General features: G+C 69.8%; 42 protein-coding genes and 2 pseudogenes (1 of these 44 cut by a window edge). 22 read left to right on the top strand and 22 right to left on the bottom strand.

Features of this window, described 5'->3' with window-relative positions:
• From ACLZN2_RS15115 to ACLZN2_RS15135, 5 genes are all read left to right on the top strand, one after another.
• A protein-coding gene (locus ACLZN2_RS15115; protein ID WP_416978959.1) for an IclR family transcriptional regulator crosses the window boundary here: on the top strand, nucleotides 1-551 show its 3' portion. 250 nt of this gene lie to the left of the window's left edge; the window shows 551 of its 801 coding nt (coding positions 251-801); its start codon lies beyond the left edge, outside the window; the stop codon is at nucleotides 549-551.
• A gap of 8 nt (nucleotides 552-559) precedes the next feature.
• Nucleotides 560-1,165: a TetR/AcrR family transcriptional regulator gene (locus ACLZN2_RS15120; RefSeq protein WP_416978960.1), complete on the top strand. Its 606-nt coding sequence runs from the start codon at nucleotides 560-562 to the stop codon at nucleotides 1,163-1,165.
• A gap of 168 nt (nucleotides 1,166-1,333) precedes the next feature.
• Complete coding sequence (locus tag ACLZN2_RS15125) at nucleotides 1,334-2,350, top strand: LysR family transcriptional regulator (RefSeq protein ID WP_416978961.1); 1,017 nt, start codon at nucleotides 1,334-1,336, stop codon at nucleotides 2,348-2,350.
• Between the two features lie 482 nt (nucleotides 2,351-2,832).
• Nucleotides 2,833-3,513 (top strand): nuclear transport factor 2 family protein, encoded by a 681-nt coding sequence (locus ACLZN2_RS15130; protein ID WP_416978962.1) that lies wholly within the window; start codon nucleotides 2,833-2,835, stop codon nucleotides 3,511-3,513.
• Between the two features lie 38 nt (nucleotides 3,514-3,551).
• Nucleotides 3,552-3,974 (top strand): nuclear transport factor 2 family protein, encoded by a 423-nt coding sequence (locus ACLZN2_RS15135; RefSeq protein WP_416978963.1) that lies wholly within the window; start codon nucleotides 3,552-3,554, stop codon nucleotides 3,972-3,974.
• 102 nt (nucleotides 3,975-4,076) lie between these two features.
• Here the strand turns inward: ACLZN2_RS15135 and ACLZN2_RS15140 are convergent, their stop codons facing one another.
• The 9 genes from ACLZN2_RS15140 to ACLZN2_RS15180 all read right to left on the bottom strand — a co-directional run bounded on the left by ACLZN2_RS15140 (nucleotide 4,077) and on the right by ACLZN2_RS15180 (nucleotide 14,354).
• Entirely contained in the window at nucleotides 4,077-5,609 is a 1,533-nt protein-coding gene (locus ACLZN2_RS15140; protein WP_416978964.1) for an MFS transporter, read from the bottom strand.
• A 106-nt stretch (nucleotides 5,610-5,715) separates the two neighbouring features.
• Nucleotides 5,716-6,486, bottom strand: coding sequence for an SDR family NAD(P)-dependent oxidoreductase (locus ACLZN2_RS15145; protein ID WP_416978965.1), 771 nt, complete (start codon nucleotides 6,484-6,486; stop codon nucleotides 5,716-5,718).
• A 142-nt stretch (nucleotides 6,487-6,628) separates the two neighbouring features.
• Nucleotides 6,629-8,119, bottom strand: a complete 1,491-nt coding sequence (locus tag ACLZN2_RS15150) for an FAD-dependent oxidoreductase (RefSeq protein WP_416978966.1) — start codon at nucleotides 8,117-8,119, stop codon at nucleotides 6,629-6,631.
• A gap of 93 nt (nucleotides 8,120-8,212) precedes the next feature.
• Complete coding sequence (locus ACLZN2_RS15155) at nucleotides 8,213-9,700, bottom strand: ABC transporter substrate-binding protein (protein ID WP_416978967.1); 1,488 nt, start codon at nucleotides 9,698-9,700, stop codon at nucleotides 8,213-8,215.
• A gap of 81 nt (nucleotides 9,701-9,781) precedes the next feature.
• Nucleotides 9,782-10,027, bottom strand: a complete 246-nt coding sequence (locus tag ACLZN2_RS15160) for a hypothetical protein (protein ID WP_416978968.1) — start codon at nucleotides 10,025-10,027, stop codon at nucleotides 9,782-9,784.
• Nucleotides 10,028-10,095: 68 nt separating this feature from the next.
• Complete coding sequence (locus tag ACLZN2_RS15165) at nucleotides 10,096-10,461, bottom strand: nuclear transport factor 2 family protein (protein ID WP_416978969.1); 366 nt, start codon at nucleotides 10,459-10,461, stop codon at nucleotides 10,096-10,098.
• Entirely contained in the window at nucleotides 10,458-11,468 is a 1,011-nt protein-coding gene (locus ACLZN2_RS15170; protein ID WP_416978970.1) for an ABC transporter ATP-binding protein, read from the bottom strand. Before ACLZN2_RS15170 ends, ACLZN2_RS15165 begins: the two co-directional genes overlap by 4 nt.
• Nucleotides 11,461-13,410: a dipeptide/oligopeptide/nickel ABC transporter permease/ATP-binding protein gene (locus ACLZN2_RS15175; protein ID WP_416978971.1), complete on the bottom strand. Its 1,950-nt coding sequence runs from the start codon at nucleotides 13,408-13,410 to the stop codon at nucleotides 11,461-11,463. Before ACLZN2_RS15175 ends, ACLZN2_RS15170 begins: the two co-directional genes overlap by 8 nt.
• A complete protein-coding gene (locus tag ACLZN2_RS15180) occupies nucleotides 13,410-14,354 on the bottom strand; it encodes an ABC transporter permease (RefSeq protein ID WP_416978972.1) in 945 nt (314 codons plus the stop codon). The genes ACLZN2_RS15175 and ACLZN2_RS15180 overlap by 1 nt, the downstream gene beginning before the upstream one ends.
• Before the next feature lie 203 nt (nucleotides 14,355-14,557).
• Between ACLZN2_RS15180 and ACLZN2_RS15185 the strand changes: the two genes are divergently transcribed.
• Nucleotides 14,558-15,913 (top strand): nuclear transport factor 2 family protein, encoded by a 1,356-nt coding sequence (locus tag ACLZN2_RS15185; protein WP_416978973.1) that lies wholly within the window; start codon nucleotides 14,558-14,560, stop codon nucleotides 15,911-15,913.
• A 460-nt stretch (nucleotides 15,914-16,373) separates the two neighbouring features.
• On the opposite strand, the gene ACLZN2_RS15190 is transcribed toward ACLZN2_RS15185, so the two are convergent.
• Entirely contained in the window at nucleotides 16,374-17,570 is a 1,197-nt protein-coding gene (locus tag ACLZN2_RS15190; protein ID WP_416978974.1) for a cytochrome P450, read from the bottom strand.
• A gap of 121 nt (nucleotides 17,571-17,691) precedes the next feature.
• Entirely contained in the window at nucleotides 17,692-17,886 is a 195-nt protein-coding gene (locus ACLZN2_RS15195) for a ferredoxin (protein WP_416978975.1), read from the bottom strand.
• Between the two features lie 443 nt (nucleotides 17,887-18,329).
• Between ACLZN2_RS15195 and ACLZN2_RS15200 the strand changes: the two genes are divergently transcribed.
• Nucleotides 18,330-19,064 (top strand): SDR family oxidoreductase, encoded by a 735-nt coding sequence (locus ACLZN2_RS15200; protein WP_416978976.1) that lies wholly within the window; start codon nucleotides 18,330-18,332, stop codon nucleotides 19,062-19,064.
• A gap of 307 nt (nucleotides 19,065-19,371) precedes the next feature.
• Here ACLZN2_RS15200 and ACLZN2_RS15205 read toward each other — a convergent pair whose 3' ends face one another.
• From ACLZN2_RS15205 to ACLZN2_RS15245, 9 genes are all read right to left on the bottom strand, one after another.
• On the bottom strand, nucleotides 19,372-20,406 hold the full coding sequence (locus ACLZN2_RS15205; protein ID WP_416978977.1) for an ABC transporter permease: 1,035 nt from the start codon (nucleotides 20,404-20,406) through the stop codon (nucleotides 19,372-19,374).
• Nucleotides 20,403-21,962 carry a sugar ABC transporter ATP-binding protein gene (locus ACLZN2_RS15210; protein WP_416978978.1) on the bottom strand — a complete coding sequence of 520 codons (1,560 nt, stop codon included), beginning with the start codon at nucleotides 21,960-21,962 and terminating at the stop codon, nucleotides 20,403-20,405. Before ACLZN2_RS15210 ends, ACLZN2_RS15205 begins: the two co-directional genes overlap by 4 nt.
• The gene (locus ACLZN2_RS15215) at nucleotides 21,959-23,104 is read right to left on the bottom strand and encodes a sugar ABC transporter substrate-binding protein (protein ID WP_416978979.1); all 1,146 of its coding nucleotides are present in this window, start codon (nucleotides 23,102-23,104) and stop codon (nucleotides 21,959-21,961) included. Before ACLZN2_RS15215 ends, ACLZN2_RS15210 begins: the two co-directional genes overlap by 4 nt.
• A gap of 555 nt (nucleotides 23,105-23,659) precedes the next feature.
• Complete coding sequence (locus tag ACLZN2_RS15220) at nucleotides 23,660-23,995, bottom strand: hypothetical protein (protein ID WP_416978980.1); 336 nt, start codon at nucleotides 23,993-23,995, stop codon at nucleotides 23,660-23,662.
• Entirely contained in the window at nucleotides 23,992-24,906 is a 915-nt protein-coding gene (locus ACLZN2_RS15225) for a thioredoxin family protein (protein WP_416978981.1), read from the bottom strand. Before ACLZN2_RS15225 ends, ACLZN2_RS15220 begins: the two co-directional genes overlap by 4 nt.
• Before the next feature lie 82 nt (nucleotides 24,907-24,988).
• Nucleotides 24,989-25,918 (bottom strand): thioredoxin family protein, encoded by a 930-nt coding sequence (locus ACLZN2_RS15230; RefSeq protein ID WP_416978982.1) that lies wholly within the window; start codon nucleotides 25,916-25,918, stop codon nucleotides 24,989-24,991.
• Between the two features lie 688 nt (nucleotides 25,919-26,606).
• Nucleotides 26,607-26,738, bottom strand: coding sequence for a hypothetical protein (locus ACLZN2_RS15235; RefSeq protein WP_416978983.1), 132 nt, complete (start codon nucleotides 26,736-26,738; stop codon nucleotides 26,607-26,609).
• A gap of 133 nt (nucleotides 26,739-26,871) precedes the next feature.
• Entirely contained in the window at nucleotides 26,872-27,018 is a 147-nt protein-coding gene (locus ACLZN2_RS15240) for a hypothetical protein (protein ID WP_416978984.1), read from the bottom strand.
• A 70-nt stretch (nucleotides 27,019-27,088) separates the two neighbouring features.
• The gene (locus ACLZN2_RS15245; RefSeq protein ID WP_416978985.1) at nucleotides 27,089-27,301 is read right to left on the bottom strand and encodes a helix-turn-helix domain-containing protein; all 213 of its coding nucleotides are present in this window, start codon (nucleotides 27,299-27,301) and stop codon (nucleotides 27,089-27,091) included.
• Here ACLZN2_RS15245 and ACLZN2_RS15250 point away from each other — a divergent pair.
• The 3 genes and pseudogenes from ACLZN2_RS15250 to ACLZN2_RS15260 all read left to right on the top strand — a co-directional run.
• Nucleotides 27,272-27,999: pseudogene (locus ACLZN2_RS15250) on the top strand (fumarylacetoacetate hydrolase family protein); the annotation flags it as partial. The gene ACLZN2_RS15245 and the pseudogene ACLZN2_RS15250 sit on opposite strands and share 30 nt — an antisense overlap.
• A gap of 222 nt (nucleotides 28,000-28,221) precedes the next feature.
• Nucleotides 28,222-29,151 (top strand): nuclear transport factor 2 family protein, encoded by a 930-nt coding sequence (locus tag ACLZN2_RS15255; protein WP_416978986.1) that lies wholly within the window; start codon nucleotides 28,222-28,224, stop codon nucleotides 29,149-29,151.
• A gap of 281 nt (nucleotides 29,152-29,432) precedes the next feature.
• Nucleotides 29,433-30,416 carry an alpha/beta hydrolase family esterase gene (locus ACLZN2_RS15260; RefSeq protein ID WP_416978987.1) on the top strand — a complete coding sequence of 328 codons (984 nt, stop codon included), beginning with the start codon at nucleotides 29,433-29,435 and terminating at the stop codon, nucleotides 30,414-30,416.
• Between the two features lie 189 nt (nucleotides 30,417-30,605).
• Here ACLZN2_RS15260 and ACLZN2_RS15265 read toward each other — a convergent pair whose 3' ends face one another.
• Complete coding sequence (locus ACLZN2_RS15265) at nucleotides 30,606-31,067, bottom strand: YybH family protein (RefSeq protein WP_416978988.1); 462 nt, start codon at nucleotides 31,065-31,067, stop codon at nucleotides 30,606-30,608.
• 146 nt (nucleotides 31,068-31,213) lie between these two features.
• Here ACLZN2_RS15265 and ACLZN2_RS15270 point away from each other — a divergent pair, with 146 nt between their 5' ends.
• The 4 genes from ACLZN2_RS15270 to ACLZN2_RS15285 all read left to right on the top strand — a co-directional run bounded on the left by ACLZN2_RS15270 (nucleotide 31,214) and on the right by ACLZN2_RS15285 (nucleotide 35,211).
• Entirely contained in the window at nucleotides 31,214-31,609 is a 396-nt protein-coding gene (locus ACLZN2_RS15270; RefSeq protein WP_416978989.1) for a winged helix-turn-helix transcriptional regulator, read from the top strand.
• A gap of 302 nt (nucleotides 31,610-31,911) precedes the next feature.
• Nucleotides 31,912-33,258 carry an acyclic terpene utilization AtuA family protein gene (locus ACLZN2_RS15275; protein WP_416978990.1) on the top strand — a complete coding sequence of 449 codons (1,347 nt, stop codon included), beginning with the start codon at nucleotides 31,912-31,914 and terminating at the stop codon, nucleotides 33,256-33,258.
• Nucleotides 33,259-33,262: 4 nt separating this feature from the next.
• Nucleotides 33,263-33,619: a hypothetical protein gene (locus ACLZN2_RS15280; RefSeq protein WP_416978991.1), complete on the top strand. Its 357-nt coding sequence runs from the start codon at nucleotides 33,263-33,265 to the stop codon at nucleotides 33,617-33,619.
• Nucleotides 33,620-33,633: 14 nt separating this feature from the next.
• The gene (locus tag ACLZN2_RS15285; protein ID WP_416978992.1) at nucleotides 33,634-35,211 is read left to right on the top strand and encodes a carboxylesterase/lipase family protein; all 1,578 of its coding nucleotides are present in this window, start codon (nucleotides 33,634-33,636) and stop codon (nucleotides 35,209-35,211) included.
• Nucleotides 35,212-35,503: 292 nt separating this feature from the next.
• Here the strand turns inward: ACLZN2_RS15285 and ACLZN2_RS15290 are convergent, their stop codons facing one another.
• Nucleotides 35,504-36,268 (bottom strand): FadR/GntR family transcriptional regulator, encoded by a 765-nt coding sequence (locus tag ACLZN2_RS15290; RefSeq protein ID WP_416978993.1) that lies wholly within the window; start codon nucleotides 36,266-36,268, stop codon nucleotides 35,504-35,506.
• A gap of 374 nt (nucleotides 36,269-36,642) precedes the next feature.
• On the opposite strand from ACLZN2_RS15290, the gene ACLZN2_RS15295 reads away from it, so the two are divergent.
• The 8 genes and pseudogenes from ACLZN2_RS15295 to ACLZN2_RS15330 form a co-directional block, all read left to right on the top strand.
• Nucleotides 36,643-38,004 (top strand): ABC transporter substrate-binding protein, encoded by a 1,362-nt coding sequence (locus ACLZN2_RS15295; protein ID WP_416978994.1) that lies wholly within the window; start codon nucleotides 36,643-36,645, stop codon nucleotides 38,002-38,004.
• On the top strand, nucleotides 38,001-38,915 hold the full coding sequence (locus tag ACLZN2_RS15300) for a carbohydrate ABC transporter permease (RefSeq protein ID WP_416978995.1): 915 nt from the start codon (nucleotides 38,001-38,003) through the stop codon (nucleotides 38,913-38,915). Before ACLZN2_RS15295 ends, ACLZN2_RS15300 begins: the two co-directional genes overlap by 4 nt.
• Before the next feature lie 121 nt (nucleotides 38,916-39,036).
• Nucleotides 39,037-39,876 carry a carbohydrate ABC transporter permease gene (locus ACLZN2_RS15305; protein ID WP_416979006.1) on the top strand — a complete coding sequence of 280 codons (840 nt, stop codon included), beginning with the start codon at nucleotides 39,037-39,039 and terminating at the stop codon, nucleotides 39,874-39,876.
• A 74-nt stretch (nucleotides 39,877-39,950) separates the two neighbouring features.
• Entirely contained in the window at nucleotides 39,951-41,966 is a 2,016-nt protein-coding gene (locus ACLZN2_RS15310; protein WP_416978996.1) for a hypothetical protein, read from the top strand.
• Nucleotides 41,963-42,310 (top strand): L-rhamnose mutarotase, encoded by a 348-nt coding sequence (locus ACLZN2_RS15315; RefSeq protein ID WP_416978997.1) that lies wholly within the window; start codon nucleotides 41,963-41,965, stop codon nucleotides 42,308-42,310. Before ACLZN2_RS15310 ends, ACLZN2_RS15315 begins: the two co-directional genes overlap by 4 nt.
• Before the next feature lie 63 nt (nucleotides 42,311-42,373).
• Complete coding sequence (locus ACLZN2_RS15320) at nucleotides 42,374-45,064, top strand: RICIN domain-containing protein (RefSeq protein WP_416978998.1); 2,691 nt, start codon at nucleotides 42,374-42,376, stop codon at nucleotides 45,062-45,064.
• Nucleotides 45,065-45,202: 138 nt separating this feature from the next.
• Nucleotides 45,203-46,075, top strand: a complete 873-nt coding sequence (locus ACLZN2_RS15325) for an amidohydrolase family protein (RefSeq protein ID WP_416978999.1) — start codon at nucleotides 45,203-45,205, stop codon at nucleotides 46,073-46,075.
• 21 nt (nucleotides 46,076-46,096) lie between these two features.
• Nucleotides 46,097-46,267: pseudogene (locus ACLZN2_RS15330) on the top strand (Zn-dependent alcohol dehydrogenase); the annotation flags it as partial.

The raw sequence follows: 46,267 nt of genomic DNA on the forward strand, positions 1-46,267 counted from the left end.
GAGCCCTCCCACCGGAGGCAGCACTGCGCGAGACGGCGCTGATGCACATGGAGGAACTCCACCGCTACACCGGCCAGACCCTGCACCTGGCGGTGCTGCGCGGCGCCGACGTCGTGTACCTGGAGAAACTGCCCAGCCGCAAGAGCCTCCCCACGCCGGCGACCGTCGGCGACCGGCTTCCCGCACACTGCACCGCGGTGGGCAAGGTGCTTCTGGCCTACTCCGGCGACAGCATCGCGGCGACCGCGCTCGCCGGCCCGTTGCAGCGCAGGACCGCCAAGTCGCTGGCGACCACGGATCAGATCCGCAGCCAGTTGGAGAAGATCCGAGCACGCGGTTACGCGGACGACCGCGAGGAGGCCGCCGACGGTCTGGCCTGCATGGCCGTACCCGTGATGAGGGGGGATCGGGCCGTCGCCGCCGTGTCGGTGGCCTTCCCGGCGTCCGCGGGCAGCGGTCAGGTGCTGGTCTCCGCGCTGCGCCAGGCCGCCGTCGCGATCTCACGATCGACGGCGACGGTCTCGACCGACCTGCTGGCATCCATCGAGTAGCGGCGGGAATGGACGGCTCACAGAACCAGATCCTGGACGCCGCGGAGCACCTGTTCGGCACTCACGGCTACACGAATGTGAGTATCCATCAGGTGTGCGCGGAGTCCGGTCTGCCGGTCGGCTCCGTCTACCACCACTTCGGCAGCAAGGCGGGCGTCCTCAGGGCCGTGCTCTTGCGTGGAATGGGAACGTTCTTCGACGCGCTGCCCTCGTTCGACGACCTGGAGGGCTCCCCTTGTGAGCGCCTGGCCGCGTTCTACACGATCGCGGGCGACCTCATCGCCAAACGGCTGCCGTTGTTCAGGCTGTTCACCTCGCTTCAGCTGCACCAGGCGGACAACGACGAGGTGCAGTCGATCGTGGACGCCAGTGTGCACCGTGGCTTCACGCGAGTCCTGGACTTCATCGAGGCCGTCGCCGACAGCTACGGCGTCCGCGACCCGGCCGTGTGCGCGAGAGAACTCGCGAGACTCAACATCGTGTTCACCAGCGGTCTCGTGGCCTCGGGCGACGGCGCGGGACTGGACGTCATGACCGGCGTCAGCCGCCACCTGCACCGGCTCATCCTGGCGTCGATCATGGACCGGGCCGCGGGTTCGCCGACCGGCAGGTGATCCGTTGCGCGGTCGGGTCGGCCGGGCCGCCGGCCTGCATCCATCCAGGGGTCCAATGGCTGCCATCGGATCCCTGCAAGTACCTTCCCCTTCTCTTCCCCGGGCACAGCCCCCTCGTTACGCTCCGAATCCAACCGAGCTTCAATGACGCGGCCGGAAGGAACTTCCATGGGTCTCGGAGCGATGGACCTGAATCTGCTGGTGGCTCTGGAAGCCCTCCTGGAAGAGAAGAACGTCACGCACGCCGGCGTACGTCTCAACTCCAGCCAGTCCGCGATGAGCGGTTCACTGGCCCGGCTGCGTCGGCACTTCAACGACGAGTTGCTGGTGCGGATGGGGCGGGAGTACGAGCTGACGCCGCTGGCGGAGCGGCTGCTGCCGGTCGTACGGGCCTCGCTCCACAAGGCCGAGGAAGCACTTTCGCTGACCCGCCACTTCGACCCGGCCCAAACACGCCAGCGCTTCTCGGTCGTCATGTCCGACTACGTCATGACGGTGCTGGTGGAGCCGCTGCTGCGGGCCATCGCCGTGCAGGCGCCCGGCGTCCGCATCGACTTCCACCCGCTTGTGCACGGCGAGCCGGAGACCGACACCCACCTGCGCTGCCACGACCTGATGATCGCCCCGCTCGGCTACCAGTTGCCGGGGGTCAGCGAGACCGTCATGCACGACCGGTTCGTCTGCATCGTCGACCCCGGCAACCCACTGCTGACGGACGGACGGCTCGCGTTGCGCGATCTTGCGGAGATGCCCCACGCCGCCTCCGCGTTCGGCAAGAGCCTCACGCCCACGGACCGGCAACTCGAAACCCTCGGCATCACTCCGACGGTCCAAGTCAGCGCGCCAGGCTTCAGCGTCCTGCCGTTCCTGGTCAGCGGCACTGACATGGTCGCCCTGGTGCCCGAACGGCTGGCCAGGCGCTACGAACCCTTCGCGCGCTGTGTCGCGGTGCCGACACCGTTCCCGGACGTCCCACTCGTCGAGGCCATGCACTGGCACCCCCACCGACACGCCGACCCCGCCCACCGCTGGCTGCGCGAGATCGTGCGCAACGTCGGCGCCTCGCTGGACGAACCGGTCCAGCCCCCCGCCGAGGGGGGCGCCCACCGGGCGCGCGAAGTGTTCGCCCCTGCGGACGTCTGCCATCGCCTGCCTGCCGTGCCGCGCATGACCACCTTGAGCTGAGCAGCGCGCCGCTCGGCCGTCGCCGAACCGGATGGTGAACACTGCGCGAGCCCGTGCAGACGGACACCCTGCGGACGGGTCCGGAGGCTGCCGCCGTCGAGCGTCAACGGCGGCTGCCATGGCCGACGTTCGGCCCCCATCGAGAGATCGTACGGCTCGGCGGACCTCGGTCGCCGGCCGTCGTCGCCGCGCCGGACGCCTGCCCGTCAGCCTTCGTGTGCGCTGCGCGGCGGCCGTCGACTGTACGACACGGTGGCGGCGATGCCAGCCATCGTGGATCTCGGCTTCTCCCCGCATCGGTTCCGTGGTTGCCTGGCAGCATCCCTTCCCCGCACCCCGGACCTTTCTCACCCGGCACCTGCACGGGCATCCCCAGGGCACAGCTGACCGCCACCGCTCCGGACACGGTCACCGCCCGGGCCCCTCCGCGCAGTCCTTCCGCCGAGGTACGCCGATCCCCACCACCGAGAGGAAACAGCACCATGAGCGACGAGATCGACACGCTGCTTCGACGACTCGACCGTCTGGAGGCCGTGCAGGAGATCCAGAACCTGATGGGCCGGCGCGCCTTCCTGCACTCCGCGGGCATGAACGACCGGGAGTTCGAGGAGTGCTGGTCGACCCGCGAGGACATCTGCTTCGAGGCCGAGGACTGGGGCGTCTGGGACGGTCGTGAGGCGATCGTCGCCGCTTACGTCAAGGAGAATCCCTTCCCCGCCGGCACCACGGGCCTGCTGATCGAGCACTGTCTGACCACGCAGGTCGTCGAGGTCGCCGAGGACGGCGAGACCGCCAAGGGCGTGTGGATGTCACCGGGCCACGAGACCTTCCCCATCGTGCCGGGCGAGCCGCCGAAGCCGCACTGGTCCTGGGGCCGGTACAGCGTCGACTTCGTCAGGGAGAACGGCCGGTGGCGGATCTGGCACCTGCACGTCCTGACGACGTTCCGTACCCCCTACGACCGCAGCTGGGTGGACTCCGCGCTGAACCGTCCGGAGTACTTCCCCGAGGAGGGCTCCACGATGGAGGGGATGACACCGCCCACTCGTCCGGTGACCTTCAACCAGCCGTACCACCCGGACAAGGCACCGGCCTACCAGCCCGTCCCACCGCGGCCCTACCACGACTGGTCGGAGACCACCTCCTACACGGATCCGCTGTAGCGGCACCCGCAACCCACCCGCACCGGACTGGAGGAACCGTGGACAGGCCCACGTACGAGGAATACGTCCGCCGCTTCAACGCGGAGGACGACACCGCCTTCGACGACTACCTGGACCCCGACATGAGAATGGTGAACGGAACCCTGGAGTTCCAGGGAGTCCAGGGCATGAAGGACCATTACGCCAAGATCTGGGGGAAGTTCCGCGAAACACTGAACGTCGAGCGGTTCGTCAGCGACGGTGAGACCGTCGCCGTACGCATGCACACCCACTTCGAAGCGCTCGCCGACCATCCCGACTCGCTCTTCGGCCCCGTACGCAAGGGCGAGTCCCTCGACTACCGCGGGATCATCATGTACGAGCTCAGGGATGGGCGGTTCGCGACCATCCAGGTCTCGTACAACAGTTTCTCCGCGACGGACCTCGACGGCAGGACGACGGAGCTGGGCGTTCCCCATTAGGTCGTGGCCGGGGCGGACCGCGTCCGCCCCGGCCACGATCCACGACATGTGGAGGCCGGGGCCATCAGCCCCGGCCTCCGCATGTGATCCGCCTGCCAGAGGTCAGGCGGACGCCGCCTGCACGGTCGGCTCGCCGGTCTCCGCGACTTCACGAACGGGGCTCCTCCGCACCAGCAGCAGTGTGACCACCACGCCCAGCAGAGAGGCACAACCGCAGATCACCACGCCCACCGCCATGCCGTGGCCCAGCGCCGAGGTGGCGGCCGCCCGGGCGCTCTCTCCTCCCGCGCTCACCACGGCGAGCGGCCCGGCCGCCGCTTCCATCCCCGCGTCGGCGCCGCTGAGTTTCCCCGCCAGCGCGGAGGAGGCAAGGCTCAGCGCGACGGTGCTGATGACCGCCGGGCCCAGGGCCTGGCCGAACTCCCGCACCAGGCTTGTTGCGCCGCTGGCCATGCCGGTCCGGTCGATCGGTACGGCGTTGACGGCAGCCGATGTCAGCGAGGACACCACACAAATGAAGCCGACTCCCAGCAGCAGCACCGGACCGATGAAGGCCGCCAGGGACGTGGTGGTGACGGGCAGGGCCGCGATCCAGAACTGCCCTGCGGCCATCGGCAGCAGACCGCCCGTCAGCAGCCAGCGCGCGTCGACCCGGGTGAGCATGCGGCTCAGCACGGGTGCGAGCAGCAGCGGTATCAGCTGCAGGATCACGAACGGCAGAGCGGCCCGCAGGGCGCTCAGGTGCATGACCGCCCCGAGGCGGATGGAGACGACGTACCCGGTGCCGATGAACCCGAACATGCCGACCAGGGCGACGACCGAGGAGGCGGCGAACGACGGGATCCTCAGCAGGTCCAGATCGAACATCGGCGACCCGGCGCGCTTCTCGGCGATGACGAAGGCGACCAGAGACACCCCCGCCAGGGCGAGCGCAGCGACGATCGCGGGGCTGCTCCAGCCACGTTCGCCGCCCTCGATCACGCCCCACAGCAGACTGGTCAGCCCCACGGCGACGGTGATCTGCCCGGGCCAGTCGAGCGCGCGGCCTTCCGGGGCCCGGGAGTCGGTGACGAGGATCCAGGAGCACACGGCGACGGCCACACCGAGGACGATCGGAGGCACGAACGCCCACCGGAAGTCGGCAATGGTGGCCAGCACACCCGAGGACAACGGGCCGACGGCCGAGGCGACGGAGATGCTCAGCGCCCAGGTGGACACCGCCTTGGCCCGGTCCTTCTCCTCCGGCGTCGCGGCGGCGATCACGGCGAGGGAGCTCGGGAAGAGCGCGGCGGCGCCGATGCCGGCGAGCGCCTGGCCGGCCCACAGCATCGTCACGTTCTGGGAAACGGCATTGAGCAGTTCACCGAGGGCCAGGACGAGTCCGCCGAACACCAGCAACCGCTTACGCCCGAAGAGGTCACCCACCACACCGAAATTGAGTTCGAGGATCGCGGTGGGGAGGATGAAGGCCAGAGTCACCCAGGCCACCTGTGAACCGGAGGCTCCGAAGGCGGTCTGTATTTCTCCGTTGATGGGGGCCGGAACCGTAATACACATCTGGGCCGCGGCGACCGCGAGACAGCACGCCACGAGCGTCCCCGGGTCCACTCTTTTCAAGGCGATCGATCGTTTCATGGCGTTTATCCTCACTCTGTGTCTTCCTGATGCGTCGATGAGATGTCTCTCGGGGCGTTCACCCAGACCGTGCCGTCATGAGACCGGGTCGCCTTCCGGTCTCCGGTCAGCCCGCCATGGCGCTGTCGCCGCCGTCGACCATGAGATTGGCACCGTTGACGAACGCCGCTTCTTCGGAGCAGAGGAAGGCGGCGGCGCGGGCGATGTCCTCCGGCTGCCCCACCCGCCCCACCGGGATCCGCGCCTCCAGATGGGCCTTCGGGCCGTTCGGGTCGTCGAGGAACGGCGCGGTCGCAGAGGTACGGATCATGCCGGGGGCGATGGTGTTGACGCGGATGCCGTGCGGGGCGCCGGCCGCGCACAGGTGCTTGCTCATCGCCAGCACCCCGCCCTTGGCGGCCCCGTGCGGCACCATCGGCAGGAATGGGGCACCGCGTACCGCGGCCACCGAGGCGACGTTGAGGACGGCACCGCCGCCGCGGGCGATGAGGTGCGGCCACGCCGCCTGGGTGCAGAAGTAGGGGATGTCCAGCTCGTTCCTGATGGTGAAGTACCAGTCCTCTGCGGGCATGGTCTCGAACGGCCCGTTCCGCAGCGCGGACGCGTTGTTGTAGAGGATGTCGATGCCGCCGAATGCCTCGATCCCCGCGTCGATCCACTCTCGCGCCCCCGCTTCGGTGGACAGGTCCACCGGCGCGAGCGACCGCATCACCCCGCCGGCCTTCTCGACGAGTCCCACGGTTTCCGCCGCACGGTCCCCATCGATGTCGCAACCGAATACGAGCGCGCCTTCCTCGGCGAACACCTGTGCTGCCGCCCGGCCTATTCCGGCCCCCGTCCCGCTGATGAAGGCGATTTTCCCGGACAACCGATCCATGATTTCCATATCCTTCTTCTCGAACCGTCGGAATGTGGTTCCGGCAGCGTAGGTGCGGCGGATGAGCAGAACAAGAAATGCACCGACAAGGCGCCATCGAGGGTTCGCATGGCTGGTATGCGAAGGCGTTCAGGCCGCTCGGTCAGCGCTCTCCTTCGCGGTCGGGCAGTGCGCGGCGCGCGGTCTGCGCCGCGTGTGCGCCGGCGATCCGACCGATGGTGTGGCTGAGTCCCTGGATCAGGCCCGCGAAGACGAAGGGGTAGGTGTCGCCGAAGACGTGCGCGGCGTCGCGGCCGATGACATAGAGTCCCGGCACCGGCCAACGCCGTTCGTCGAGTGCGCGTCCGCACTCGTCGGTCGCCACGCCGCCCGCACTGCCGTAGCTGCCGAGGCAGAACTTGGCCGCGTAGTACGGCCCGTCCGGACCGAGGGGCCGCAGGTACCGCGCCTCCTTGAAGAAGCCCTCGTCCACGCCCCGTGCGCAGCCTCGGTCGTACTCGGCGACCGTGGCCCGAAGTCGGTCCGCCGGGATGCCGGTCTGTGCGGCGAGTTCGCCCAGAGTCTTGGCGCGGAAGAGGAACTCGTAGCCTGAATCGACGGCGCTCTGCACCTGCTTGCCCAGTGGTGCGAGGGAACCCGGAGCGTGATGCATCCCGAACAGCTGGAAGTCGAGCCCGTGCTCACGCAGTTCGTTGTCCACCCGGTCGCTGAGGAGCATGTAGGCGTGGCTCCCCGGCTGGCAGCGAACCGCGTTCGCGGCGTCGGCGGGGTTTCGCATGACCGACTCGTCGACGAAGCGCAGACCGTTGTCGTTGACGAGCAGTCCTGCCTGCCGGAACGCACTGAGCTCAGGCATGGTGCCGCCCGGGCCGCCGAACGGGTCGGGCAGGTAGATGTAGGTCTCCAGCATCGTCGGCGACGTGCCCGCACCGGCGTCCCAGGCCATCTGCAGCCCCTCGCCCTGGTGTTGGGGGTGGGTGAACATCTCGAAGGTGAAGAGGTCGTGCCCCTGTCGCAGACCGGTGTAGCGCTCGATCAGACCGGGGTTGCCCTGATAGCCGCCTGTGGCGAGGACGGTGGACCTGGCCGTGAGCGTCCGGGGGCCGTCCGCGTCCTCCACCTCGGCCCCTTGGACGACGCCGTCCCGGGTGACGAGTCGGAGCGCTCGCGTGTTGAGGAGGAACTCGACACCGAGCTCACGGGCGTGCCGTTCCAGCACGTCGGCGATGACCGGGTCATGAGGGGTGTCACGGATGTGCCACACCGGCTGGGCACCGTTGTAGTAGGCGATGACGTGGTCGAACGTGATGCCCAGCTCGTTGAACCAGGTGACGGTCGACGCCGAACCGCTCAGCAGGGCGGACACGACGCGGCCGTCGGCCCGCCACCTGGAGTGCTCCATCAGGATGCGATAGGCCTCGGCCCGGGACGGTCCGAGGTGACGCGTCTGCTGCATCCAGCTCTCGACCGCGAAGGTGCCGATGCTGCCCGGGTTGAGGCGGTACGGGCCGCCGACGTAGTCGGTCTTCTCCACGACGGCCACCCGGGCGCCGGCCTGGGCCGCGCTCAGCGCGGCGGTCAGCCCGGCGCCGCCTGCGCCGATGACCAGGACATCGATGATCGGTTCGGTCATGGTGGTGCTACCTCGATTCGTCAGCGGGTGTGCGACGGGGCGGGTCCGGTGCCGGACCCGCCCCGTGCGTCGTGCCGGGTGCGGTGAGATGGCTCAGGTGGAGGGGGACATGTACCAGAGGTCCGGGGTGATCACGGTCGACGGGGCATCGATCCTGATCTTGTCGGTGTTGTAGGCGTAGGCCGTTTTGAACAGCACCGGGGTCAGCAGCCAGGCCTGCTGCTGCGCGTAGGCGGCGAGTTCGGCGTAGTACTTCTTCCGCTGTTTCGCGTCGGTGGTGGTGGTCGCCCGCGCGAGCAGCTTCCGGATCGTCGCGTCGGAGTTCTTCTGCGGGTTGTAGATCGACGAAGGAGTCAGCGAGTTCACGACATCGCTGTAGGTCTGTCCGGTGATATTGGTGACGAAGGTGGCCACCGGCCACTTCCCGGACATCGTCTGCTGGAAGATGTCGCTGCTGTGGCTGGAGAGCTCCACCTTGACGCCGACCTTGGCGAGCTGGGCCGCTATGGCCTGCTCCATTGTCGCGAACTGGGCGTTGATCACCGCCTTGACGGTGAACCCGTCCGCGTACCCGGCGGCCTTCAGCAGGGCCTTGGCCTTCGCGGGGTCATAGCTGTAGTGGCCGTCCAGGGCGGAGCTGTACCCGGAACTGTCCGGGCTGTACGGCACCGAGCCGTTGACCACGCCCGCTCCCTTCTGGACCGTGTCGAGGAGCTGCTTGCGGTCGACGGCGTAGTTCAGCGCCTGCCGTACCCGCACGTCCTTGAGCGGCTCGCTGATCCTGCCCCTCAGGTCCTGAAACACCAGCCCCAGAATGCTGACCGCTCCGCCGTATCCCTTCTTCATGCCGGAAACACTCACCGACGGATCGGACAGGGTCAGATAGTCGACCTTGCCCGCTCGGGCCGCGTTCACCATGGCGGTGGTGTCGGTCATGATCCGCACCGTCAGCCTGTCGAAACGCTTGACCTTGTCGGCGGCCCAGTAGTCCGGGTTCTTCACGAACACGTAGGTCTGCTGGTTGGTCGTTGCCTTCTGGTCGAGGATGTACGGGCCACTGCCGACCGGAGTCGAGGCGAGCGTCCTGGGGTTCGCCAGCGCCTTAGCGCTGACCATCCAGCCCGCCCATCGGGAGAAGGACCACGGAAGGTCGGGGTTGGCCTGGCTGAGCCGGATCGTCACCTCGTACGTGCCCGACGCCACGACGGACTTGATCGAGTCGAGGTAGGCGCTGTCGCCCTGGTTCCTCGGGTTGACGGTCTTGGCGTAGTCGAGGTTCTTCTCGACCGTCTCGGCCGTGAAGTGTGTGCCGTCGGTGAAGTCCACGTCGTTGCGGAGTTTCAGTACGAGTGTCTTCGGGTCGGTGTATTTCCAGGAGGTCGCCAGCCAGGGACCGACCTTGCCGTCCGGAAGCTGCCGGGTCAGGGTGTCGTACGGTGCCTGGACGGCGTAGTTCGAGATCCAGGAACTCCACGGGTCGAGCGAGTTACCCATGGAGAACGCCGCGATGGTGACGTCGTTCGAACCCTTCGCCGAGTCCTGGGTCTCACCCGCGGTGGTGCAGCCTGCGACGAGTGACACGAGGGCGAGGAAGAGGGTGACAACACGGGCCGTTCTGGCACCTGTGGCTGCGCGGGGCGGTCCTTGCATCGAAAGCATCCTTCATTCGAGGGGATCGGTGTAGCTGGTGACCTCGCTCCAGGTCCGGTACGGCAGTGGCGGCACAGGCTGGTGGGCGGGGGCGATGTCGGGGTGGCAGGGCTGGTTGAAGGTGAGGAGCCGGGTGGGCGGGGTGATGCCGTCCATCACCTGGCCGTCCCGGATGAAGTGGTCCGGCGGTGCGGGGCGGAGTCGACCCGGCTGCGGGCGTACGGCGTCCGGAACGTGTCGGGGACGTGGAGGTGCCATATGTGCCATTCGGCGTCCTCGCGCACGGAGTCGACGGTGTAGCGCCCCCAGCGGTAGTGCGGCTGGGGCTACTCGCCGGGAACGACCGGAAAGGTCTCGTGGCCGGGCGCCGTCCACACGCCCTTGGCGGTCTCGAAGTCAGCGGCGACCTCGACGCCGGCGGTCGTCAGCAGGTGCTCGATCAGCATGCCCCTGGTGCCGTCCGGGAACGGACTGCAGTCCACATACTCCTGACGCACCGCGGCCCGGTCCTCCCGGACGCCCCGGTCCTCGGCATCGAAGGTGATGTCGTCACGGCGTGACCAGCACTCGTCGGTCTCCGCGCCGTTCAGGCCGGGCGACTGAAGATGGGCCCGACGCGCCGTCAACTGCTCTATCGCACAGCGGTGTTCCAGGCGTTCGACACGGTGGGCCGGGGCTGCGGGGTCGGTCATTCCGCGGCGCCTCCCATCGGGCCACCGCTTTCGGGGTGGTCCACGTCCGGGTCCACGAGATGGCAGGCGACGGTTCGGTCCTCGACACGGAGCTGGCGCGGTCGGCGCGTCCAGCACAGGTCCGCGGCGCTGGGGCACCGGGGAGCGAACGGGCATCCGTCCGCCGGCGGCTCGGACGCGTTGACGGTGGCGCGAAGTTCGCGACGGGCGCTGCGGCGGCGCTGCTGTTCGTCGGGGTCCAGACCGGGCACGGCGAGAACCAGTGCTCTGGTGTAGGGGTGTCGCGGGTCCTCGCCCACCACCCGGGCGGGGCCGGACTCCATCACACGGCCTCGGTACAGCACGACCACACGGTCGGCGAAACCCGCCACCAGCGGCAGATCATGGGCGATGAAGAGGTAGGCCACTCCTGTCTCGTCCTGGATCTGCGCCAGCAGTCCGACCACTTTCTCCCTGGTGAGCACGTCGAGCGCGCTCGTCGCCTCGTCACACACCACGAGACGTGGCCGCGGGGTGAGCGCACGGGCGATGCCGATCCGCTGCCGCTGACCGCCGGAGAACCCGTGCGGCAGCCGGAGTTGGGCGTCGGCGGGCAGCTCCACCCGCTGGAGCATCCGCGTGATCCGCTCGCCCGCCTCCCGGGAGGACAACCCGTGCCGCACCTCAAGGGGTTCACGCAACGTCGCTCCGACACGCCGGGAGGGGTTGAGTGAACCGTAGGGGTCCTGGAAGACCACCTGCAGGCGGGATCGCGCCTTGGCCCCGCCGGGACCGGCCAGGTCCACGCCCTCGAACCGGATGACTCCCCCGGACGTCGGCACGAGGCCGAGCACGGCCCGCCCCACGGTCGACTTCCCCGCACCCGATTCGCCGACCAGTCCGACGGTCTCGCCCGCGCGCACGCTGAAGGTCACGTCGTCGACGACCGTGACGGGCTTGGCGAACATCCCGGGGCGGCGGTACTGCACGCTCAGGTGCTCCACCTCGAGCAGCGGTTCCTCAGTCACGGCTCAGTCCTCCCGGGAGCGTGGGGTCGGCGCCGTCCGGGGCGGTCGGGCCCGGGCGGGGGTGGCGGTCCGGTACGAGCTCCGTCGCGTGGGGGTCGGGCTCGGGCGGACCCGGCACGGAACCGTCGCGAGGTATCCGGGCGGTCGGGCGGTCACGACGCGGACGGCCGGCGGCGGCCCGCAGCAGCTCGCGGGTGTACTCGTGACGCGGACGGGCGAGCACGTCCCGTACGGCGCCGGTCTCGACCACCCGTCCGCGGCGCATCACCGCGACCGAGTCGGCCATGTCGGCGACCACCCCCATGTCATGGGTGATGAGCACCAGGGTCATACCGAGCCGCTCCCGCAGTGACTGGAGCAGGTCGAGGATCTCGGCCTGGACGGTGACGTCGAGCGCCGTCGTCGGCTCGTCGGCGACGACCAGCTCCGGGTCCGCCGAGATGGCGAGCGCTATGACCACACGTTGCGCCATGCCACCGGAGAGCTGGTGGGGGTAACTGCCCAGCACGTCGTCGACCCGGGCGATGCCGACCATCGACAACAGTTCGGCGGCCCGGCTCCGCGCCGCCGAGCGGCTGACCCGGCTGTGGCCGCGGATGACCTCGACCAGAAGCGACCGCACCGTGAAGCACGGGTCGAGCGCACGGAGCGGTTCCTGGGCGACGTAGGCGATCCTGGTGCCCCGCAGTCGGCGGAACCGGCGTTCCGGCAGGTTGCTGACGCTCTGTCCGTCGAAGACGACTCGGCCGGAGGTCACCTCGGCCTGGGGCGGCAGGAGCTTGGCGATCGCCAGTGCGGTCAGCGTCTTGCCGGAGCCGGACTCGCCGACGAGGGCCAGTGTCTCACCGCGGCGTGCGACCAGACTCACCTCGTCGACCAGCCGGTCCGCGCCCCGGGACTCGGGGATGCACACCGTCAGCTTCTCCAGCCGCAGCAGAGCGGACGCTTCCGCGACACTGTCGGCCGCCGAGTGCCCGTCCGGGGTGAACGCTTCCGCCTCGGCGGCGGTCCGGGCGCGGCGTCGCGGACTGGCCGGTTTCCTGTCCGTGTCCGACGGCATCGCCCGTAGGAAGGCCGACCCCAGGGCGTTGATCGACATGATCGTGAGGATCACCACTGCGCCCACCGGGACCATCAGCCACGGGTCCTGGCTGAGGTTCTGCGACGCCTCGTATGTCATCTGCCCCCAACTGGGCGTCTCGGGATCGAAGCCCAGGGACAGGAACGACAGGGAGGTGAGGAAGACGAAGATGCCGCCGTAGGCGAGGAAGGCCTGGACGATCAGCGGCGCCGCCACGTTGGGCAGGATGTGCCGGCCGAGCACACGCCGGCGCGTCAGCTGGGCGACCCGCGCCGCGTCGACGTAGAGCAGGTTGCGGGCCGCGACCGTCGACGATCGCACCAGTCTGATGATCGCGCCGCTTCCGGTGATTCCCATGACCAGCGTCATGACGGTCAGACTGTTGTCCGTCGCGGCCGCCACGGCCAGGACGAAGACCACGGCGGGGATGGAGAAGAGCACGTTGACGAGGAAGCCGACCGCCACGTCGACACGGCCCCCGACGTAGCCGGCGAGCAGCCCGAGGGGGACGCCGGCGGCATACGAGACGACCACCGGAATGAGCGCGACGACCAGCAGCTCGCCGCCACCGTGCACCAGCCTGGACAGCACGTCGCGCCCGAGACTGTCGGTGCCCAGCCAGTGCGCCGATGAGGGGCCGTCCAGCATGTGCCCGAGGTTCTGGGCCGACGGGTCCTGCAGCCCCAGGTGGTCGGCGAGGACACTCACGAACACCACCGCCACCAGCCACAGCAGCGCCGGGATCACGGTGGCGCGGGCGAGGACCGCACGCAGCACGCCGAGCCTCGCCTCGGGGGTGGCCGGCGTCGGCCCGGGCGCGGCGGGGTTCGCGGGACCGGGTGAGGAGAGCAGTTGCGACATCAGGCCCTCGCCCTCGGGTCGAGCCAGCCGACCAGCAGGTCGACGACCAGGTTGGTGATGACGACGAGGACGCAGAACGTGACGACCGTGGCCTGGACCACCGTGAGGTCGTGGTTGTTGACGGACTGGATCATCAACGCGCCGAGACCGGGCAGGCTGAAGATCGACTCGACGATAACGACACCACCGAGCAGGAAGACGAACATCATGCCGAGATACGCGATCACCGGGACGAGGCCGTTGCGAAGGACGTGTTTGAAGAGGATGCGGACCGGTGACAGGCCGGTCGACCGCAGCGTGCGCAGGAAGTCCTGCCCCAGCGTCTCCCGCAGGGACGCCCTGGCCTGGAAGGCGACCTGGCCGATCGCGGTCACCGCGACAGCGATCGCCGGCAGGGTGACATGCAGCAGCCACTGGTTCGGCGACTCGGTGAGGGAGCTGTAGTCGGTCGCGTAGAAGATCCGGTGTCGGATCGCCAGGAAGTAGATCAGCAGGGAGGCCAGCCAGAAGGGCGGCACCGCCATCGCGACGCTCGAGGCTGTCTGCACCACCGTGTCCCACACGCCGCCGCGCAGGGCTGCGAGCAGGCCGAGGCCGATTCCCACGACGGCGGTGACGAGCAGCCCGACCGCTGCGACGGAGACCGTCACCGGCAGTGCCTTGAACACCTGCTGGATCGCCGGGGTGTTCGAGGTGATCGAGTCACCGAAGTCGCCGTGCAGGGCCTTGGCCAGCCAGTGCCCGTACTGGGTGAGCAAGGGCTGGTCAAGGCCCAGCGAGTGTTCGAGGCCGCTGATCTGCTGCCGCGAGGCGCTGGTTCCCAGGAGGAACTCCGCGGGACTGCCCGGGATCAGCTGCAACAGGCCGAAGGTGAGCGTGGCGACGATGAGGACCGTCGGCACTGCGGTTGCGAGGCGGATCGCCACCATGCGAATCCGGGCCATGAAGTCGTCCTTCCGTGCGGTGCCCTGTGGTACCGCCTCGGAGTCTGGACGGTGCATCGGCCTGCGGAGAAGGAGTCGGCTTGCCCACGAACGGCATACCTCACATCAGCAGACGTCATGCTGTCGCCTCTTTCGTGCCGGGCCGCGTCTGACGCACGGTGATCCGCAGTCAGGCAGGTCCCCGACGACGAAGGGTGTTCCGTATGCCCCAGCAGTTCGGCCCGCGGTTGGCACGCCGCCTCGCCCGGGTGGAGGCGGCCCACGAGATCCGGACCGCGCTGGCCCGCTGCCAGTACCTGGTGGCGGCCCAGCGCTTCGACGAGGTCCTGAGCCTGTTCAGCCGGCACGAGCCGGCCGTGTCCGTTCAGGTCAAGGGGCTGGGCGAACAGGTCGGACTCGACGCGATCCGTGACTTCCTCGTCGGGCCGACACAGGCGGCGAACGCCGAGAACGGCCGACGTCGGACGGACACCACGGCCGCGCGGGACGTGGACCCGCCGGACGTGGACCCGGGGGCCGGCAGGCTCGCCGAGAACGCCCTGCTGACGCCGTATGTCCATGTGGACCGCGACGCCACACGGGCGCGGGGCGTGTGGATGGTGCTGGGCGCCGCCAGCCGTCCCACCGTCTTCTCGAAGCCCGACGCAGACTGGCTGTGGGCCCACCTGGAAGTCGATCTCGTGCCGGAGGACGGCGAGTGGCGCATCCTGCGGATGCGGACCGTCCCGAGGTTCCGCACGCCGTTCGACCAGGACTGGGTGGAGACGGCACGGCAGACCCTGCGGGCGGGTCGGAAGCCACTCGGCTACTCGCCCGAAGCGTTGCCCGAGTACGACCCAGTCGTACCGGACGAGGTCGACTTCGAGCCGGACGAGGAGCAGCCGACTCCTGAACTGGCCGCGCTGCAGCGGCGGATCACCGCTCTTGAGGACGTCTGGGCCATAGAGAACCTCATGAGCCGGCACGAGTACCTGCACGCGGCCGGTCTCAACGAGGAGGAACTGGACACCTGTTTCGCGCTGTCGCAACCGGACCTGTCCTTCGAACCCGAGGACTGGGGGGTGTGGGAAGGCGCGGAGGCGATCCGGCTCTGCTATGTCGACGGCGCGCCGCCGGTGGGCCCGGGCATGATGACCGAACACGCCACGTCTACGGCCCTCGTCGTCGTCGCGGACGATGGCAGGACCGCCAAGGGCGTGTGGATGTCGCCCGGCCACGAGACGTTCGCCTCACCCGACGGCGACTCGCACGTCTTCTGGTCCTGGGGACGTTACGGTGTCGACTTCGTGAAGGAGAACGGCCGCTGGAAGTTCTGGCACTTCCACATCTACACGACGTTCCGCACCCCCTTCGCCACCAGCTGGGTCGACAGCGCCCTCGGCCCCCGCATGTTCGACTTCGCCGAGGGCGAGACGCCTCCCGGGATGACACCGCCGACACGCGGTGTCACGGACAACGCGCCCTACCACCCGTCCCGTGCCCCACGGCTGCTGCCCGATCCGCCACGGTCGTACCCGACGTTCTCCGAGACGGTCTCCTTCATCCCGCGGCCGGAGTAGTCACCGCCCCCGAGGACTCGCGGAGTTCCGGCTGTCCCTGCGACGTGCGGGAGGCCGCGCGGAAAGGACTCGCCTCACGGCGAGCATGTCGCCGACGCGGCCGGGCCGACCCGTCGGTCATGCCGCACGGCCGACCTGCTCCGTCTGCCGCCGTGTCCTTGTCGAAGTCACCCTGTCCGTAGAGGCTGCCGACGCTCATGGCGCCGTAGCCGAGGACGCCGACCTCCTGCGCGCAAGCGAGGGGCAAGGGCAGCTCGCGCGTGGGTGCTTTCGCCGCAGGGTCAGCAAGCCTCCGGCGAAGGGTGCGGGCAACCTCGACGATGCGCAGGCCGCGGCCGCCGGAGGCGAGCCGGCGTTGACCGGCCGCGGCGCCCACGGATGTGGCGTGCCGTGTTCCGGCCCCGGGACCGATTGCCGTCCGTCCCGGTAGGCCGACGGCGGTCACGAGGCCGGTTCCCGGTCAGCCCAGGACCACGTCCAGCCGATGGGGCCGGTGCAGGATGTCGCCCGGGGTCTTCTCCCAGACGTAGTCCTCGGCCAGCCGCATGCCGGGGTAGCGGTCGAGCAGCGTCTGCAGCATGATGCGCACCTCCAGCCGCGCCAGCGGAGCGCCCAGGCAGGTGTGGATGCCGTAGCCGAGGGACAGGTGCGCGGGGAGGGCCTCCCGGTCGAGGCTGAACTCCTGCGCCTCCGGCCCCCACACCTGCTCGTCGGCTCCCGCGGACTGGAGGCTGAGCAGGACCTTGTCGCCGGTGGGAACGGGGTTTCCGGAGAGCTCCGCACCGTCCTTCGCGGTACGGATGACGAACCGCAGCGGGGGATCGTGCCGGAGCGACTCCTCCATGGCCATGGGCAGCAGCGTCCGGTCCTCGCGCACGCGCTCCCAGAGTCCGGGGTCCCGCAGCAGTTCGTAGGTGAGGTTGGTCGCAAGGCTGCGGGTGGTGTCGGTGCCCGCGAAGACGAGTTGCAGTATGTGGCCAGCGGCCTCGCGCGTGGTGAACTCCTGCTCGCCCGGTTCGGCGTGGACGAGTCCGTCGATGACATCGCCCCCGGTGGGGCCGGCCTCCCGACGGCGTTCCACCTCACCGGTCAGGAACCGGAAGAGGGCCTCGAAGTCGGGGCCCCGGAAGCCGTTCGGCACCAGTTCCGCGGAGACCCGGTCCGTCCAGCCCTGGACCTCGTACCACGACTCCTCGGGAAGGCCCAGCAGCGCGAAGACGACCTGCGCCGGGATGCGGTTGAAGAACAGGGCGTACAGATCCACGGTTCCGTTCTCGGGCAGGCCGTCGGCGATCCTCTCCGTGATCTCCTGGATCCGCGGCGCCTGCTTGCGCAGCTTGGCGGGGGCGAACCACTTGCGCAGCCGGGCCCTCAGCGCGGTGTGGTCCGGCGGGTCCATGCGGGTGATCGCCGCGGAGGGCGGGGCCACCGAGTCGTCCAGGGTGAAATTGCCGTGGTTGGAGAAGTACGCCGGACAGTTGAGTGCTTCGCGTACGTCCTTCTCCGCCGCGACGACGCTGATTCCGGCTCGGGGATGCGACACCGGGCATCTGCGGCGTGCCTCGGCGAGACGTTCGGCCGCCTCCTGCTGATGCTGGGGGTTCAGCGGGTCGAAGGGGGCGGAGGGAGTGGTGGATTCGGTGGGCGGGGAAGTCATGGCGGCTCTCCAGGAGATGTCGCGGTTCGAGGGGCAGGCTCGCGAACTGCGGAAAGGGGGCGGAAACAAAGGGGAAGGCGGGAGTCGCGAAGGAGCGGCTCGGCCGCCGTGTCCGCGGTCGTCAGCCGTGCAGGCGCAGGGCGGCGACCGGACAGGTGCGCGCGCCCGCCTCGGCCTTGGCGCGCAGTTCCGGCGGCACCTCGGTGACCAGCAGTTCCAACTCGCCCTCGTCATCGAGCCGATAGACCTCGGGAGCCACCTGCTCGCACAGCCCGTGGCCTTCACAACGGTCATGGTCGAGGTCGACGTACGTCATGTTCGATCTCCTCGGTCGGGACGGCGGACGGAAAGGAGCGAGCGCGGCGGCGGTGGCCCTTGTCGCCGTCGTCGGTTCCGCGATGGCCGCACGCATGGCAGCGGCCGCGTGCATGCAGCGACCCCGCCCTCCGGGACCGGGCCCACTGGTGGATGGCACCCGCACATGTTCCGGCAAACTGCGAATCCCCCGAGGTTCTTGTTCCGGCCGCCGGAACACCGGGCCCGACTCGGGGCCGGAGCCGGTGCCGGTCCGCCGATGCGCCTCAACGCCCTTGACGCAACGGGTCGTTCCGTTCGCCGGGACGCTCGTGCGCAGGCGTGCGTACGGGGTGTGAGACTTCGACGAGGTGATCAGCAGAACCCGGCGGGCGGGCAGCCGGTCACCGTGATCGGCCACACGCCCAGTCGCAGCAGCACACCACATCGTCCGAGGAGCCACGCATGACCGAACGGAAGTCCGCCATCGTGACCGGAAGCTCCCGGGGCATCGGCAGAGCCGTCGCCGTGCGGCTGGCGGCCGACGGGGTCGCCGTGATCGTCAACTACCTGAGCCGACGCGAGGCCGTGGACAAGGTCGTCGCCGAGATCGAGGCCGCCGGCGGACGGGCCGTGGCAGTCCAGGCCGACGTCGCCGTTCCCGACCAGCTCTGCGGCCTGTTCGACGCGGCGGACCAGCACTTCGGCGGCGTGGACATCCTGGTGCACAACGTGGGCTCACCGCGCTTCACCACGATCGCCGACGCCACGGACGAGGACTTCGAGGTCGCCTTCGCCCGGAGCACGCGAGCCGCCTTCGTCGCGTTCCGCGAGGCCGCGAACCGGCTGCGCGACGGCGGCAGGATCGTCGTCATTTCCAGCGGCAGTTCCGTCGACCACATACCGAACGGCGGAATCTACGGCGCCGGCAAGGCGGCGACCGACCGAATGGTCCGCACCCTCGCCCAGGAACTCGGGCCCCGCCGGATCACGGCCAACAGCGTCCTTCCTGGCGCCACCCGGACCGACGGGCTGCTCGAGCACCTGCCCGCCGCAGCGGTCGACCAGCTGGCCGCGCTGAGCCCGCTGGGCCGGATCGCCGAGCCCGAGGACATCGCCGACATCGTCGCCTTCCTCGCCTCCGACGCGGGCCGATGGGTCACCGGGCAGGCCGTCCGCGCCCATGGGGGCGCGTCCTGAGGCGACGGCACCAGCTGCCCGCCTCCCCCCTCCGTGCGCGCGGCTCTCGCGTGGGGAGTTCTCGTGCTGAACGCATGGCGCGGGCCTGGCCGCACGCTCCGGACAACGGCGGTCCCGCTCGGTGTTTCCCTTCGCGGTACTCTTGGTGGGTCTCCTGGACCGTCCGGCCTCCCGGGCCCGGGCCGCACGGCGCGCACCGGGCACGGAGGCCGGATGGTCCACGCTCGCGGCGATCGTCGCGGGACCGGCGCCGCCCGGGACGTACGGCTTCCGTCGTCTCAGGTGGTGCCGGTCGCCGGGCGGCGTACTACCGCCTGGTGCGGCGATGGGCGAGCAGCGCGAGGGACACGGCGAGGATGAGGGCGGCTCCGTTGAAGAGGTCGGACACGTAGGTCGGGGCACCGGCCAGTTGGAGTCCGTAGATCCCGGTGCCCAGCAGTGCGACGGCGAGAAGGGTGCCCAGGACGTTCACCCGGCCGTTGGTCTTCACCTGGGTGGCACCGAGCAGCACCGCGGAGAACGCCGGCAGCAGGTACGGAGGCCCGACGTTGGGGTCGGTCGCACCGAGTTCGGCGGCCAGGACGACTCCCGCCACCGTCGCCATGAGGCTGGAGGCGAGGAGCGCGCACACCGACACGCGGCCGACCCGGACTCCGATGAGCCGTGCGGCCTCCTTGTTGCCGCCGACCGCGTACGCGTAGCGCCCGGCCGTGGTGAGTTCGGTGACGTAGAACAGGATGAGGCCGACCGCGGCGACGTACCAGACCGGTGTGGGTACCCCCAGCAGGGATCCCTGCCCGAAGCTGGTGAGGTCGCTGCCCGGAGGCAGGATCACCTGGTTGCCCCCCGTGATCCAGTAGGCGAACGCCGACAGCAGACTGCTGGTGCCGAGCGTGGCGATGAACGAGTCGATGCCGACCCCGACCACGAGCAGGCTGTTCAGCAGGCCGACGCCCAGGCCGGTCAGCACCACGACCAGGAGTGTGACCGCCAGGCTCCTGCCGTCGGCCTGGAGCTGAACGGTCAGTACGGCGCCTACGCCGAGGGTGGCCGCGACGGACAGGTCGAACAGCCCGGCCGCGACGGGAAGGATCAAGGCCGTCGCCGCGATCGCGGTGACGGACTGGTTCGCGCTGACAGTGCGCAGCGTGGTGGCGGTCAGGAAGGTGTCCGGCACCCATAGTGCGTAGAGGACGACGAGTGCGGCCAGGGCGTACACCCCGCTGAGCCGGTCGAGCCCGGCGCGGTGCACGAACGCGGTGCGGACCGTGGGCCGTTCGGCCGACGCGGCGCCGGGGGCCGGCTCGGTGTCCGCCGGGCGCAGGTCTTCGGCAGAGCTCATCCCCGGTCTCCTTCATTCTCGGTGAGGCATGCGGCGGCGAGTGCGTCCGGGTCGACCGGCGCGGCGAACTCCGCGCTCACCCGGCCGCGGGAGAGGACGACCACCCGTGTGCACAGCCGTGCCAGTTCTTCGTTGTCGGTCGAGCAGACCAGCACGGCGGCCCCTTCGGCCGCCGCCTCCTCGACGCGCCGGTGGATCTCCTCCCGGGCTCCGATGTCGACGCCCTGTGTCGGCTCGTCGAGCAGCAGGACGGACGGCCGCAGCCGCAGCAGCCGGGCGAGCACGACCTTCTGGCTGTTGCCGCCGGACAGCTGGGTGAGCGGGCTGCGCGGGCGCGGGGTCCGGATGTCGAGCCGCCCGACCCAGGCGGCCGTCTCCTCGACCTCCAGCCGACGCCGGTACACCAGGCGCCGCACGAAGTCGCGGGGTCGGGAGATCGCGATGTTCTCGGCGACGTCGTGCCCGTGCAGCACCGCGTTGGCGTCGCGGTCGGCGGGCACCAGGACCATTCCGGCGGTGATCGAGCTGTCGGGTCGTCCGGGCGGGACAGGGGTGCCCTCGAGGGTCACCGTGCCCTGGCGCTGGAGGGCCCCGAACAGCAGCGGGGCCAGTTCCTCTCGGCCCGAGCCGGTGATCCCCGCGACGCCGAGCACCTCGCCAGCCCGTACGTCGAGATCGACGCCGTGCACGGACCGGCCGCGGACCGCCCGGGCGGCGAGCTTGACGGGTGCGGTGCCGGCCGGGGGCCTCCCAGTCAGCCGGTCGACCTTCCGCCCGACCATCAGTTCGATCAGTTCGCTCTCGTCGGTGGCAGCGACGGGCACGGTCGCGACGACGCGCCCGCCCCTCAGCACGCTGACCGTGTCGGCCAGTTCGAAGACCTCGGAGAGATGGTGCGAGATGAGCACGACGCCGATCCCGCGCTCACGGACCCGGCGTACCAGGTCGAACAGCTGGGCGACCTCGGGGCCGGGCAGGTTCGCGGTCGGCTCGTCCAGGACGAGCACCCGGGCCGGAGTCCGGTGTGGCGCGACCGCCCGTGCGACCGCCACCGCGGAACGCTCGCTGGCGGCCAGCTGCTGGACCGGCCGGTTCACGTCGAAGTACCGGCTCAGCGAGGCCAGCAGTTCCTCGGCCTCACGTCGGCGGATGCTCCAGCGCACCGGCATGCCTCGGCCGGCGCCGTAGCCCCGCCCGAGTCCGAGGTTCTCGACCGTGGTCAGACCGCCGACCAGGCCGAGGTCCTGGTGGACGAAGCGCAGACCGGCCCGGTCGCTGGCGTCGGGGTGATGCCGTGTCAGGGGCTCGCCGTCCACCAGGATGCTCGATCCCGGATCGGGTTCGTGATATCCGGCGAGGATCTTGACCAGCGTGGACTTGCCCGATCCGTTCTCCCCCACCAGGGCGTGCACCTCCGAACGGGCGACGGACAGACCCACCCGGTCCAGGACGGTGTTCCCGCCGAAGGTCTTGCTCGTCTCCCGCACGACCAGGGCGGGCGCGCCACGCCCCCCTGGCGTGTCGGCGGCCGCGGCCGGCCCCTTCCCGGTGGTCAACTGACCCGCCACAGCTTCTTGAACTGGTCCTGGTAGTCGGCCACGCCGATGTAGTAGCCGGTCTTGTCGGCGGCGACCTTGCCGGCGTTGTCCTGGGTGACCAGCTGCAGGGGCAGCAGGGCGGCCGCCGCGGCCTGCGTGTCGGCCTTGACGTAGTCCCTCGCGAGCACGTCGAACAGCCGCCAGTTCGCGATGTCGACCGTGTTGCCGACCCAGGCCGACTCGGTGCCCGCCTTGATGTTCGCGAGGTCGGCCGGGTCGGGTGATCCGCCCCCGATGTGGACGCCCTTCAGGCCCGCTGTGGCCAGCGCGGCCGGCACACCCTGGGCGAGGTCACCCGTGGCGAACATGAGCCACTTGACGCCCGGGTTGCGCTGAAGGAACCCGACGACGTTGGACGGCGTCTTCGTTCCCTGGTCGGTGACCTGCTGGTTGACGACGGATGTCGTACACCCCGGGCACCACTGTTTCACCCAGGACTGGAACGCGGAGACCCAGGGCGCCAGGATCGGGAAGGCCTGGATGCTGAAGACGCCGACCTTGCCCTTCCCGTCGGACTCGGTCACGAAGTACGCGGCGAGCAGCTTGCCGTACCACTGCATCTGCGGGGCACCCAGGACGTCGCCCAGGACACCGTCGGTCGTGCCGTCGCCGGTGGCGGTGCTGACCACCTTGATGCCGGCGGCCTTCGCCTCGGCGATCTGCTTCGCGAACACGGCGGCCGGAAACCCGGCGAAGAGGATGGCGTCGGGATGCCGCGCTATCGCCGCGTCGAACGCCGCCGCCGCCGAGGCCGGTGTCGGTCCCGTGGCGATCGAGTCATAGGACCAGCCGAGCAGTTGCGCCGCCACCTTCTGCGAGGCGGCGGCCCTTTGCGCGATGGCCGTCGACGCCTGCAGATTGATGACGGACTTCCCCGTCGGGGGTCTCTCGGGAAGTGTTTTCAGGTCACCGATGGACGTCGGATTGGCGATGTACTTCGCGAGAAACGCGGCCGCCTCCTTCTGACCGGCTGTGGCGGGTCCGTGTGTTTTCGTGGAGGCGGTGGTGGAACTCGAATCGGACGAGCAAGCGGTGAGGGCAGTGGCCGCCAGGCCGGCGGCCAGGACGGTCACGATGGACTTGGTGATACGACTGCCCACGGGGGCCTCCTCAGGGATCGAACGCTGCGGCTCGGCTGGAGTATTGCCCCCGATTCAGCCCGTGGCCGAAATCCGTCCCGGGGAGCGGAACGCCCCAGGTCACGTGCGTTGTACACATAGTTCTTCGCTGATTTCAGAGCTGCAGTACCGGGAAAGACGGATTACGCGCGCGAAGTGCAAAGATTCGCCGGAGCATCCGGATTCCGCAAAAGTAAACGCACAAGAACCACGTCGGCCCCCTGGTCCCGTACGGACCACCGATGACAACTGGCGCGCTGACAACGGAATCGCCCTTTGCGAACTCCGGGCCGGCCGATCCAACGCCTCCAGCGTACGCAGTAGTCGGCCAACTGATGTGCGAGAGCCACATGGTGGTCGGGCAGGGACGCCGAATGCCGGTTGGACCGGTGGTATCGCATTCCTCCTCGAGAGATGTGCGGGCACGATGACCGGCGGTGGCGGCATAGGGGAGGTCGCCACTACCGCCGGCCGTCGCGCCCGCACATCTCCTCACCGCGGTGCGACAGGTCTTCAGGCCTGGCGGATCCAGGCGCGTCAGGCGTGGTCGAGTGCCTGCTCCAGGGCGTGACGGACCTGAGCGGGATCGGGCAGAGGGCTCGGCCGACCGTCGTGGCGGAAGTAGACGCGGCACGCGAGTGCGGGGGACGCGTCCTCCTCCGGCGGCTCGATGTCCCTGCCGTCGACGCGAATGGTGGGCGAGCCCGTGAAGCGTTCCCGGGCCGCGTCCGCGTCGGTGACGACCTGCACGGTCTCGATGCCGGCCGGATCCAGCCCGAGTCCCGTCATCGCCTCCTCGAGCATGGCCCGGGCCGTCTTGTGGGAAGGGCAGCCGGACCACCACAGCAGTTCCACCCGCGGGGCGGCTTTCATCGGTTCCACTTGATCGAGCAGCCCACGGGCTCGGTGTCGGCGGGGTCCGGGGCCGTACCGGCGAGCACGTGCTCCAGCGCGCCACGCAGCCAGCCCGCGTTCAGCGAGTCGTCTGCCACGTCGGCGTCGGGGGCGCCGTGGTAGGCGACCGTGCCGTGCTCGTCGACGACGAACACCTCCGGGGTGTGCCGGGCTCCCCAGCGGCGCGCCACGGCCTGGCCCTCGTCGACGAGGTACGGACCGGCGAATTCCCCCTCGGCGACCCGCTTCCGGGAGTGCTCGACACCGTCCTTGGGGTTGACGGCGGGGTCGTTGGGGTTGATGTGCAGGAAGCGCACACCGCGGGCCGCGTAGTCCCGCGCGGCCCGTTGCACCCTGTCGTGCCAGCCGAGGGAGAACGGGCAGTGGTTGCACGTGAAGACCACGACCGTGGCCCTCGACTCCTCCGGGCGCAGGGCGACCTCGGCGCCGTCCACGTCAGGCAACTCAAAGGCGGGTGCGGTGTCCCCCGGTCGCAACGGCTGGATCATGTCTTCGGGTTCGGGGTGATGCGGCTGCGGGGCGATCTCGCTGATCAGGCCGTCGGCGTCCAGCGTGAACGTGAAGTCGATGGCGCCCATGGGTCCTCCGGGACTGGGCAGCGGGGCGCCGCCGGGGCCGACACCCCGCACCGTCACCTTCCCGTCCGTCGCGACCGGCAGCACCCTCCACTCGACCTCTCCGAGCCACCCCGCGGGCATCATAAGACCGACGATCATGACGACGTTGTCGACGCCCTGGGTCCTGCGTCCGCCGAAGTCGAACACCACATCGGGTGCGAGCACGGCCCGCATTCCCGCTGCCGGGTCGGCGGACTTCTCGGCCGCGAACCAGCCCTGAACGCTGGCGGGCGCCTTGTCCGGATACGTCATGCGCATACCTCCCAGAAGTCGTCGCGTGACCTGAACGGCGCGCCGAGCCGGCGCTCCGGGCCATGGTGTGTGTGCGGGGTCCTCATCGCTGTGTCCACTTGATCGAGCAGCCGACGGGCTCGGTGTCGGCGGGGTCCGGGGCCGTACCGGCCAGCACCTGCTCCAGCGCGGCACGCAGCCAGCCCGCGTTCTGGGCGGCATCGGTCGCATCCGAGTCGGGGGCACCGTGGTAGGCGACCGTGCCGTGCTCGTCGACGACGAACACCTCCGGGGTGCGGCGGGCGCCCCAACTGCGCGCCACCGCCTGGCCCTCGTCAACCAGGTACGGACCGGCGAAGTGCCCCTCGGCAACCCGCTCGCGGCAGTGGTCCACGCCGTCCTTGGCGCCCTGCGCGGGGTCGTTGGAGTTGACGTGCAGGAGGCGCACGCCGCGGGCCGAGTAGTCCCGCCCGACCTGCTCCAGCCTGTCGTGCCAGGCCAGGGAGAACGGGCAGTGGTTGCTCACGAAGACGACGATCGTGGCCGCCCCCTCCCGGCGCGCGGGGACCTCACCGCCCTCGACGTCCGGCAGCACGAAGTCGGGTGCGGTGTCCCCCGCCCGCAACGGACGCGGCAGGCCGGGTGGTTCGGGCTGGTGCGCCTGTCCGGCCAGGCCGACGATCAGACCGTCCTCATTCAGGGTGAACATGAGGTCCATGGCGTCCATCCGCTGTGCCGGCGCCCCCGGCACGAACACCTGCAACTGGGTTCCGCCGGCGCCGGTCGCCCGGACCGTCACCTGCCCCGCCGCGCCCACGGGAAGCAGGCTCCACTCGGCGTCGCCGAGCCAGCCGGCCGGCATCGCGAAGGTGACCGTGGCGACGACAGCGTCGACGCCTCGTATCTTCTGCCCGCCGAAGTCCATCACGACATCGCGCCCGAGCACGGTCCGCAGTCCGGCCGCCTGGTCGGCGGACTGCTCCGCGGCGAACCAGCCCTGAACGGCGACGGGCGCGTCCTCCAGCGAGGTCATGCCGGGACCGTCCCTGAGTCGTTCCGACCCCGGCGACCACCGGTCGGGACCCGGGCCGGTCCGCTCCGGACCCGGAATTGGTCCGCGCTCTCCACGCACCCGATGGCGCACACTCTGATCCATGCCACCGCACGACCTCCTGATCGGTGAGACACCCAAGGCGTCGACGTGCAGGTCGTCGAGAACGGCAGCGCCTGGGTGAGGCGACACCTCGTCACGTCGGCCACCCGCGCGAGACTAGAAGGACCGCTCGGCCGGCGTGCCGTTCCGTTCCGGTCTCCGGTACGGCGAAATGCGGGGCGGCCACGGCGTCTTGCACCGTCACTCCGCGGACCGAGGTCTCCAGGTCTTCCTCGCCGACCGTCTCGGGGCCAACGGCGGTCAACGCATCCCGTGCTGCGGGCGGGCTGTCGGGCACTCGACGCGTCCCGAACCGTCGTCGAACCCCATCGCGCGGAGCCCGGCGCCGTCGGCCGGTCGCCCGGCCGGCGTCCGCGTACCGGGCTCACGCCACCGGCCGGACACGGACGGACGCCCGCCCGAGGGGAGCCGCCTCGCCCGCCCGCGTCCGCGACGGGGTTCGGTCGACTCCCGTGCGGGCCGGGGGCATCGGGTGGTGGGGACCACGATCCCGCCCCGGTGCCGCGAGGACCTGCGCGGCGGTGCCCGGACCGAACCCGTGCCGGGGTCAGGACGCGCCTGTGGTCCGGGGCTCGGGCGGCCGCGACGAGCCGGGCCCCCCGTGGGCGTCGCGGTGGCACAGGACACCGCCGATGCGGCCCGCGATGCCGATGACCTCGTCATGGTTGTCGTACCTCATGAGGCGGTGCCGGCGGCCCGCCCGCCGCGTCGAGGACGCCGAACAGGATCATGTCGAGCGTCCGGTCCAGGCGCTCGCGCAGGTCGAAGGGCTCCGGGTCGGCGGCCGTCCAGCGCAGGACGCTCGCGAAGTATCAGGCCGCGATGAGCGAGCCCGCCTCGGCGGGGTCCACACCCCGCCGGACCTCTCCTCGCCGTACGCCGTCCTCGACGATGCGGGCGAGTTCCCGTTCGGGAGACGGATCACGCAGCAGCTGTCCAAACCGGGCCGAGGCCTCCATGAGGACGTCTCCGCACGGGAGTCGATGTTCAGCGTCGCCAGTTCGCCGATGTAGCGCCGGAGCCGCTCGCCTACCGACCGTTGCTCCGCGTGTTCCCGCCGGAGGATCTCCAGGACCCTCGCCCGCCGTCGCACCCCCACTCCTCGATGATGCCCGCCTTCTGGGCGAAGTGGTTGAAGACCGTGGCCCGTGACAGGTCGGCCCGATCTGCGATGTGCTCCATCGTCGTGGCCTCGTAGCCCTGCTCCACGTGATCCGCGAGTTCATGGCCTTCGAGCAGCATCTGGCCGGTGTCGCGCGGGGGTTCGGGGACGACATCCCGGCGGCGTGGTACGCCCGGCCCGCCTTCTACTTCACCAACCCGTACGTCGTCGTGGGAGCCTGCGACGACGTGCCCGTGCCGCCCGGCTGCGGGAGGTTCGACTTCGAGCTGGAGGTCGCCGCGGTCATCGGCGGCACCGGGCCGCGACCTGACCCCGGAGCAGGGCCGGGACCACATCCTCGGCTACACGATCCTCAACGACTGGACCGCGCGACCTGCAGGCCTTCGAGATGCAGGTCGGGCTCGGCCCGACGAAGGGGAAGGACGCCGCGACCACCCTCGGGCCCTGGCTCGTCACGACCGACGAACTCGACGCCCACCGCGATGACGAAGGGCGCCTGGACCTGGGACTCCGCGTCGACGTCAACGGCGTCACCGTCGGTCGCGACAGGCTCGCCAACATGGCCTGGACGTTCGAGGAGATGACGTCGTACGCCTCCCGCGGCACCGAGGTCCGCCCGGGCGACGTGCTCGGCTCGGGCACCCGCGGCAACGGATGCCTCGCCGAGTTCTGGGGCCGGCGGGGCAGGCTGGACCCTCCCCCGCTCGTCCCCGGCGACAGGGTGACCATGACGGTGGAAGGCCTCGGCACCATCAGCAACACCGTCGTCGAGGACAGAAAACCGGTTCCGGTCCGCAGGGCCCGCAGCAGCGACTGACCCCTCCCCACAACACTGACATGGCACCAATCTATAGTGGAGCAAAGAAGACATAACCCCACAAATGCTGGATCAATTCCCCAGGACTCGCGAGAAGTTAGCTGCATCGTCAGCGAAATGGCTTGCCTTACAGCATCACCTACAGGCAGACTGGCGCTTACCAATGGTTAGCGCTACCTCGTGGTAAGCATCTTTCGATCTTGGAACCACTCAGGAGAGTCCATGTCTGCCCGCACCTCCGCCCGCAGGGCCGCCACCGCCGCACTCGCGGCGGTGGCACTCACCGCCGTCGGCATCGTTCCCGCCGCGTCGGCCACCACCACGACCGTCACCCAGCAGCACCACCAGGGCGACAGCTCCCGGCTCGCCCACCAGAAGTCCGTCGCCGTCCAGGTCCTCAAGGGCGTGTTCGAGCGGGGCGACACCGGTGTCGTCGACCGGTTCGTGCGCGCGGACTACATCCAGCACAATCCGCAGGTCGGCGATGGCGCGGCGGCCCTCAAGGCGGTCGGCCGCTCCTTCCACCAGCAGTTCCCGCGGGCCACGTACTCGGTGAAGCGCGTCATCGCCGAGGGCGACCTGGTTCTCGTGCACTCCCACCTCGTCGCGACGCCGGGCACCCGTGGTAGCGCGGTCGTCGACATCTTCCGCTTCCAGGGAGGGAAGATCGCCGAGCACTGGGACGTACTGGAGGACGTGCCCGCCACCTCCGTCAGCGGCAACGACATGTTCTCCACCCTCAGCCGGCCGCAGACGTCCGCCCCTGGACAGCGATGGCTCACCGAGCGCAACAAGAAGCTGGCGGCCGACTACTACGACCGACTGCTCGTCCGCCAGGACCTGTCCGCCATCGACGCCTATGTGGCACCCGAGTACCACCAGCACAACCCCGGCATCGCGGACGGCCCGGAAGGGGCGCGGGCCGGTCTCGCCGGCCTGTTCCAGCAGTCCCCGCAGCTCGAGGTCCGACCGAAGAGGATCATCGCGGAGGGCGATCTGGTGGCGTTCCACAGCCACTTCGTCCCCTCGCCCGGGGACTCCGGCCTGGCCATCGTGGACATCTTCCGCATCCGCGACGGCAAGGTCGTGGAGCACTGGGACGTGATCCAGAGCGTGCCGACGACCGCCGCGAACGACAACACCATGTTCTGACGGCACGCCCCGGCCGACGGGGCCAAACCGGTCGGCAGAGGACCGCCGTCGCCGCGGGGCGGCGAACACCCCGCGGCGACGGCACCCGCACGACAGCGGCACGACCACCGCCCCAAAACCTAGTCACGTTCGGCATTAGGGAGTAGGGTTCCGGCCGACCCCGGCCCGGCCGGCGGACCTCACCCTCCGCCGACGGACGTCACCCGGGTCCGCCCGGCCCTGCGGTCACGCGGACCCGGGCACAGCCGGGGCCCCGAGCCGCGTTCAAGGGGAGTTGCCACATGTACCGACACAGACACCTGTTCCGCACCCTGTTCGCCTGTGCGACAGCCGCACTTGTCACCGCCGCGGTCATGGTGCCGTCCTCGGCAGCCGCCGAGGACGGCACCGCGGCCTACCGCGGCTGCCCGCTGGAGCCGGGCCGCACGACCCTCACCGTCCGTTCCGGCGGACTGGACCGGCTCGTGGTGGTGTACGCACCGCACCGCACGGCCGTACGCGGCCGACTGCCCCTGGTGCTCAACCTGCACGGCAGCCAGGGCACCGCGGCCAATCAGCTGGACGGCAGCCAGTTGGAGGAGACCGCCGAGAGTGAGGGCTTCCTGGTGGCCGCACCCCAGGGCGCCATGGTCGTGGGCGCCGGATACCAGTGGAACGTGCCTCACGTCACCGACGGGGACGGGCCGGACGACGAGCAGTTCCTGACCGACACGATCACGCAGCTCGTGCGCGCCGGCTGCGCCGACGCGGGCAGGGTCTACGCGACCGGCTACTCCGGCGGCGCCCGGATGGTGTCGCAGTACGCCTGCGACCATCCGGGCCGGGTGGCGGCGATCGCAGCGGTGGCGGGGCTGCGGGCGGGCGCTCCGACGGCGGGGGCCGGCGGCGGCTTCGTACCCGACCCCGAGACCTGTACGCCCGGACGGCCGGTGCCGGTCCTGGCGTTCGCCGGCACCGGCGACCAGATCAACCCGTTCGCGGGCGGCGGTGCGGCGTACTGGGGTTACGGCGCCGTCGCCGCCACGAACCGATGGGCGGCCCTCGACGGCTGCCGCCGGGAGCCCCGGGACACCAGGGTCTCCGAACACGTGACCCGCACCGACCACACCGGTTGCCGCGGGGGCGCCGACGTCACCATGTACGTCATCGAAGGGGGCGGCCACACCTGGCCGGGGGCGACCGTGCCGTGGCCGCCCGTGCTGGGAACGGTCACCCAGGAGATCAGCGCGAACCAGCTGATGTGGCGCTTCTTCCAGGACCACTGACGTCCCGCAGGACGTGGAACACACGGCGCCGCGCGGCTGCCCCTCGGGAGCCACCCGGCGCGGGCCGCCCGGCACCGCGGCGACGCGGTACCACCGCACCGGCCTGCACCGGCCGGTGCGAACGGCACCGAGCCGCCGCTGGGGGCACCGGAGAACCCGGCGCCCCCACGGAGTGCACCGCTGTGGGCGTCAGCGCCGGACGGGCGTGTTCGGCGGCCCTCCCCAGTTCCACGACACGATCTTCCACTGCTCGCCGGACCTGGTCAGCACGAACGTCCAGGTCCCCCGTGCCTCGACGGCGAGTTCCGGGCCGAAGACGTCCGCCTTGGCGTGGGCGACGGCGTACGCGTGGTCGCCTGCGACGGAGATCCGCTGCCAGTCGCCGAGTTCGAACTCGACCGTGGTCAGGCCCGCCGACCCGATGGCGGCCCGCAGATCCCTCCACCACTTCCGCGTCGGAGAGTCGCCCTCCCAGACGAAGGGCGGGAAGGCGTCGACCAGAGTGCCGGAGGGTGCCCAGTCGGCGGCGATCGCGTCTTCGTCGGCGCTGTTCAGGGCGAGCACGTGGTGCCGGATCACACCCTCCACCGCCGCGTTCTCCTCGTCCTGGGACGGCACCGCCGCCACCGCGGAACCTGTGGCCTCGCTCATGAGTACTTCCCTGTGGTCATGTTTGACGGAATCCGGCGTCCCCGGTGAAACCGACCGTATGACCTGCCGAAACGCCCCACAAGAAGGAACTTTGCCGAGACCAGGTCGCATCCGTGTGACCCTGGGAGGGAACGAAGGGCTCTCGTATGTCACACACCGCGTCGGGCTTCCTGGAGAAGCGGAAGACCGCACTCGATCCCCACTGCGTCGTCCGCGACGTGCTGAACCGGGTCGGCGACCAGTGGAGTCTGCTCGTCGTCACGACGCTGGCGGACGGGACGAAACGCTTCAGTGAGCTGTCGCGGGAGATCGGCGACATCTCGAAGCAGATGCTGGCGCGCACCCTGCGCCAGCTCGAACAGGACGGATTCGTACGGCGCACGGTCTTCCCGGAGGTACCTCCTCGCGTGGAGTACGCCCTGACCGAGCTGGGGCACTCGTTCCTCCTGCCGGTCATAGGCCTCGTGGAGTGGGCCGACGCGCACCACGGCGCCATCGCCGCCGCCCGACACGACTACGAAGGCCGCACCCAGGACCGGTGAGCCCCGGCGAAGGCGGGCCGGAGCCGGGGAGGTCCACGCACGGCGGGTCCGCCCGACCGGTCCGGGGGCCGGCCGCGGAGGCGGGTCCGCCACCCGGACGCCGCGGGTGTCCACCGTCCCGGCAGCCGTCCACGCGGTCCTCGGCATGCCAATACCTTGCAGCATTCTGTTTTCACGCATAGCCTTGGCCGACACATGGAACGTTTCAATCAGTACACGGCCGTGCTGTCGCCCTTCGGACCGTATGAACGGCGTGCGGGCGGCCCGCGCCCCGTGTGACCCGAACAGACCACGAGGCACGGATGAGAACGGTGCGGATCGGCTGCGGCGCCGGGTTCGCGGACGACCGGGTGGAGCCTGCGGTCGAGCTCGTCGAGGGCGGCGCCCTGAACTACCTGGTGTTCGAGTGCCTGGCCGAGCGGACCGTGGCACTGGCCCAGTTGGAACGGTTGTCCGATGCGGAGTCGGGGTTCAACGAGTGGCTCGTCGAGCGCATGGAAGCCGTCCTCGCACCGTGCGTGGCGCGTGGCGTGCGGGTGGTGACCAACATGGGCGCGGCCAACCCGCTGGCCGCCGCCCGTGCGATCCTCGATGTCGCCCGCCGCCTCGGCCTGGACGGGCTGCGGGTCGCGGCGGTGACCGGGGACGACGTGCTGGACATCGTCCGGGGGTCGGATCTGCCGTTGACCGGCGCCTCGGGAACGGTCGCGGGGCTGGGCGAGGGGATCGTCGCCGCCAACGCGTACCTCGGCATCGGACCAGTGGTGGAGGCGCTTCAGACGGGCGCGGACGTGGTGGTGTGCGGACGGGTGGCCGACCCGTCGCTGTTCCTGGCACCGATGGTGCACGAGTTCGGCTGGGCCGAGGACGACTGGGAGACGCTGGCACGCGGTACGGCCGCGGGACACCTCCTGGAGTGCGCGGGACAGGTCACCGGCGGCTACTTCGCCGATCCCGGGGTGAAGGAGGTGCCCGGACTCGCGCGGCTCGGCTTCCCCTTCGCCGACATCTGCGCCGACGGTTCCTTCAGCGTCTCGAAGGTGCCCGGCTCGGGCGGACGGGTGACCGAGGCGACCGTCGCCGAGCAGCTGTTGTACGAGGTGCACGACCCCGCCGGGTACGTAACCCCGGACACGGTGGCCGACTTCTCCGGGGCCCGCATCACGCGGGTCGACGAGGACCGCGTGGCCGTGTCGGGGATCTCCGGCGGACCACGCCCGGACCGGCTGAAGGTGTCGGTGGCCTACCGTGACGGCTTCATCGGCGAGGGGCAGATCTCCTACGCCGGCGCGAACGTGGAGGCCCGGGGGCGCCTCGCGCTGGACATCGTCCGTGAACGTCTGCGACTGCTCGGTCTGGACGGTGCGGAGACGCGGTTCGACCTGATCGGCGTCGACGCCGTCCACCGCGGCCCCGACGGCGGCGGATCGGGCCACCGCCCGGCACCCGAGGTCCGTGCGCGGGTCGCCGCACGTACCGCCACACTGACCGATGCCCGCCGGGTGGGGCGGGAGGTGACGGCGCTGTGGCTGAACGGTCCGGCCGGCGGGGCTGGGGCGACACGTTCCGCGCGGGAGAACATCGCCGTGGCCTCCGTCATGTTGCCGCGCCATCTGGTGCGCACCGACGTCCACCTGCTGAAGGCCTGAACCGATGAGACTGTACGACTTCGCCGACGCCCGGTCGGGGGACAAGGGCACGTGCGCGGACATCACCGTGATCGCCCGCCGCCCGGCCGACTTCCCGCTGCTGCGCGACCAGGTGACGGCGGACCGGGTGCGCGCCCATCTGGCAGACGTCGCCCGGGGTACCGTGCGGCGCTACGAGGTGGCAGGGCTGGCAGCATTGAAGTTCGTCCTGGAGGACGCACTGGACGGCGGGGTGACCCGTTCCCTGGCCCTGGACGCGCACGGCAAGGCCCTGGCCATGTGTCTGTTGGAGATGGAGCTGCCCGACGGGTCGTCGGACGGGCAGCCCACGGTGCCGGCACCCGCGCGAACCCGACTGTGAAAGGCGGAAACAAGATGCTTGACCCCCACACGATCGCGCGCCCGGTGGTGGCGACCACCCACGGAGCGGTCCGCGGAGTCTCCGCCGACGAGGGCCTGTGCTTCGCCGGAATCCCCTTCGCCGCTCCCCCCGTGGGCGGGCTGCGGCTGCGACCGCCGGAGCCCGCCGTGCCGTGGTCCGGTGTCCGCGACGCCGCGGGGTTCCCGGCGGCACCGGCTCAGCACGCCGGGATCACACCCGAGCTGGAGGCGCTCGGTCCCCACGCGGTCGGCGTCGCCCGGGCCCTCGGCGCCGCCGACGGCACATTCTCCGAGGACTGCCTGTACCTGAACGTGTGGACCCCCTGCCTCGAAGGCCGACTGCCCGTGCTGATGTGGATCTACGGAGGAGGGTTCGAGACCGGCACGGCGTCGCCGCCGAGCTTCGACGGCGCGGCGCTCTCCCGGCTGACCGGCGCGGTCGTGGTGGCCGCGAACTACCGCGTGGGGGCGCTCGGTTGGCTCCACCCGGCGGGACCGGGCGGCGACCGGTGGGCAGCGAGCGCCAACCTCGGCCTCCAGGACCAGACGGCCGCCCTGCGCTGGATCCGCGACAACGCCGGCCGTTTCGGCGGCGACCCCGGCAATGTCACGGTCGCCGGTGCATCGGCCGGCGCGTTCTCCGTCGGGGCGCTGCTGGCGCTCCCGGACGCGAAGGGTCTGTTCCACAAGGCGATCCTGCAGAGCGGCAGTGTCACGCGCGTGCAGTCCCCCGACATCGCGCGGGCACTCACCGAGAACTTCCTCTCCGCTGCGGGCGTCGCATCCCTCGACGAACTGGCGACCGCCTCGCTCGGCCGCATCCTCGACGCGCAGTCCTCCGTCGTCGACTCCGACATCGGCCGTCGTAACCTGCCGGGCGGACGCATCTGGGGCGTGGTCCACGACGGCACGGTGCTGCCTGCACGCCCCCTCGACGCCGTCGCGGCCGGAGCCGCCGTCGGCATCCCGCTCCTGATCGGCGCCAACCGCGACGAGATCCGGATGTGGGCGGAGCTCGGTGGTGCTGGCTACCGTCCAGCCGACGAGGACGCCCTGACGGCCGAGATGGCCCGGGCAAACGTCGTCGACCCGCCGGCCCTCCTGGAGGCGTACCGCGTACGGCTGCGGGCCGCGGCCCCCCGGCCCGGCGGCACCTCTGCCGCGGCACCGGACGAACTGCGCGACCTGCGTACGCTGTTCCTCAGCGACGCCGTCTACCGCGTCCCGTCCGCCCGGCTCGCCCGCACCCAGGTCGCGGCCGGCGGCCCCGCCCACAGCTACCTCCTGTCCGCCGAACCCTTCGGAGCCGGCACAGGCGCGTTCCACGGCGCCGAGGCGTTCTACCTCGGTGACAGACTCACGGCCCTGGACATCGATACCCCCGACAACCGGGCCGTCCGCGACCAACTCGCCACCGCCTGGAGCCGGTTCCTGCGGACCGGCGATCCGGGCTGGCCGGCTCACGACCTCGCTGGCTCGCCCACCGGAACCACCCACCTGGTCGGTCCGGACCCACGGGATGTCCACGAACCACCTCTCGACATCGCTGCGCACTGGGGCCTCGGCACATGATCGCGCCCGCTCGGGACCGCGTCGAGCGGTCCCCGCGGGCGGTTCGCCGCCGACTCCGAAGCGGGACCGGCCCGACGGGGGACGGACTCCACGAATTCCCCGCCGCCACGTCGCCGGACGGAGAGCCACGGCCGAGCAGGCAGGCCGCTGGCCTTCCGGTCCAGGCGCGGTCCGCCGCAGTCTCGCCCCGGTAGGTCGCCGCGCCGAGTCCTCGCTCCTCTGCCGCGTCGCGTCGACAAGGGCCCAGTGCCGTTCCGCACGGCGGTCGTCCTGACCACGCCCGTCCCTCCCGCTACCCGAACACCCTCCGCTGGATCTCCTGCCGGTAGTCCTCGAGTGTCCTGTCGAGGTGCAGAGCTGTGGCGTCGGCAGCGGCCTCGGGCCGGCCGTCCCGGATGGCCTCGTAGATCGCGGCATGCTCCTCGACCGCGGCCTCGGAGCGAGGCCCGAGGGTGTCGTGCAGCCCGAAGTTGCTGGACTGACGCTGCAGGCGGCGGGCGTCGCGCACGGCAGCCACGAGGAAGCTGTTGCGCGCCGCCCCCGCGACGGCGACGTGGAAGTCCTCGTCCGCCTGGTTGAACACCTCGACCTGGTCGTGGACGAAACCATGACGACATGTCTCCACAGCCACTTCGATGGCCCGCAGATCGGCGGGCGTCGCACGGGTGGCCGCCAGGGTGGCCGCGGCCATTTCCTGCACCCTGCGGAACTCGAACAGCATGAAGATGTGGTCGAGGTCGGTGGGCCGGAAGAAGCCGCCCCAGCGGCTTGCCGTCAGCATGCCTTCGTCGTCCGCGACGAAGAGGCCCCGCCCCTTGTGCGCCCGTACACGGCCCAGCGCCGAAAGGATCTTGACGGCCTCCCGGACCACCGCCCGGCTGGTGCCCAGTCGCCCGGCGAGATCGTTCTCCGTGGGCAGCCTGTCGCCCGGGACCAGGCTCGACTCACCGATGAACTCGAGGATCCGCTCCGCGACCAGTTCATAGCCCGGCCTGTAATTGCGCACCGTCTCCTCTCCTGTCGGCGCAACCGCCGCGGCCTCGGACGTGTCGCTCATCTGCTCTGCCTCCCCTGGTGGTCTCGAGGGACCACACCTGGCCACCTCGAAGTCGCTCGCATGCTACCTCACTCGCCAAATGAATCGTACTTATAAGGGAGAGGAGAGATGACTCTCCTTGAAGATCACCACACCAATAACGCCAAATAACGTGCAATTCAGTACATAAGCATCACCAAATCCTCGGAACTGATGAAACATGTGACTGCTCATCTACTTGACCCACGCCAATATGAGGCGCCTAATTTCTTCCGACAACAGGCACGGAAGCAGTCGTCCGTGACGCCTGTGCCCCGACGCCGCCACGCGCGGCGTCACCTGGTCGCCGCCCTTTTCGCTTCTGCTCGGGCGCCCGCAACGTAGTGGAGTAACACATGACCGCAATGAAGCAGTCCGGTGCCCGAAGAAGAGCGTCGGCCGGGAAGCGCTCGGCGCTCCTGGCGGGGTGCGTCGCCACAGTGCTGGCGGCGGCGACAGCCTGCGGTGGCGGCGGCACGGCGACGACCGCCAAGGACGGCTTCGCCCAGGTCCCGCAGAAGGAGGGCGCGTTGACCGTGTGGGTGGACTCGACCCGGGTGGCCGCCGCGAACCTGTACCAGAAGGAACACCCCGAGGTGAAGATGGACATCGTCACCTACGACGGTGACGCCAACGGGTCGAACTACCTGCAGACGAAGGTCCAGCTCTTCGACCGCACCGGCAAGGGCTGGCCGGACGTCGTCTTCAGCTCGCAGAACAACGAGGCCACATGGGCGGTCGACCAGAAGTTCCTGGCCCCGCTGAACAAGGGCCTCATCCCCGAGGCCACCCTCGGCAAGTTCGCCAAGGGCGCCAACAACGTCTGCACGGTGAACGGAACCGTCTACTGCCTGCGCAACGACCTCTCGCAGGCCGTCCTCTGGTACAACGCCCCACTGATGAAGAAGTTCGGCTACCAGGTGCCGACGACGTGGGAGGACTTCCAGAAGCTCGGCGACAAGGTGGCCAAGGAACACCCCGGGTACCTCGTCGGTGACGCCGGTGACTCCTACACACCGGAGATCTACCTCTGGGCGAGCAAGTGCGGCGCCAACGACATCACCGGCCCCAAGGCCGTCTCGGTGAACACCACCAGCGAGAACTGCACGAAGATGGCCAAGCTCATGGACGGGCTCATCGCGAACAAGTCCATGTCGATCAGTGGGGTGTTCAGCACCGACTTCGGCAAGAACAAGGCCGACAAGGTGCTGATGATGCCCGGTCCGGCCTGGTACGGGGGCGCGCTGTTCCAGGGCACCTTCAAGACGCCGGCCAAGACCATCGGCGCGGCCCCCATGCCGCAGTGGCAGGGCGAGACCTCGCCGTCCACCGGCAACGTCGGCGGCGGCACCTGGCTGCTGTCGCAGCACTCGGCGCACCTCAAGGCGGCCACCGACTTCCTGACCTGGGTCACCACGGACAACGCCTACCAGGGCAAGCTCGCCCCGGGCTTCCCGGCGTACGCGCCGGCCGCCGAGGTCTGGCTCAAGCAGCAGAACGACTCGGGCTACTTCGCGGGCGACATCGGCGTCCTCAAGGACGCCTCGACCCAGGTGTGGTCCGGCTGGGGCTCCGGCCAGTTCAGCCAGGAGGCCATCTGGGCCGCCACCGTCAAGCCGGGCCTGACCCAGGGCAAGAGCATCGTCTCGCTGCTGCCGGCCTGGAAGGACTCGATCGTCAAGTACGCCCAGTCCAACGGATACAAGGTCTCCCAGTGACCCTGACGCACACCTCGGCCGGCTCTGGCTCGCGTCGCCCTCGCGGCGGCGCGCGGCAGAGCCGGGCCGGCATGGCCTTCGTCGCCGCCTACGTGGTCCTGCTGATCGCGTTCGGCATCGTGCCCACCGCGTACGCCGTCTACTTCGCCTTCAGCGACGCCGGGGGCGCCTTCACCGGCTTCGACAACTTCACCACCACGGCACAGGACTTCCGGTTCGTGCCCGCGATCGGCCACGTGGCGCTCTACCTCCTGTTCTGGCTGGCCTCGCTGGTCGTCATCGTGGTGGGGCTGGCCCTGCTGCTGCACCGGCTGGCGTCCGGGGCGGCGAGCAAGGCGCTCCGGTTCCTCTTCTACATCCCCGGCGCACTCGCCGGCGCCGCGAGTGTGCTGGTGTGGCTGTTCATGCTCGACCCGACGGTCAGCCCGGTCTCCGCCCTGCTGGGCGCCCTGGGTTACGACACCTTCGGTCAGGTCATCGCCCCTGGACATCTGCCGATACTGTTCACCCTCATCGCCTTCTGGACCGGCGCGGGCGGCTGGATCGTCGTCATCTACGGCGCGCTGAACAACATTCCGAGGGACGTGATGGAGGCCGCCCGCATCGATGGCGCGGGGCCCTGGCAGACGGCGTGGCGGGTACAGATCCCCATGCTGCGCAAGTGGATCGTCTACATGGTCATCCTCGCCTTCGCCGGTGGCGCGCAGCTGTTCGTCGAACCCCAGCTGCTGTCCCTGGCCAGCGTCGGAGTGGCCGGGCGCGACTACTCGCTCAACCAGTTGTCGTACGACTTCGCCTTCCAGATGAACAACATCAACGGCGCCGCGGCCGTCTCCGTCGAGCTCCTGGTCGTCAGCCTCTCGGCCGCCGCCCTGTTCGTCACACGATCGGGATTCTTCGATGCCGACTGAGACCGCCCAGAGCCCCGCCGTGCGTCCGCGCCCCGGAGAGACCACCGTGAGCCCGAGCCCCCTGCCGCACAAGACGCCCCGGCCGCGTCCCGCCCTCGCGCGCCGACAGGGGTCCCGACTGATGGTGGCCGCCGTGCTCCTGGCGTTCACCGTGTTCTTCGTCCTGCCGGTGCTCTGGCTCCTCCTGGCCGCGACCAAGACGGACCAGCAGCTCGTCCACGGCAACCCGCTCTCGTTCGGATCCTGGCACGCGCTGAAGGCCAACTGGCACGCGCTCGACTCGTTCCAGGACGGCGCGATCCTGATCTGGCTGGGCAACTCCGCCCTCTACGCGGGCGTCTCGCTGGTCATCACGCTGTGTGTGGCCGTGCCCGCGGGATACGCGCTGGCGATGACGGAGTTCCGGGGCCGGCACGTGCTGCTGGTCTCGACACTGGTCGTGATGCTGATGCCGAACGCGACCCTGGTGGTGCCGCTGTTCCTGGAGATCAACGCGGTACACCTGATCGGCACGATGTGGTCGATCGTCCTGCCGTACTCGTTCTATCCGTTCGGCGTGTACCTGACCTACATCTACTTCACCACCGCGGTCCCCAAGGACCTGCTGGCCGCCGCGCGCATGGACGGCTGCAGCGAGTTCGGGGTGTTCCGGCACATCGCCCTCCCCCTCGCCACACCCGTCGTCGCACTCGTCGGATTCTTCAGCTTCGTGGCCAACTGGACCAACTACTTCCTGCCGTACGTGATGCTCCCGGAGAGCGACCAGATGCCCGTACAGGTGGGGGTCGGCACCCTGCTCAGCAGTGTCCCGTCCTTCAACCCGACGGTCGGCTCCCTCGCGATCGAGCGGCCCCAGCTCGCGCTGGCCACCCTGCTGGCCATCACCCCCGTCCTGGTCGTCTTCCTCTTCTCCCAGCGCTTCCTTGTCGCGGGGATGCTTGCGGGCGCCACCAAGGAATGACGTTCTGATCCGCGGCCCGGGTCCGGCCACCGCCACCCGTCAGGCGCCTCCCCCACCCGAACGGAGACCGTTCCATGTCCCTCACTCCGGCCGGCCATGCCTCCGGCGAGGCCCCCTCGCCTCATGTCTCGCCAGAACTGCGAGCCCGCGTCCCGCTGCTCGAACCCCCCGGCTGGGCCGTTGCCCAGCGTGCCCTGTTCGACCTGCTCGACCACGCCTGGCGACGCTTCGCCCGCGACTTCACCGGCCCTGACGGGCGTCTGAGATACGGCGGCGAGCTCACCACACGCGACGGCGTGGACGACTTCTACGAGGTGTTCTTCAACTGGCCGCAGCTGTACCTCCTCGGCGGCGCCGACGACCTGCTGCCCGCCAGCGAGAAGCACTGGGAGGGAGTGACCCGGCAGCTGACCGAACTGGGCATGCTCAAGGACGAGTACGAGCGCGGCTACGACTGGTTCCACCAGGGCGAGAGCCTGCTGCTGCTCTACTTCCTGTGCATGGCCGCCCCTGAGCGCTGGGCCGAACGCGCCCTGCGGTTCGCCGAGTTGTACGTCGACCCCGCCAAGGGCAACTACGACGCCGAGCGGCGCATCATCACCCGCCCGCACAACGGCAGCGACCTCGACCGCACCGGCCTGTTCGACGGCGACGTCTACCCCTGGCTCCTCAAGGAGGCGGAGACCTACGGCTTCCCGCTCGACTGGATCCTGCCGGCCGACGCGCCGGACCACCCGCTCTCCGAAGATCCCCGGCTCGGCCAGGAGATGCGTGACCGCATGGGGACGGGCGACACGGCCGTGAACCTGGCGGCCGCCGGTCTGGTCCTCAACGCGTGGATCCTGTCCGGCGAGGACCGCTACCGCGACTGGATCACCGAGTACGTCGGAGCGTGGCGCGAGCGGGCGGAGGCCAACGACGGGATCCTGCCCGACAACGTGGGCCCGGACGGCGTGGTCGGCGGCCTCCTGGAGGGCCGCTGGTACGGCGGCCACTACGGCTGGTCCTGGCCGCACGGCTGGCACAGCGTGGGGCACGCGGCATGCGTGGCGGCGCTCGCCGCCGCCACGGTGACCGGCGACGACGGCTTCCTGGACATGGTCACGACCACCCTCGAAACCGTCGTCGAGAACGGCAAGGTGATGGCCTTCGCCGATTCCGACTCCAGCCTGCCGTCGAAGTGGCAGGCACAGCTCGGCCCGGACGACATCGGCACACCGACCCTGCACGTCCCGTTCCGCAGGAACGACACCGGGTGGTTCGACTACAACCCGGTCACCCCCGCCGTCCCGGTGGCCCTGTGGCACCACACTGCCTCCGAGTCCGACCGGGCCCGGCTGGAGAAGCTGCGTGAGGCCTCCGGCATCGACTGGCGCACCGTTCGCTCCTACCGGGCCAAGGAGGAGTCAGGACACGAGGAGGCCTGGTTCGCCTTCCTCGCCGGTGACGACCCGGACTACCCGGAGCGGATCCTCGCCGCGGCCCAGGCCCAGGTACGCCACCGGCTGGCCCGCATGGAGCGTTACCGCGACCTGGACGTGCCGGAGGCCGACATCCACCTGTGGCAGCAGTCGAACCCGGTGGCGACCGAGGCACTGGTCCAGCTGACCTGGGGCGGCCCCCAGGTCCTCTACAACGGCGGTCTGCAGCAGGCACGGGTGCGGTACCACGACGCCGACGCCGGCCGGCCGGGTCTGCCGCCGGAGGTCGCGGCCCTGGTCACCTCCATCGCCCCCGAAGCCACCACCGTCGAACTGGTCAACCTCTCTCCCGGGTCCACCCGCACGGTCGTCGTCCAGGCCGGCGCCTTCGCCGAGCACACGATCGGATCGGTGCACTACACCACCTGCCAGGACGACGCCTGGGTCGGTGACATGTACGACTACGGGCACGGGGAGCCGGTCGTCACCGAAGCCGAGGCCGCCGTCGACGGCAGTCTGCTCACGGTCGTCCTGCCCGCGTCCACCCGCATACGGCTGACGCTCCGCCTGGACCTGCGCACGCACAGGCCCACCTACGGCACCCCCTTCGCCACCGACCGCCCCGGGACGTCCGCCGCCGAGACGGAGACCGAGGAGGACACGCGGTGAAGAGGATCGCCCAGACCATCAGGCTCCGGCCGGAACGCCGGGCCGAGTACCTCGCGGTGCACTCCGCCGTCTGGCCCGGAGTCGAGGCAGCGCTGCACCGCGCTCACATCCGCAACTACAGCATCTTCCTCCACCAGGACGTCCTCTTCGCCTATTTCGAGTACGCCGGCGAGGACTTCGAGGCGGACATGGCGTCGATCGCCGCCGACCCCGAGACCCAGGAGTGGTGGAAACTGACCGATCCGTGCCAGGAGCCCTGGCCCGATCGGGGCACCGGGGGGCAGTGGTCGGACATACCGGAGATCTGGCACCTGAGGGATCACGGCTCCGACGGCCCCGCTTGAGGCGTGGACGCGTGCGGGCCCGTCCGTCACGCGCCGCGCTGCCCAGGTAAGGAGAAACATCGGATGAGACCCGCACGGCTCATCACAGGACTGGTCCAGGTCCTGCTGATGGCGTCTGCCGTCGTGCTGCCCGCCCAGGCGGCGCACGCGGCGGCCGACACCAACTTCTACGTCGACCCCTCGGGCGGCAGCGACAGCAACCCGGGAACGAGCACCTCCTCGGCCTTCAGGACGATCCAGAAGGCCCGTGACGCGGTACGCGCGGTGAACTCGAACATGGCTGGGGACATCGTCGTCAACCTGCGCGGAGGCACATATCCGCTCACCTCGACGGTCGGCTTCACCACGGCGGACTCGGGCACCGGCGGCCACAACGTCATCTGGAAGGCCTACGGAACCGAAACTCCCGTCGTCACGAGCGGACGCACGATCACCGGCTGGACCTCGGCAGGCAACGGCCAGTACAAGGCGTCGGTCGGCTCCCTCGACTTCCGCCAGCTGTACGTCGACGGCGTGCGCGCCACCCGCGCCCGCTACCCGGACATCGGCTCCAACTTCCAGCTCCAGGCGAGTGACAAGCCCAACCAGGTCCTGAAGGTGCTCAGCTCCCAGATAGCCAACTGGGACCACCTCGACCGGGTCGAGATGGTGCTGCAGCTGCAGTGGGCGGAGAACTACCTGCGTCTGAAGTCGTACACGACCGCCAACGGCATGGCCAGTGTCTCGATCCAGGACCATGAGGCGGGCATCCTCTTCAAGCGGCCCTATCCACTGCTGTCCAACGGGTCCCCGCTGCACTTCGAGAACGCGCACGAGTTCCTCAACGAGCCCGGCGAATTCTATCTCGACTCGAACGCTCAGACGCTCTACTACCTGCCCCGGGACGGGGAGGACATGTCGACGGCCGCAGTGCAGGTCCCGACCCTGCAGACGCTCTTCGACATCAAGGGCGACAACCTGGACTCCCCCGTCCACAACCTCCAGTTCTCCGGGATCACCTTCGCCCAGACCAACTGGACCGAGGCGAGCCAGAACGGACTGCTGAACGCGCAGGGCGGCAACTACAACATCTCCGCCGACACCAGCAACAACCAGTACGTCAACCGCCCACCCGCCGGCGTCCAGGCCGCGAACGCCGACCACATCTCCTTCACCGGCAACACCTTCACGCAGATGGGCGCGACCGCCCTGGACCTGCACCACGGCGTCCACGACTCCGCCGTCACCGGCAACATCATCACCGACGTCGCGGGCAACGGCATCACCCTCGGCAAGTTCTCCGATCCCACCGTGGAGTACCACACGGTCTACAACCCGCCCGCCTCCCCCGCGGGCGAGGACACACGCGAAGTGGTCAAGGGGGTCACGGTCACCAACAACCTGATCAACCGGACCGGCCAGGACTACCTCGGCACAGCCGGCATCAACGCGGGCTTCGTCAACAGCACCACCATCGATCACAACGACATCTCCGACTCCCCCTGGGCCGGAATCTCCCTCGGCTGGGGCTGGCAGTCCGCCGCCAACGCCGAAGGCGCCAACTCCGTCAGCCACAACCGCATCAGCAACGTGGTGAACCAGCTCTGCGACACCGCCGGCATCTACCACCTCTCCAACGACCCCGGCACGGTCATCAACGAGAACTACATCCACGACGTCGTGCGCTCACCCACCGCGTGCCCCGGGTCGGCCGTCTCGGGCATCTACCTGGACGAGGGCTCCAACAACATGACCGTCGCGAACAACGTCCTCTCGCGCACCGACGGCTTCATCCAGCAGAACGTGAACGGGTCCAACGTCACCCTCACCGGCAACGCCACCACGGGCACCTCGGTCATGAAGGCCTCCGGTCTGCAGCCCGCCTATCAGGGGCTGCTGGCGAAGACCAACCTCGCCTACAGCAAGAGCACCACTTCCTCCTCCGTCTACAGTTCGGGCTGGACGGCCGACCGGGCCAACGACAACGACCCCTCGACGGGCTGGTCCCCCACCTCCACCGACACCTCAGCGTGGTGGCAGGTCGACCTCGGCAAGGCTTACGCGCTCGGACAGTTCTCGCTTACCACGCGGCAGGACCTCGACCAGTCGGCCACCCGCGTCAACTTCGAGATCCGCGGCTCCAACGACCCCGCCTTCGGCAGCTACACCGTCCTGGGTCGCCAGGACTCCGCGACCCTGCCGTATGGGGCGACCCTGACGGCCAAGATCGATGTACGGCAGAAGGTCCGCTACGTCCGGGTCGCCAAGACCGACGGCGGCTACTTCTTCATCGGTGACTTCAGCGTGCAGCAGGCCGGCGGTGCACAGGAGGACTCGGTCACGACACCGACCTTCACCCCGTCGACCAACTACACGATCAAGAACATGAACAGCGGCCTGCTCGCTGAGGTCTACAACAGCTCCACCGCCGACGGCGGAACCGTGGACCAGTGGGCGGGCAACTCGGGCACCAACCAGCAGTGGAACATCGTCCGCGTCAGCGGAAACCTCTTCAAGATCGTCAACCGCAACAGCGGCAAGGTCCTCGACGTCAACAACAAGTCCCACAACAAGGGAACACCGCTCGTCCAGTGGACCTACAACGGCGGCAACAACCAATTGTGGTACTTCGAGTCGACGAACGGCGGCTACGTCATCCGCAACTTCGAGACCAGGCAGGCCGTCGAGGTCGGCAACAACTCGACCAGCAACGGCGCGGCCCTCGACCAGTGGATGGCCCTGAACCAGACCAACCAGCTCTGGACCATCCAGTGACACGCCCGGTGTGACTCGGCGGTCCCGCTGCGACCGGTGTTCCACACCGACCGGTCGCAGCGGTGGCCGAACCGGCACACCCGATCCGGGACCACCAGCCGTCCCTCCCCATCCCTCCAGCACTTCCGTGGAGACTCCGTGTCCGGCCTTCCTTCCCCCACCCTCGTCGACGCCCACCACCATGTCTGGGACCTCGACCGCCGCCCGCAACCCTGGCTGCGGGAGACCGGACTGGAACCGATCCGTCGGTCCTTCACCGTGGACGACCTGAGCGCCCAGGCGACCCACCGGATCGCGGGGCGTTCCCTGACGACAACCGTGGTCGTGCAGTGCACGGCCTCCGTACCCGAGACCGAGGACCTTCTCGCCCTGGCCGACCGGAATCCCCTGATCGGTGCCGTCGTCGGCTGGGCGGACCTGACCTCCCCCTCGATCGGCGACGCCCTCGACGCCCTGCTCGCCGGGCCGGGCGGCACACGGCTGCGTTCGCTGCGCCATCTCGTCCAGGCAGAGGCCGACCCCGGGTGGCTGCAACGTCCGGACGTGGCCCGGGGTCTGCGCGCGGTCCACGAGCGGGGACTCGGCTACGACATTCTGGTGCGAGCGCATCAACTCCCTTCCGCGGTACGGCTCGCCGAGCGCCATCCGGAGCTGCGGCTGGTACTGGACCACGCGGGCAAACCGCCCCTGGCGGACGGAGATCTGGCCGACTGGGCCAAGCACCTGCGCCTTCTCGGCGCCCATCCGCATGTGATGTGCAAGGTGTCCGGCCTCGCCACCGAGGCCGACCACGCGACCTGGTCGTCACAGGACATCCGGCCGGTGTGGGACACGCTGCTCGCCGCCTTCGGCCCTGAGCGGCTCATGTTCGGTTCGGACTGGCCGCTGTGCCTGCTGGCCGGCGGCTGGAACCGCTGGGGCGACGCCGTGCAGGGGCTGTTGGCGGAATGCTCCGACGCCGAGACCGATGCCGTTCTGGCGGGTTCCGCCACCGCCTTCTACCGACTCTGAACTCTCGAAGGAACTCCTCTCATGTCAGAAGCACTCTCTGTTCGTTATGTGTCTGCTCGTGTGTTGGACACGGCTGTGGTGGAGGGGGTGCCGCCGGGCCGGGGGGAGGTGGTGGTGGCTCCGGCGTTCGTGGGGATCTGTGGCACGGATCTGCATATCTTCCACGGGGACATGGATGCCCGGGTGGGTGCG

Source organism: Streptomyces sp. T028, assembly GCF_048159505.1.
Lineage (GTDB): Bacteria > Actinomycetota > Actinomycetes > Streptomycetales > Streptomycetaceae > Streptomyces.

What these genes read in the sequence shown, in the direction of transcription:
- ACLZN2_RS15120 (WP_416978960.1), top strand. Translation starts at nt 560, where the DNA reads ATGGACGGCTCACAGAACCAGATCCTGGACGCCGCGGAGCACCTGTTC.
- ACLZN2_RS15125 (WP_416978961.1), top strand. Translation starts at nt 1,334, where the DNA reads ATGGGTCTCGGAGCGATGGACCTGAATCTGCTGGTGGCTCTGGAAGCC.
- ACLZN2_RS15130 (WP_416978962.1), top strand. Translation starts at nt 2,833, where the DNA reads ATGAGCGACGAGATCGACACGCTGCTTCGACGACTCGACCGTCTGGAG.
- ACLZN2_RS15140 (WP_416978964.1), bottom strand. Translation starts at nt 5,609, where the DNA reads ATGAAACGATCGATCGCCTTGAAAAGAGTGGACCCGGGGACGCTCGTG.
- ACLZN2_RS15145 (WP_416978965.1), bottom strand. Translation starts at nt 6,486, where the DNA reads ATGGATCGGTTGTCCGGGAAAATCGCCTTCATCAGCGGGACGGGGGCC.
- ACLZN2_RS15150 (WP_416978966.1), bottom strand. Translation starts at nt 8,119, where the DNA reads ATGACCGAACCGATCATCGATGTCCTGGTCATCGGCGCAGGCGGCGCC.
- ACLZN2_RS15160 (WP_416978968.1), bottom strand. Translation starts at nt 10,027, where the DNA reads ATGGCACCTCCACGTCCCCGACACGTTCCGGACGCCGTACGCCCGCAG.
- ACLZN2_RS15165 (WP_416978969.1), bottom strand. Translation starts at nt 10,461, where the DNA reads ATGACCGACCCCGCAGCCCCGGCCCACCGTGTCGAACGCCTGGAACAC.
- ACLZN2_RS15175 (WP_416978971.1), bottom strand. Translation starts at nt 13,410, where the DNA reads ATGTCGCAACTGCTCTCCTCACCCGGTCCCGCGAACCCCGCCGCGCCC.
- ACLZN2_RS15180 (WP_416978972.1), bottom strand. Translation starts at nt 14,354, where the DNA reads ATGGCCCGGATTCGCATGGTGGCGATCCGCCTCGCAACCGCAGTGCCG.
- ACLZN2_RS15185 (WP_416978973.1), top strand. Translation starts at nt 14,558, where the DNA reads ATGCCCCAGCAGTTCGGCCCGCGGTTGGCACGCCGCCTCGCCCGGGTG.
- ACLZN2_RS15190 (WP_416978974.1), bottom strand. Translation starts at nt 17,570, where the DNA reads ATGACTTCCCCGCCCACCGAATCCACCACTCCCTCCGCCCCCTTCGAC.
- ACLZN2_RS15195 (WP_416978975.1), bottom strand. Translation starts at nt 17,886, where the DNA reads ATGACGTACGTCGACCTCGACCATGACCGTTGTGAAGGCCACGGGCTG.
- ACLZN2_RS15200 (WP_416978976.1), top strand. Translation starts at nt 18,330, where the DNA reads ATGACCGAACGGAAGTCCGCCATCGTGACCGGAAGCTCCCGGGGCATC.
- ACLZN2_RS15205 (WP_416978977.1), bottom strand. Translation starts at nt 20,406, where the DNA reads ATGAGCTCTGCCGAAGACCTGCGCCCGGCGGACACCGAGCCGGCCCCC.
- ACLZN2_RS15220 (WP_416978980.1), bottom strand. Translation starts at nt 23,995, where the DNA reads ATGAAAGCCGCCCCGCGGGTGGAACTGCTGTGGTGGTCCGGCTGCCCT.
- ACLZN2_RS15225 (WP_416978981.1), bottom strand. Translation starts at nt 24,906, where the DNA reads ATGACGTATCCGGACAAGGCGCCCGCCAGCGTTCAGGGCTGGTTCGCG.
- ACLZN2_RS15230 (WP_416978982.1), bottom strand. Translation starts at nt 25,918, where the DNA reads ATGACCTCGCTGGAGGACGCGCCCGTCGCCGTTCAGGGCTGGTTCGCC.
- ACLZN2_RS15235 (WP_416978983.1), bottom strand. Translation starts at nt 26,738, where the DNA reads ATGAGGTACGACAACCATGACGAGGTCATCGGCATCGCGGGCCGCATC.
- ACLZN2_RS15240 (WP_416978984.1), bottom strand. Translation starts at nt 27,018, where the DNA reads ATGGAGGCCTCGGCCCGGTTTGGACAGCTGCTGCGTGATCCGTCTCCC.
- ACLZN2_RS15245 (WP_416978985.1), bottom strand. Translation starts at nt 27,301, where the DNA reads ATGCTGCTCGAAGGCCATGAACTCGCGGATCACGTGGAGCAGGGCTAC.
- ACLZN2_RS15255 (WP_416978986.1), top strand. Translation starts at nt 28,222, where the DNA reads ATGTCTGCCCGCACCTCCGCCCGCAGGGCCGCCACCGCCGCACTCGCG.
- ACLZN2_RS15260 (WP_416978987.1), top strand. Translation starts at nt 29,433, where the DNA reads ATGTACCGACACAGACACCTGTTCCGCACCCTGTTCGCCTGTGCGACA.
- ACLZN2_RS15265 (WP_416978988.1), bottom strand. Translation starts at nt 31,067, where the DNA reads ATGAGCGAGGCCACAGGTTCCGCGGTGGCGGCGGTGCCGTCCCAGGAC.
- ACLZN2_RS15270 (WP_416978989.1), top strand. Translation starts at nt 31,214, where the DNA reads ATGTCACACACCGCGTCGGGCTTCCTGGAGAAGCGGAAGACCGCACTC.
- ACLZN2_RS15275 (WP_416978990.1), top strand. Translation starts at nt 31,912, where the DNA reads ATGAGAACGGTGCGGATCGGCTGCGGCGCCGGGTTCGCGGACGACCGG.
- ACLZN2_RS15280 (WP_416978991.1), top strand. Translation starts at nt 33,263, where the DNA reads ATGAGACTGTACGACTTCGCCGACGCCCGGTCGGGGGACAAGGGCACG.
- ACLZN2_RS15285 (WP_416978992.1), top strand. Translation starts at nt 33,634, where the DNA reads ATGCTTGACCCCCACACGATCGCGCGCCCGGTGGTGGCGACCACCCAC.
- ACLZN2_RS15290 (WP_416978993.1), bottom strand. Translation starts at nt 36,268, where the DNA reads ATGAGCGACACGTCCGAGGCCGCGGCGGTTGCGCCGACAGGAGAGGAG.
- ACLZN2_RS15295 (WP_416978994.1), top strand. Translation starts at nt 36,643, where the DNA reads ATGACCGCAATGAAGCAGTCCGGTGCCCGAAGAAGAGCGTCGGCCGGG.
- ACLZN2_RS15305 (WP_416979006.1), top strand. Translation starts at nt 39,037, where the DNA reads ATGGTGGCCGCCGTGCTCCTGGCGTTCACCGTGTTCTTCGTCCTGCCG.
- ACLZN2_RS15310 (WP_416978996.1), top strand. Translation starts at nt 39,951, where the DNA reads ATGTCCCTCACTCCGGCCGGCCATGCCTCCGGCGAGGCCCCCTCGCCT.
- ACLZN2_RS15320 (WP_416978998.1), top strand. Translation starts at nt 42,374, where the DNA reads ATGAGACCCGCACGGCTCATCACAGGACTGGTCCAGGTCCTGCTGATG.